General features: G+C 71.4%; 54 protein-coding genes and 1 riboswitch (1 of these 55 only partly in view). Of the genes, 31 read left to right on the top strand and 23 right to left on the bottom strand.

Annotation, left to right across the window (positions count from 1 at the left end):
• Positions 1-896 carry the 3' portion of a zinc-dependent alcohol dehydrogenase gene (locus tag ABD093_RS11650; protein WP_343924606.1) on the top strand. It extends 178 nt beyond the left edge of the window, so the window shows 896 of its 1,074 coding nt (coding positions 179-1,074); the start codon falls outside the window, past its left edge; it ends in the stop codon at positions 894-896.
• A gap of 190 nt (positions 897-1,086) precedes the next feature.
• Entirely contained in the window at positions 1,087-1,731 is a 645-nt protein-coding gene (locus ABD093_RS11645; protein ID WP_343924604.1) for an NAD(P)-dependent oxidoreductase, read from the top strand.
• A 74-nt stretch (positions 1,732-1,805) separates the two neighbouring features.
• Here the strand turns inward: ABD093_RS11645 and ABD093_RS11640 are convergent, their stop codons facing one another.
• Both ABD093_RS11640 and ABD093_RS11635 read right to left on the bottom strand, forming a co-directional pair.
• Positions 1,806-2,273 carry an NUDIX domain-containing protein gene (locus tag ABD093_RS11640; protein WP_343924602.1) on the bottom strand — a complete coding sequence of 156 codons (468 nt, stop codon included), beginning with the start codon at positions 2,271-2,273 and terminating at the stop codon, positions 1,806-1,808.
• Positions 2,270-2,875, bottom strand: coding sequence for a PTS sugar transporter subunit IIA (locus ABD093_RS11635; protein ID WP_343924600.1), 606 nt, complete (start codon positions 2,873-2,875; stop codon positions 2,270-2,272). The genes ABD093_RS11640 and ABD093_RS11635 overlap by 4 nt, the downstream gene beginning before the upstream one ends.
• A 203-nt stretch (positions 2,876-3,078) precedes the next feature.
• Here ABD093_RS11635 and ABD093_RS11630 point away from each other — a divergent pair, with 203 nt between their 5' ends.
• From ABD093_RS11630 to ABD093_RS11620, 3 genes are read left to right on the top strand one after another with little or no spacing between them, the layout of a single operon-like run.
• Entirely contained in the window at positions 3,079-4,035 is a 957-nt protein-coding gene (locus ABD093_RS11630) for a sugar-binding transcriptional regulator (RefSeq protein ID WP_343924598.1), read from the top strand.
• Between the two features lie 41 nt (positions 4,036-4,076).
• Positions 4,077-4,991, top strand: a complete 915-nt coding sequence (locus ABD093_RS11625; protein WP_193116583.1) for an aminoglycoside phosphotransferase family protein — start codon at positions 4,077-4,079, stop codon at positions 4,989-4,991.
• Positions 4,992-4,999: 8 nt separating this feature from the next.
• On the top strand, positions 5,000-5,509 hold the full coding sequence (locus tag ABD093_RS11620; RefSeq protein ID WP_343924596.1) for a P-loop nucleotide/nucleoside kinase family protein: 510 nt from the start codon (positions 5,000-5,002) through the stop codon (positions 5,507-5,509).
• 84 nt (positions 5,510-5,593) lie between these two features.
• Here ABD093_RS11620 and ABD093_RS11615 read toward each other — a convergent pair whose 3' ends face one another.
• Entirely contained in the window at positions 5,594-6,490 is an 897-nt protein-coding gene (locus ABD093_RS11615) for an aminodeoxychorismate lyase (RefSeq protein WP_343924594.1), read from the bottom strand.
• 215 nt (positions 6,491-6,705) lie between these two features.
• Between ABD093_RS11615 and ABD093_RS11610 the strand changes: the two genes are divergently transcribed.
• Positions 6,706-7,704, top strand: coding sequence for a DMT family transporter (locus ABD093_RS11610; RefSeq protein WP_319021513.1), 999 nt, complete (start codon positions 6,706-6,708; stop codon positions 7,702-7,704).
• A gap of 155 nt (positions 7,705-7,859) precedes the next feature.
• Here the strand turns inward: ABD093_RS11610 and ABD093_RS11605 are convergent, their stop codons facing one another.
• The 4 genes from ABD093_RS11605 to ABD093_RS11590 all read right to left on the bottom strand — a co-directional run bounded on the left by ABD093_RS11605 (position 7,860) and on the right by ABD093_RS11590 (position 11,409).
• Positions 7,860-8,093 (bottom strand): hypothetical protein, encoded by a 234-nt coding sequence (locus tag ABD093_RS11605; RefSeq protein ID WP_193116580.1) that lies wholly within the window; start codon positions 8,091-8,093, stop codon positions 7,860-7,862.
• A gap of 142 nt (positions 8,094-8,235) precedes the next feature.
• A complete protein-coding gene (locus ABD093_RS11600) occupies positions 8,236-9,093 on the bottom strand; it encodes a hypothetical protein (protein ID WP_319021512.1) in 858 nt (285 codons plus the stop codon).
• 136 nt (positions 9,094-9,229) lie between these two features.
• Positions 9,230-10,531 (bottom strand): GHMP family kinase ATP-binding protein, encoded by a 1,302-nt coding sequence (locus ABD093_RS11595; protein ID WP_319021511.1) that lies wholly within the window; start codon positions 10,529-10,531, stop codon positions 9,230-9,232.
• On the bottom strand, positions 10,528-11,409 hold the full coding sequence (locus ABD093_RS11590) for a nucleotidyltransferase family protein (RefSeq protein ID WP_319021510.1): 882 nt from the start codon (positions 11,407-11,409) through the stop codon (positions 10,528-10,530). Before ABD093_RS11590 ends, ABD093_RS11595 begins: the two co-directional genes overlap by 4 nt.
• A 163-nt stretch (positions 11,410-11,572) precedes the next feature.
• Here ABD093_RS11590 and ABD093_RS11585 point away from each other — a divergent pair, with 163 nt between their 5' ends.
• Positions 11,573-11,992 carry a DUF2695 domain-containing protein gene (locus tag ABD093_RS11585; protein ID WP_193116579.1) on the top strand — a complete coding sequence of 140 codons (420 nt, stop codon included), beginning with the start codon at positions 11,573-11,575 and terminating at the stop codon, positions 11,990-11,992.
• Between the two features lie 100 nt (positions 11,993-12,092).
• On the opposite strand, the gene ABD093_RS11580 is transcribed toward ABD093_RS11585, so the two are convergent.
• From ABD093_RS11580 to ABD093_RS11560, 5 genes are read right to left on the bottom strand one after another with little or no spacing between them, the layout of a single operon-like run.
• Positions 12,093-13,241 (bottom strand): cysteine desulfurase family protein, encoded by a 1,149-nt coding sequence (locus tag ABD093_RS11580; protein ID WP_193116578.1) that lies wholly within the window; start codon positions 13,239-13,241, stop codon positions 12,093-12,095.
• 45 nt (positions 13,242-13,286) lie between these two features.
• Positions 13,287-14,147 carry a carboxylating nicotinate-nucleotide diphosphorylase gene (gene nadC / locus ABD093_RS11575; protein ID WP_193116577.1) on the bottom strand — a complete coding sequence of 287 codons (861 nt, stop codon included), beginning with the start codon at positions 14,145-14,147 and terminating at the stop codon, positions 13,287-13,289.
• On the bottom strand, positions 14,141-16,087 hold the full coding sequence (gene nadB / locus ABD093_RS11570; RefSeq protein ID WP_343924590.1) for an L-aspartate oxidase: 1,947 nt from the start codon (positions 16,085-16,087) through the stop codon (positions 14,141-14,143). Before nadB ends, nadC begins: the two co-directional genes overlap by 7 nt.
• Before the next feature lie 2 nt (positions 16,088-16,089).
• Positions 16,090-17,472, bottom strand: coding sequence for a quinolinate synthase NadA (gene nadA, locus ABD093_RS11565; protein WP_193116576.1), 1,383 nt, complete (start codon positions 17,470-17,472; stop codon positions 16,090-16,092).
• A gap of 27 nt (positions 17,473-17,499) precedes the next feature.
• Positions 17,500-18,186: an NUDIX hydrolase gene (locus tag ABD093_RS11560; protein ID WP_193116575.1), complete on the bottom strand. Its 687-nt coding sequence runs from the start codon at positions 18,184-18,186 to the stop codon at positions 17,500-17,502.
• A gap of 189 nt (positions 18,187-18,375) precedes the next feature.
• Between ABD093_RS11560 and ABD093_RS11555 the strand changes: the two genes are divergently transcribed.
• Genes ABD093_RS11555 through ABD093_RS11545 form a run of 3 tightly spaced genes read left to right on the top strand, consistent with a single transcriptional unit; the run spans position 18,376 to position 21,238 of the window.
• Positions 18,376-19,044, top strand: a complete 669-nt coding sequence (locus ABD093_RS11555; RefSeq protein WP_343924587.1) for a hypothetical protein — start codon at positions 18,376-18,378, stop codon at positions 19,042-19,044.
• Positions 19,041-19,829 (top strand): hypothetical protein, encoded by a 789-nt coding sequence (locus tag ABD093_RS11550; RefSeq protein ID WP_193116573.1) that lies wholly within the window; start codon positions 19,041-19,043, stop codon positions 19,827-19,829. Before ABD093_RS11555 ends, ABD093_RS11550 begins: the two co-directional genes overlap by 4 nt.
• Positions 19,830-19,873: 44 nt before the next feature.
• A complete protein-coding gene (locus ABD093_RS11545; RefSeq protein ID WP_343924584.1) occupies positions 19,874-21,238 on the top strand; it encodes an MFS transporter in 1,365 nt (454 codons plus the stop codon).
• Positions 21,239-21,295: 57 nt separating this feature from the next.
• Here ABD093_RS11545 and ABD093_RS11540 read toward each other — a convergent pair whose 3' ends face one another.
• Positions 21,296-22,216, bottom strand: a complete 921-nt coding sequence (locus ABD093_RS11540; protein ID WP_343924582.1) for a DUF817 domain-containing protein — start codon at positions 22,214-22,216, stop codon at positions 21,296-21,298.
• A gap of 200 nt (positions 22,217-22,416) precedes the next feature.
• Here ABD093_RS11540 and ABD093_RS11535 point away from each other — a divergent pair, with 200 nt between their 5' ends.
• From ABD093_RS11535 to ABD093_RS11525, 3 genes are all read left to right on the top strand, one after another.
• Positions 22,417-23,940: an OFA family MFS transporter gene (locus ABD093_RS11535; RefSeq protein WP_343924580.1), complete on the top strand. Its 1,524-nt coding sequence runs from the start codon at positions 22,417-22,419 to the stop codon at positions 23,938-23,940.
• 122 nt (positions 23,941-24,062) lie between these two features.
• Positions 24,063-25,559: a glutamate-cysteine ligase family protein gene (locus ABD093_RS11530; RefSeq protein ID WP_343924578.1), complete on the top strand. Its 1,497-nt coding sequence runs from the start codon at positions 24,063-24,065 to the stop codon at positions 25,557-25,559.
• 85 nt (positions 25,560-25,644) lie between these two features.
• Positions 25,645-26,646 carry a bile acid:sodium symporter family protein gene (locus ABD093_RS11525; protein WP_193116569.1) on the top strand — a complete coding sequence of 334 codons (1,002 nt, stop codon included), beginning with the start codon at positions 25,645-25,647 and terminating at the stop codon, positions 26,644-26,646.
• Between the two features lie 90 nt (positions 26,647-26,736).
• Here the strand turns inward: ABD093_RS11525 and ABD093_RS11520 are convergent, their stop codons facing one another.
• Positions 26,737-28,530 (bottom strand): BCCT family transporter, encoded by a 1,794-nt coding sequence (locus ABD093_RS11520; protein ID WP_193116568.1) that lies wholly within the window; start codon positions 28,528-28,530, stop codon positions 26,737-26,739.
• 389 nt (positions 28,531-28,919) lie between these two features.
• Between ABD093_RS11520 and ABD093_RS11515 the strand changes: the two genes are divergently transcribed.
• From ABD093_RS11515 to ABD093_RS11505, 3 genes are all read left to right on the top strand, one after another.
• Entirely contained in the window at positions 28,920-29,597 is a 678-nt protein-coding gene (locus tag ABD093_RS11515) for a hypothetical protein (RefSeq protein ID WP_193116567.1), read from the top strand.
• Entirely contained in the window at positions 29,590-30,255 is a 666-nt protein-coding gene (locus ABD093_RS11510) for a hypothetical protein (protein WP_193116566.1), read from the top strand. Before ABD093_RS11515 ends, ABD093_RS11510 begins: the two co-directional genes overlap by 8 nt.
• Positions 30,256-30,447: 192 nt before the next feature.
• A complete protein-coding gene (locus ABD093_RS11505) occupies positions 30,448-31,074 on the top strand; it encodes a DUF4352 domain-containing protein (protein WP_193116565.1) in 627 nt (208 codons plus the stop codon).
• Here the strand turns inward: ABD093_RS11505 and ABD093_RS11500 are convergent.
• Positions 31,020-31,535, bottom strand: coding sequence for a DUF2306 domain-containing protein (locus ABD093_RS11500; RefSeq protein WP_193116564.1), 516 nt, complete (start codon positions 31,533-31,535; stop codon positions 31,020-31,022). The two genes, ABD093_RS11505 and ABD093_RS11500, sit on opposite strands and share 55 nt — an antisense overlap.
• Before the next feature lie 147 nt (positions 31,536-31,682).
• Here ABD093_RS11500 and ABD093_RS11495 point away from each other — a divergent pair, with 147 nt between their 5' ends.
• Positions 31,683-32,363 (top strand): MerR family transcriptional regulator, encoded by a 681-nt coding sequence (locus ABD093_RS11495; protein WP_193116563.1) that lies wholly within the window; start codon positions 31,683-31,685, stop codon positions 32,361-32,363.
• A gap of 274 nt (positions 32,364-32,637) precedes the next feature.
• Here the strand turns inward: ABD093_RS11495 and ABD093_RS11490 are convergent, their stop codons facing one another.
• Positions 32,638-33,177, bottom strand: a complete 540-nt coding sequence (locus ABD093_RS11490) for a type II toxin-antitoxin system HicA family toxin (protein WP_226849749.1) — start codon at positions 33,175-33,177, stop codon at positions 32,638-32,640.
• Between the two features lie 637 nt (positions 33,178-33,814).
• Between ABD093_RS11490 and ABD093_RS11485 the strand changes: the two genes are divergently transcribed.
• The 3 genes from ABD093_RS11485 to ABD093_RS11475 all read left to right on the top strand — a co-directional run bounded on the left by ABD093_RS11485 (position 33,815) and on the right by ABD093_RS11475 (position 37,588).
• On the top strand, positions 33,815-34,414 hold the full coding sequence (locus tag ABD093_RS11485; protein ID WP_193116562.1) for a hypothetical protein: 600 nt from the start codon (positions 33,815-33,817) through the stop codon (positions 34,412-34,414).
• 141 nt (positions 34,415-34,555) lie between these two features.
• Positions 34,556-37,174: an ATP-dependent helicase HrpB gene (gene hrpB, locus ABD093_RS11480; RefSeq protein WP_343924573.1), complete on the top strand. Its 2,619-nt coding sequence runs from the start codon at positions 34,556-34,558 to the stop codon at positions 37,172-37,174.
• Between the two features lie 9 nt (positions 37,175-37,183).
• Positions 37,184-37,588 carry a hypothetical protein gene (locus ABD093_RS11475; protein WP_343924571.1) on the top strand — a complete coding sequence of 135 codons (405 nt, stop codon included), beginning with the start codon at positions 37,184-37,186 and terminating at the stop codon, positions 37,586-37,588.
• A 3-nt stretch (positions 37,589-37,591) separates the two neighbouring features.
• Here the strand turns inward: ABD093_RS11475 and ABD093_RS11470 are convergent, their stop codons facing one another.
• Positions 37,592-38,236, bottom strand: a complete 645-nt coding sequence (locus tag ABD093_RS11470) for a GOLPH3/VPS74 family protein (RefSeq protein WP_193116559.1) — start codon at positions 38,234-38,236, stop codon at positions 37,592-37,594.
• 103 nt (positions 38,237-38,339) lie between these two features.
• Between ABD093_RS11470 and ABD093_RS11465 the strand changes: the two genes are divergently transcribed.
• A complete protein-coding gene (locus tag ABD093_RS11465; protein ID WP_193116558.1) occupies positions 38,340-38,807 on the top strand; it encodes a DUF3817 domain-containing protein in 468 nt (155 codons plus the stop codon).
• 72 nt (positions 38,808-38,879) lie between these two features.
• On the opposite strand, the gene ABD093_RS11460 is transcribed toward ABD093_RS11465, so the two are convergent.
• The gene (locus ABD093_RS11460) at positions 38,880-39,989 is read right to left on the bottom strand and encodes a hypothetical protein (RefSeq protein ID WP_193116557.1); all 1,110 of its coding nucleotides are present in this window, start codon (positions 39,987-39,989) and stop codon (positions 38,880-38,882) included.
• A gap of 27 nt (positions 39,990-40,016) precedes the next feature.
• Positions 40,017-40,133: riboswitch (SAM riboswitch) on the bottom strand.
• An 81-nt stretch (positions 40,134-40,214) separates the two neighbouring features.
• Here ABD093_RS11460 and ABD093_RS11455 point away from each other — a divergent pair.
• From ABD093_RS11455 to ABD093_RS11440, 4 genes are read left to right on the top strand one after another with little or no spacing between them, the layout of a single operon-like run.
• Positions 40,215-41,465 carry a methyltransferase domain-containing protein gene (locus ABD093_RS11455; RefSeq protein WP_193116556.1) on the top strand — a complete coding sequence of 417 codons (1,251 nt, stop codon included), beginning with the start codon at positions 40,215-40,217 and terminating at the stop codon, positions 41,463-41,465.
• Positions 41,466-41,505: 40 nt separating this feature from the next.
• Positions 41,506-42,276, top strand: a complete 771-nt coding sequence (locus ABD093_RS11450) for an SRPBCC domain-containing protein (protein ID WP_343924568.1) — start codon at positions 41,506-41,508, stop codon at positions 42,274-42,276.
• A complete protein-coding gene (locus ABD093_RS11445; RefSeq protein ID WP_193116555.1) occupies positions 42,273-43,343 on the top strand; it encodes an asparaginase in 1,071 nt (356 codons plus the stop codon). Before ABD093_RS11450 ends, ABD093_RS11445 begins: the two co-directional genes overlap by 4 nt.
• A gap of 45 nt (positions 43,344-43,388) precedes the next feature.
• Positions 43,389-44,210: an inositol monophosphatase family protein gene (locus tag ABD093_RS11440; protein ID WP_193116554.1), complete on the top strand. Its 822-nt coding sequence runs from the start codon at positions 43,389-43,391 to the stop codon at positions 44,208-44,210.
• Here ABD093_RS11440 and ABD093_RS11435 read toward each other — a convergent pair.
• Together ABD093_RS11435 and ABD093_RS11430 are read right to left on the bottom strand one after the other, a co-directional pair.
• Entirely contained in the window at positions 44,167-45,531 is a 1,365-nt protein-coding gene (locus tag ABD093_RS11435) for an alkaline phosphatase family protein (RefSeq protein WP_193116553.1), read from the bottom strand. The genes ABD093_RS11440 and ABD093_RS11435 overlap by 44 nt on opposite strands.
• A 175-nt stretch (positions 45,532-45,706) precedes the next feature.
• On the bottom strand, positions 45,707-46,129 hold the full coding sequence (locus ABD093_RS11430) for a VOC family protein (RefSeq protein WP_193116552.1): 423 nt from the start codon (positions 46,127-46,129) through the stop codon (positions 45,707-45,709).
• A gap of 145 nt (positions 46,130-46,274) precedes the next feature.
• On the opposite strand from ABD093_RS11430, the gene ABD093_RS11425 reads away from it, so the two are divergent.
• From ABD093_RS11425 to ABD093_RS11415, 3 genes are all read left to right on the top strand, one after another.
• Positions 46,275-47,180, top strand: coding sequence for a sulfurtransferase (locus ABD093_RS11425; protein ID WP_193116551.1), 906 nt, complete (start codon positions 46,275-46,277; stop codon positions 47,178-47,180).
• Positions 47,177-47,647 carry a SufE family protein gene (locus tag ABD093_RS11420; protein WP_193116550.1) on the top strand — a complete coding sequence of 157 codons (471 nt, stop codon included), beginning with the start codon at positions 47,177-47,179 and terminating at the stop codon, positions 47,645-47,647. Before ABD093_RS11425 ends, ABD093_RS11420 begins: the two co-directional genes overlap by 4 nt.
• Positions 47,648-47,853: 206 nt before the next feature.
• Positions 47,854-48,846 (top strand): PadR family transcriptional regulator, encoded by a 993-nt coding sequence (locus ABD093_RS11415; protein ID WP_193116549.1) that lies wholly within the window; start codon positions 47,854-47,856, stop codon positions 48,844-48,846.
• Positions 48,847-48,918: 72 nt separating this feature from the next.
• On the opposite strand, the gene ABD093_RS11410 is transcribed toward ABD093_RS11415, so the two are convergent.
• Entirely contained in the window at positions 48,919-49,785 is an 867-nt protein-coding gene (locus tag ABD093_RS11410) for a hypothetical protein (RefSeq protein ID WP_193116548.1), read from the bottom strand.
• Between the two features lie 177 nt (positions 49,786-49,962).
• Here ABD093_RS11410 and dps point away from each other — a divergent pair, with 177 nt between their 5' ends.
• Entirely contained in the window at positions 49,963-50,454 is a 492-nt protein-coding gene (gene dps / locus ABD093_RS11405) for a DNA starvation/stationary phase protection protein Dps (protein ID WP_193116547.1), read from the top strand.
• A 166-nt stretch (positions 50,455-50,620) separates the two neighbouring features.
• Positions 50,621-51,982 carry a M20/M25/M40 family metallo-hydrolase gene (locus ABD093_RS11400; protein ID WP_193116546.1) on the top strand — a complete coding sequence of 454 codons (1,362 nt, stop codon included), beginning with the start codon at positions 50,621-50,623 and terminating at the stop codon, positions 51,980-51,982.
• A 2-nt stretch (positions 51,983-51,984) separates the two neighbouring features.
• Here ABD093_RS11400 and ABD093_RS11395 read toward each other — a convergent pair whose 3' ends face one another.
• On the bottom strand, positions 51,985-52,662 hold the full coding sequence (locus tag ABD093_RS11395; RefSeq protein ID WP_343924562.1) for a TetR/AcrR family transcriptional regulator: 678 nt from the start codon (positions 52,660-52,662) through the stop codon (positions 51,985-51,987).
• A gap of 374 nt (positions 52,663-53,036) precedes the next feature.
• Between ABD093_RS11395 and ABD093_RS11390 the strand changes: the two genes are divergently transcribed.
• Positions 53,037-53,309, top strand: a complete 273-nt coding sequence (locus ABD093_RS11390) for an HPr family phosphocarrier protein (RefSeq protein ID WP_343924560.1) — start codon at positions 53,037-53,039, stop codon at positions 53,307-53,309.
• 158 nt (positions 53,310-53,467) lie between these two features.
• Here the strand turns inward: ABD093_RS11390 and ABD093_RS11385 are convergent, their stop codons facing one another.
• Positions 53,468-54,583 carry an MFS transporter gene (locus ABD093_RS11385; RefSeq protein ID WP_343924558.1) on the bottom strand — a complete coding sequence of 372 codons (1,116 nt, stop codon included), beginning with the start codon at positions 54,581-54,583 and terminating at the stop codon, positions 53,468-53,470.
• Positions 54,584-55,182 lie beyond the last annotated feature (599 nt).

Below are 55,182 nucleotides of genomic sequence, written 5' to 3'. Positions count from 1 at the left end.
TGCGCATCGGCCACGAGTGGATGGGAACCGTCTCCGCAGTCGGCGACGGGGTCGATCCGGGATGGATCGGCCGACGGGTCATGGGCGACACGATGCTGGGCTGCGGACACTGCCGACGCTGCCTGCGCGGGGACCAGCACGTGTGCGAGGGGCGGCAGGAGGTGGGGATCCGCGGCCACCGCCACGGGGCCCTCGCCGAGCAGCTCACCGTGCCCGCCACCTCGCTGCATGCTCTGCCCGACGCCCTCGACCCCGCTGCCGGGGCGATGGTGGAACCGGGTGGGAACGCTCTGCGCGCGGTGCAGGGAGCGGACCTCTCCCCCGGTGACCGCGTGCTGATCATGGGCCCGGGCACGATCGGCCTGCTGTGCGCGCTGTTCGCCCGCGCCGCCGGCGCCGAGGTGCATGTGCTGGGCCTGCCCGGACCGGATCTGGAGTTCGCCCGCAGCCTGGGCCTGGCGAATGCCTGGACCCAGGACACTCTTCCGGATCTGCCCCTGGATGCGGTCATCGACGCCGCGATCTCCTCGGAGCTGCCCGCCTGGGCCCTGTCCCGGGTGGAGCCGGGAGGTCGCGTGGTCTTCATCGGGATCGCCGGGGAGCCGAGCCGCCTGGACAGCCGCGACCTCGTGCTCGGGGACGTCACGGCGGTCGGCGTGCTGAGCGCCTCCCCGGCCCTCGGGGAGACCATCGCGCTCTACGCCGCGGGCACCGTGGATCCGCGCCCGCTGATCGCGGCGACGATCTCGCTCGACGAGGTGGCGGGCGTGCTCGCCGGGAACCGCCCGACGGGAGCGGGCACGAGCACCGAATCCGGGACGGCCGCGAGTGGTGGCGGCGCTGGCGTCGGCCCGAAGATCCACATCGACCCGCGGCTGCGTGGCGACCTGGGCTGAGGCGAGCGCGGCCCGGCGCCCCGGCCTACGGGCCCCGATTTCCAAGCCCCCCCCCCCCGGCCGTCCAGGGTCGCCGGTTACCCTGAGGTGCCTGCCCGGTTACCTGAAAGTGCCTACTTCCCCGCAGAGAGTGACTCTCCTACGGTGAGTGGGGAGCCGATCCCGGCCCCAGCCCACAGGAAGGCACCTCATGTCTCACATCACCGTCATCGGCGGCACCGGCTATGCCGGCTCGGCCATCGTCACCGAAGCCGCAGCACGCGGCCACCAGGTCACCGCTCTGAGCCGCTCGTTCCCTGAGCACCCCACCCCGCAGGTGACCTATGTCCAGGGCGACGCCGCCGACGAGGCGACGCTGGCCTCCGCCATGGAGGGGGCCGACGTGGTGGTCGACGCGCTCGCCCCGCGCGGCCAGCAGGCCGGCACCTGGCGCGCCGCCCACGGCACCATCGCGCGCGTAGCCGATGCCGCGGGCGTGCGCCTGGTCATCGTCGGCGGGGCCTCCTCGCTGCGTCCGGCGCGCGGGGCGGATCGCTTCGTCAGCGACCTCAGCGGCATCCCCGAGGAGCTCCATGACGAGATCCGGGACGGGGCGGCGTTCCTCCTCGAGGACCTCCCCGCCACCCCCGCGACGCTGGACTGGCTCTTCGTGAGCCCCGCGCTCCGCTTCGGGGCACGGATGCCCGGCGAGCAGCTGGGCCGTTATCGCCTCGGCGACGACGTCGCGGTCCAGAGCGACGGGGGCGCGATCTCCGCTGCGGACTACGCCCTCGGTCTCGTCGACCTCATCGAGTCCGGCGACCACCACCGGGAGCACGTCAACCTCGGCCACTGAGCACACGACCCGGCTCGGTGAGGAGGTCGCTCGGGCCGGGCACGGGGCTCGCACGGGCCGGGCACGGGGCGTGCTCAGCCCTTGCTGACCCCGAGCGAGATCGGCCGGCTGGACGGGTCGGACTCGAGCCAGCGGGCGAGCTCCGGAGGATGCACCGTGTGCTCGCCGAGGCGGTCCAGCGGCAGCCACGCCGTGCCGGCCTGTCCCGGATCGGGCGCGGTGCCCTCCCCCGGCTCCTCTCCCTCGGCGAGGCCGCACCAGTAGGCGACATTGACCTGGTGGAACGGCGGGATCGGGGCTCCATCGACCATGCGGTTCTCCGTCATGGTCTCGAACAGGCACGCCACCTGGTGCACCTCGACGAGCGCTCCGATCTCCTCACGGCACTCCCGGATCATCGCGGCCACCTGATCCTCGCCGTGCTCCTGGCCTCCACCGGGCAGCGCGAAGACGTGGCTGCCGTCGGGGTCGATGTAGCAGTTCATCAGCACATGTCCGTCGCGGACGATCAGTGCCTTCACTCCCAGTCGCGGTGACCTCATGCCTCGCGCTCCTTGCTGTCGTCGGTGGTGGTGTCGTCGGCCGCACCCACATCGGCCGCGTTCCCGTCGGCCGACTCGCCCGGGCCGACGGCACCCCCGGACAGGCGCGTCATGGTGCGCTCGCGCAGCTCGTCCTCGTCGGCCGCACCCAGCAGGTCCTGGACCGCCGCCTCGTCGCGCAGCAGCCCCATCAGGCTCTGGAGCGCCGCGAGGTGCGCGCGGGCATCGGTGAGCAGGGGCATCGCCACCAGGCGGGCGTCGACCGTGCCGCCGGTCCCGCCCATCTCCCCGAAGGCCACGGGGCGGGCGAGGGTCGCGATCGCCAGACCGGGCACGAGCACGTGCTCGGGATCGGCGTGCGGGATCGCGGTGGGGATCGGCGTGGGCAGACCCGTCGGGTACCGCTGCTCGCGGGCGCGCAGCGCCTCGGGGAAGTCCACGGTGACGGCGCCGGCATCGAGCAGGCGGCCGGCGAGCGAGCGCAGCACGTCCTCCGCGTCGGAGACGTCCAGCTGGGCCACGACCACCGTGAGCCCCAGGGGCACCGGCGGCTCGCCGTCCGCGCCGGGCGCGGCATCGTGCGGTCGTGGATCTGAGCTCATGCGGCCTCCCTCATCGGTGACCTGATTCTGGCACCTGTTCCACGGTGCCATGCGTACGCTGGTCATAGTCGTTCCCGGGAGCATCGTGCCACGGCCCTGCCCCGCCCCGACCCGGCAGCATCCTTCCGGGTCCTGCGGGGCCCGCCCGGGTCCGCAGCGCAGGTCCGGATCGATGTCGGCCTGATCCCCCAGGAGGAGACCCCATGCCCGCACCTCGCGACACCTCCGTGATCGTGCGGGCCGCTCGGCTGTACTACGAGCAGGGCCGCTCGCAGACCGAGGTCGCCGCCGAGCTGGAGCTCTCCCGTTCCAACGTCTCGCGGATCCTCACCCAGGCCCGCGACCGCGGGATCGTCGAGATCACCATCCACGATCCCGACGGTCCGCCGCGCCGCGACGAGGCCCTCGAGGTCGCCCTGCGCTCGGCGTTCTCCCTGCGCGAGGTCCATGTGGTCTCCGCGCCGCGCACCCCGGGGATCGACGCGGTGGCCCGCGAGGGCGCCGCCGTGATCAGCGAGCGGGCCGCGCAGGTGCGCAGCATCGGCATCTCCTGGGGCCAGACCGTCCAGAGCGTCGTCACCGAGCTGGAGACCCAGCATCTGCGGCCGACGCCGCGCGTGCTCCCCCTGGTCGGAGGACACAGCTCCCTGGACCAGTTCGACTCCGGCGAGTCCGTGGTGCGCGTGCTCGCCTCTCGGCTCGGAGCCCGCGCCGAGACGCTCTACGCACCTGCCGTGCTCGAATCGGCGACGACGGTGAGCACCCTGCGGGCCGAATCCAGCATCGGCTCCGTGCTCGAGGCCGCCGCCCAGGTGGAGCTCGCCGTGGTGGGCATCGGCTCGCTGGGGGTGCACTCCTCCCCGAAGGTGCTGGACCTGATGGCGCTCAGCGACGCCGAGCGCACCGCCTTCGAGGCGCAGGACCCGGTGGGCGACGTGTGCGGGCGGTTCATCGACGCGCACGGGATCCCGCTCGGGGCGCCGACGGACCAGCGGGTGCTCGCGGTGACCTTCTCCGAGCTGCTGCGGATCCCCGAGGTGCTGGGCGTCGCCGCCGGCGTGGAGCGGGCACCCGGCGTGCTCGGCGTGCTGCGCAGCGGCGTCATCGACACCGCCGTGTTCGACACCGACCTGGCCCGCGAGCTCCTCGCCCGCGCCTGAGCGCCAACCGGCCCGTGGACAGACGACAGAAAGCAGCGCGGATGACCCAGAACGCCAACGCAGCACGTTTGCCGGCCGACGTCCTCGACTGGGTCTCATCGCAGATGGGTGACGTCGTCGATGCCCTCGACACCTCGTGGCCACGAGAGACCTCGCGAGTTTGGTGTGTCACCTCGAGCACAGGGCGGGCGTACGTGAAGATCTCCCCCAGCGCTTCCGATTTCACGCAGGAAATCGGTGGCTATTCCTATGCAAAGCGTGCCCTGCCCGAGCCCGAGAGACCCCGGCTGCTCAGCACTCATGACGGCCTCAAGGCACTTCTCAGCTCGCTTCAGCCCGGAGTCGTCATGAGGGGGTTGCCCCTCGAACCAGCTGAGGAGCTGAGTGCCCACACGGAGGCGGGGCGCCTGCTTCGACGCTGGCACGACCATTCCGGCGCCGCACCCGTGGAAGATCGCGATGTCGCCCGCAAACGGGTCACGGAGCTGGCGGACGAGGCTCGGGCATGCCGGCCGAGCATGTCCGAACTCCTCGACCCGTTCCAAGTCAGCCTCCTCACGGCTGCGGCGAACGAACTGCCTGAACTGGCTGAGCGCAATGCCTCCGTCACCTGTCACGGAGACTTCTCCACCCGCAACTGGCTCTGGGACCGCTCCTCGATGCGTCTAGGAGTCATCGACTTCGAGAGAACTGGTCCCGGCTACATCGTCGAGGACATGGTGTGGCTGTACGGCGCCCTCTGGCTCACCCGACCGAGCCTTCGAAGGGCCTTCTTCGATGGATACGGCAGGGCACTGTCTGGGCACGAGGAACGGCTCCTCCAACTCCTCACGGTCCGGCTAGGGGTCTCGTACTGGCACACGGGGCTCACCACCGGCCGCGATGAATTGGTCGAACGTGGTCGCCTCGGCATGGATCTGTTGTCGAAGCACCTCGATCCGGAGGACCGAGTATGACGTCGCGAGTGCTGGTGATCAGCGGCGCGAGCGGCACCGGGAAGAGCACCCTGGCAGAGGCCCTGCTGGAGTTCACGACCGCAGGGTGGATCGGCGTCGAGGCCGACCTCTCTGCCCCTCAGGCCGCCACTTCCGTGGACTTCAGTGATCGCGAGGTGCAGCAACGTTATGCCGAAACGCTTCTGAACTCCGTGCTCGCCTGGCCGGCTGCGGGTTACGACACGATCATCGACGGGTTGCTCCCCTACCCCGTGAGCTCCCACCACCGGGACGTCCTCGATCGGTTGGGCAGCTACGACCTGAAGATTCTCGCCGTGACCGCCTCCGAAACAGCCATCCGGCACCGCATCGAACGACGTGGACGTGGCGACATCGAGTGGTCACTCCAACAGCTGAAGGACATCCATGACGGGGTGCGCGCAGACTTCACGCTCGACACGACGTCGATCAACCTTCACGACACCGCCCCCTTGCACGAGGTGCTCACCTGGATGAATTCACCCCACTCAAGCTCCTGACCCTCGGCTCTGAGGCCGCGCTTTCGCTGGCCGACGACTGTCCGGAAGCGGGACTGTGCGGGCTCCGGCGAGGACCGCCGACGATCAGACCCTGCCGGTGAGGATCGCTTCGAAGTGGGCGGTGAGCTCGGGGTCGACCGGCAGCTCGACGTCATCGAGATGGGTGATCGGGGCGGCGAGACGGGTCGAGGAGAGCAGCCAGGCACCGTCGGAGGTGGCGACGTCCTCGACGCTCATGAGCTGCTCGCGCGCCTCATGGCCCTCCTTCTGCAGCGCCTCGAACAGCGAGCCCACACAGGTTCCGGGGAGCACACCGGCGCTCACGGGAGTGGTGAGGTAGGCGTCGCCGCGTCGCACCAGCAGCGTGGACGTCGGCCCCTCGAGCACGTACCCGTCGGTCGCGACGAACAGGGCGTCCTGCGCCCCGCGGCTCTTCGCCTCGCGCACGGCCGCCATGTTCACCGCGTAGCTGAGGGTCTTCGCGCCCTGCAGCAGCCACGGGCTCTCCTCGAAGACGGTCGTCGCCAGGCCGCGGTCCAGGGTCGCCACGCGGATCCCGGCGCGGTACGGCGCCCAGTCGTCGGAGACATGGGCGTCGATCCAGCAGGTGGGGACGCCGTTGCCCTCGATGCCGCGGGTGTACATGACGCGGATGGTCAGCTCGGGGACGTCGGCGTGGGCCTCGATCGACGCGTCGACCGCGGCCGCGATGGCCTCCTGGTCCGGCGCGGGCAGCCCCAGCAGGGAGGCGCTGCGGGCCAGCCGCGCGAGGTGGGGGCCGACGTTGATCGGCGTGCCGTCGAAGGCACCGATGGTCTCGAAGATGCCGTCGCCGCGGGTGACCACCAGGTCGGTGATCGACAGCTGCGGCGCGGTGGCGTCGGCGATGTGGAACGGGTCGCTACCGTCGGCCGGAGCCCCTGCCGCGCCGGGGACGAGGACGAGAACCGGTGCGGGGGTGTCCGTGCTGGACGAGGTCATGGCGCTGCTCCTGGTCAGGGCGCCTCAGGATCGAGGCGGTCGGACTTCCAGGGTAGACCTGTCCGTGTCCTCCGCGAGGCCCCGTCCCGGAGCCTCTGCGGCGAACCGTCCATCGCGCACCCGGAGCATCTGGTCGTCGGCGAGCACCCAGGGCGCGCGCCGCCCCGACGGGCCGACGGGCGCCCGCCCTCTCGCCGCCCGTACAGTGTCCCCTCGTGACCGGAACCGCCCCGAACGCCTCCCCTTCGCCGCACGTCGACGCCTCCGGCGACAGCGCTCCTCGCGCCGTCCATCGGCCCGCTCCCCTGTGGGCCGTCCCCGCCGCTGTGGTCTGCGGGATGATGGGCGCGATCCAGTCCCGCATCAACTCCGACCTGGCCTCCGAGCTGGACGACGGGTTCGCCGCCGCCCTCATCTCCTTCGGCACCGGGCTCGTGATCCTGCTGCTGCTCCTCGCGGTCATGCCGTGGCTGCGCCGGACCACCGGCCGGTTCTGGCGGGAGCTGCGCAGCGGCGCCTTCCCCTGGTACCTCGCGATCGGCGGTCTCGGCGGCGCGGTCTACGTGCTGGGGCAGTCGTTCTCGGTCGCGCTGCTCGGGGTGGCGCTGTTCATCGTCTGCGTGGTCGCCGGGCAGACTGTCACCGGGCTGGTCGTGGATCGGGTGGGCCTCGGTCCCGGAGGCATCCGCCACCTGACCCCGCTGCGGGTGATCGGGGCGAGCCTCATGGTGGTCTCGGTGGTGCTCGCGATGTCCGGCGGGTTCAGCTCCCAGGCACCGTGGTTCCTGCTCGCGCTGCCGATGGTCGCCGGCGTGGCGATGGGGCTGCAGCAGGCGATCAACGGCCGCGTCACCCAGCACAGCGGCCATTTCCTGGTCGCCACGCTCGGCAACTTCGTGGTGGGCACTGCGGCGCTGGCCGTGGTGGCGCTCGTGCACCTGCTGATCGCAGGGCCGCCCGCGGCGCTGCCGACGAACCCGCTGCTCTACCTCGGCGGGCCGATCGGCATCGTGTTCATCGCGATGGCCGCCTATCTCGCGGGCCCGCTCGGGGTGCTGACCCTCGCGATGACGACCATCGCCGGCCAGATCGTGGGCTCGGTGGTGATCGACGCCGTCGCCGCACCCGGGCACCTCACCGTCACGACCGTCGCCGGCGCCGCTCTGACCCTGCTCGCCGCGCTGATCACGGCCTCCAGCCGCCGACGGGGCTGACGTTCCGGTCGGGGTCTGAAGCCCCGGCCTGGCAGCCAGGCTGTCACCGCCCGACGATCCGTGCGTTCCGTGCGTTTGCGACGCGGATAACGCAAGGAATGCACGGCTCGATGCCCAGCGGCAAGATCGGGTGAGGTCGGGAACTGGCCTCCAGCTCAGCTCGTCGGCGCAGGCCGTCGGGCACGCCGAGCGGCCATCACGTTCGACACCGTGATCAGGACGCCTGCGACGGCGAGTGCCCCGCCCAGCACAGGGCTCCGGGGGATGTGCACCGCACCGAGATCTACCTGGCCGAGGCTGAGCGCCAGCCCCGCCAGGCCGATCGCCAGCCCGATGATGATGCCCTGCACCGCGCGCCAGAGTCGTTGACGACGAGTCACCCAGGCCATGGTCGAACTCCTTCCTTCGTGTGGCCGATCCATCCGTGCGTTCCGTGCGTTTGCGACGCGGTTAACGCAAGGAATGCACGGCTCGATCGGGGCCCGACCGGAGCCGGAGTCAGATCGGGGGTCGGCCCGACGGGAGACAGGGTCAGCTGGTGTGGAGGGTGATGAGGCGGCCGTGCTCGCGCCAGGCGACGCGGAGGTCCAGCGGATCGCCGGGCACCTCCGCGTCGATTAGGTCCACATGGGCCCCCAGAGGGGCATCGCGCAGGTCGGCCACCAGGAGCGCACCCTCGGGCAGTCCGCTGATCTCGGAGGCAGCGGGATCCTGCAGGGGCACGGAGACACCCTCGCCGGTGACGTCCTTGACGGCAGGGCCCTCCGCCGCTGCGTGAGCCGTCCCGTCGGCCTCGTCCTCCTCCTCGTCCTCCCCGACGAGCGCGGTGAAGAGGTACAGGTCGATGAGCTCCTGGGCGGCCTCCGTGCGGGCCACGCCCTTGGGGTCGGACTCGTCGCCGCGCAGCGCCAGGGCGTTCAGCGTGGCGTCGAGGGCGTCGGCGAAGCGCTCCAGGTAGGCGATGAGATCGGGGGCGGCCAGGCGCAGGGCCAGGTCCTCCCCGATGCCGTAGACGACGCCCGGGGCACCGTCGTCGTCGATTGTGAGGACCACGGCCGCCTCGGGCGTCTCGTACAGCGGGTAGAAGGTGGTGGCCGCCCCCAGCAGCGTGTACGGGCCCACGTCGGTGCGGTCCTCGATCACCAGGTTCAGCACCGGGATGCCGCGCAGCTCGATGCCGCTGAGCTCGTCGAGGATCTGCTCGAGGGCGGGCGGCGGATCTGCGGCGATCTCCTCCTCGTTCACGGCGAGGCCCGGAACGAGGGTGACGTCCTGTTCATGGGTGCGGGCCAGCGAGGAGATCCGGTCCAGGACAGGGCGTGCCGTCAGCAGCGGAATCGCGGGGGCCTCGGTGGGCCAGGGCAGGGAGGAGGGCATCGGAGTACTCACCCCGTCATCGTGGCACAGCGCGCCGAGCGCGGACCCTCGTCGGGCGCCGATCCGCGCTGGGCGTACCTCCGACGGCCGGCAGCACACAGTCAGCCGCCGCCCCGCAGCAATGTTCCACGGCCGCCGACGGACGTGCTCAGCCGGCCAGACGTCGGGCCGCGCCGCCGGGTCTGGCCAGGGAGGTCGCGGCCCGGGCACGCTCGGGATGCTCCGCCCGGTAGGCGTCGAGCCAGCGGACGGCGAAGTCCTGCGCGTCGTTAGTCGGGACCAGCGCCCAGACGCTGCCCCCGAAGCCGGCTCCGAAGGCGCTCGCGGCCTGCGCTCCGAGCCCGCGGGCGAGGCGCTGCAGCGACACGGTCTCGGGAACCTGGTTGCGCAGTCCGTCCTCGGCGCCGGCCTGGGATTCGTCGACCAGGCGCCCGAACTCGGCGAGGTCGCCGTCCTCGAGCGCGACCGACGCGGCGGGGATGATCCGCTCGGACTCGGTGAGGAACTGTTCGAAGCGGCCGGCGAGGTAGTCGTCGTCGGCGACGAGTGCGCGCAGACGCTGCGCGGTGGCGGGCCCGCTGGCCACGGCGTCGGCGAGCGAGGCGTCGGCGCGGCCGGTGTCCTCACGCCAGCGGCGCAGGATCTCGGCGACGGCGAGGGAGACGCGGTTGTAGTGGTCCCGGGCGGAGCCGGTCTTCTCGGCCTCGACGCCGCTCACGGCGACCACGAAGGTCAGCTCGGGGCCGAGGTCGATGGTGCGTTCGTGGCGCACGGGGCAGAAGGAGTACTGGACCAGGGCGTCCCGCTGGCCGCACAGCATCGCGGTGTGGTCCCCGCTGCCACCGAAGGTGCCGACGCCGCGGTCGCCGGCGAGGGTGCCGAAGCTCTGCCCGTTCTCAATGGTCCCGAAGTACTCGCCGAGCTGCTCGGTGGTGGTGATCTCGCGGGTGAAGGCGGGGTCCGCGGCGATCCCGGAGAGGTCGATCAGGGCGAGCGCCAGGCCGACGACGAGCGCCGAGGAGCTGGACATCCCGGCCGCGAGCGGCAGGGTGGAGGTCACGGTGACGTCCGCTCCGCGGAGCTGACCGGGGAAGTTCTTCTCGAGCCGATCGGCGACGGTGCGCACGTAGCCGCCCCAGTGCCCGTCGGCCTGGACCTCGCGCTGAGCGGCGGAGCGTGCGTCTTCGCCGAGGTCGATGCGCACGGGACCGTCGGCGCCCTCAGAGCGCACCTCCAGCACGCGGTCCTCGCGCGGGGTCGCGGTGATCGTGTGGCCCACGTCGACCGCGGCGAGCAGGGAGCGCCCGCCGGCGTAGTCGGTGTGCTTGCCGAGCACCTCGATGCGGCCGGGCACGAACCAGCGTGCCGCGGCCCCGGATGCATCGGCGGAGGAGTCGTCGAGGGGCTCGGTCCGGATCCCTGCGGTGAGCGCGGCGAGCACGTCGCTCACAGGCGCACCTCGATCCCGGCGAGAGCGCCCTGCACGGCGGCGACATCGCCGCGCGAGGACATGTCCAGCACGCCCACGGCGGCGGGGACCACGGTGAACGCCTCGCCCTCGGCGACCAGCAGGCGCACGGCGTCGATGACCTCGAGCTCCCCGCGCGCGGAGGGTTCGATGCGGGCGCAGGCGTCGAAGATCGCGGGGGTGAACAGCCAGGCGTTCATCGAGACGGGGGCCTGCTCGCCGTAGGCGGCGAGGGTGGCCTCGTCGGGCTTCTCGACGATGTCACGCAGAGCGCCGGTCTCATCGGTGGCGACGAGAGCGAAGGAACGGATGCGGTCCGAGGGGATGTTCGACCCGGTCACGAGCGCTTCGCGGTCGAAGCCGACGAGGGCGCTGCCGGGGGCTGCGGCGAGCGCGGCCAGGGCCTCGCGCGGGTAGTAGTTGTCGGAGTTCAGCACGATGACGCGCTCGGAGCCGGCGAAGTCGCGGGCCGCGGCGACGGCGTCCCCGGTGCCCAGAGGTTCGGTCTGCACGGCGGTGGTCACGGTGACGCGGCCGCCGCTGCTGGCGGCGGCGTACTCGCGCAGGACGTCATGCTCCGGGCCGATGACCAGGCAGATCTCGGTGACGCCCACGTCGGCGAGCACGGAGATGACGTAGTCGAGGAAGGGGCGGCCGACGTCGATCAGGGCCTTGACGCCGCTCGCGGCCACAGCGGCCTGCTTCTCGTCGAGCTGGGCGGCGTCGTCAGCCTTGCGCATGCGCGTGCCGAGCCCGCGGGCAAGGATCACGGCCCGGGTGACGGCGCTGTTCGCGGCGCTGTCCGTGGCGTTGTTCGCGGCGGAGGGGTCGGCGGGGTTCGAAGAGCTCAGATCAGTCACATGAGGAGTCTACGGGGAGGGACACACGGAGGCCGGAACGTTTCACAGAGTGCCGAGAAGACTGCCGCGAGGCAGGTTCGCACCCGTCCTCCCCACCGCGTCAGTGTCCACATCCGCGGGCGGGCGCCCCTGCCCGGGCGTGTGGTGGTGGTCGACTGGATCCATGTCATCGACTCCCCTCGACGAGGCCGAGGAGTACCTGCGCCTCCTGGCCGCGACCCTGACCGATCCGGCCGACGGCGAATGCCTCCAGTGCTACGTCTTCCGGATGCTCGCCTTCGGGTGCACCGGGTCGCGCTGGACCCGGCGCTACCGCGATCTGCGAGCCCCGAACGCCACAGCGCTGCTGCGGAGGCTGCGCTCCAAGGGCGCAGGCTGCGATTGCGGACTGTTCATGAACGCCTTCGATCTGCGCTCCGAGTTCCTGGTGGTGCCCATCGCGTTCGACCCCGACGGGACTGCGCTGAGATGCGACCCCGAGTATCCCGACCCGATGCCCACCTGCCATGGGGTGCGCCGAGGCTCGACCCAGCCGTGCACGCTCTGGCTCGCGCGGTACCGCTATCGGTACGGGTGGTGGTGACCGTGCTGGCCAGGAGCTCGCCTGATGACCGGGCCCGTCCTCGAAACGACCGTGGATGCCGACGTGCCCGCGACGGCACGGCCGATCGCTCTATCGCCGATCACGTCGCGGCCAGAACCTCCTCGACGGCGAGTGCCGCCGCGTCGAGCTGCGCGGCGGACACCTCGGCTCCGAGGGTGAACCGCACCGCTGTCTGGGCGACCTCCCGCGAGATGCCGAGGGCGGTGAGCACGTGGGAGGGCTCATCGCTGCCGGCCGCGCAGGCAGAACCGCTCGAGGCGACCACGCCGCGCTCCTCGAGGTCCAGCAGCACCGATTCGCCGCTGAGCCCAGGAACGCAGAAGGAGGCATGGGCGGGCAGTCGCGCGGAGCGCCCATCGGGCCCGGTCTCCGCCGCGGGAGGTCCGGTCAGCAGCACCCCCTCGCGGGCGGTGAGCACCCGGGCGAGGAAGGCGTCCCGCAGCGGGCCGATCCGCGCGACCTTCTGCGCCCGCTCTGCCTCGGACAGCTCCAGGGCGACGGCGAGTGCGACGGCGAAGGCCACGTTCTCGGTGCCGGAGCGCCGGCCGTTCTCCTGCCCGCCGCCGTGGACGAGCGGCTCCAGCGGCAGGCGTCCCCGGATCGCTGCGACGCCGATGCCCTTGGGGGCGCCGAGCTTGTGCCCGGAGATCGTCAGCGCGTCCGCGCCGAGGTCGCGGAGGTCGACCCAGCCAGCGGCCTGCACCGCATCGGTGTGCAGGAGCGCCCCGGTCTCGTGGGCCGCAGCGGCGAGAGCGGGGATGTCGGCGATCGCGCCGATCTCGTTGTTCGCCAGGGCGAGGGAGACCAGGGTGGTGTCCGCGCGCAGCACGGCACGCAGGGCCTCGGGGGTGACGATCCCGTCGGCCCCGACGTCCACGAAGGAGACCTCGAAGCCGTGCACCCGCTGCAGGAAGCTGATGCTCTCGAGCACCGCCTCATGTTCGGTGGGCGCGGTGACCAGGTGTTTCCCGCGAGGTGTGGCGAGGGCGAGCCCCCTGATGGCGAGGTTCGCGGCCTCGGTGCCGCTGGCGGTGAACACGATGTCGCTGCGCCGGGCGCCGAGCACGGCGGCGACCCGTCGGCGCGCGTCCTCGAGCCCCCGTGCGGCGGCCTCCCCCACGGTGTGGTGGCTGGACGGGTTGCCGAAGGTGCCGGTGAGGTACGGCCAGGCGGCTTCGAGGGCCTCGCGGCGCACCGGGGTCGTGGCGGCGGTGTCGAGATAGAGCATGTCCGGATCCTCCTGTCGGGCGTGGGGTCGAGCGATACGCCGGGATCAGTTCGCGGCGGCCAGCGTGCTGTCCAGACCGAGGTCGAGGTTCCGCACCGAGTGGGTGAGCGCGCCGGAGGAGATGACGTCCACGCCGGTGCGGGCGATGTCGGCGACGGTGTCGAGGGTGACGGTGCCGCTGGCCTCGACGATCGCGCGACCGGCCACGATCTCCACCCCGCGGGCGAGGTCCGCGAGGGAGAAGTTGTCGAGCATGATGATGTCGACGCCGCCGGCGATCACGGGCTCGATCTGGTCGATCCTGTCCACCTCGACCTCGAGCCGGGTGGTGTGGCCGAGCTGGGCGCGGGCGTGGCGGATCGACTCGGTGAGGTCCAGGCCCTGCTGCTGCAGGATCGCGAGGTGGTTGTCCTTCGCCATCACGGCATCCGAGAGCGAGAACCGGTGGTTCACTCCCCCGCCGCTGCGCACCGCGTGGCGTTCGATCGCACGCAGGCCGGGCGTGGTCTTGCGAGTGTCGGTGATGCGCACCCCGGTGCCTTCTACAGCGTCGACGAACTTCCTCGTCAGCGTGGCGATCCCGGTCATGCGCTGGGTGAAGTTCAAGGCGATGCGCTCGGCCTGCACGACCGCACGCGCCGGGCCGACGACGGTCGCGAGCACGTCGCCGGCGGCGAAGCGCTCACCGTCCGCCACGTGCCCGGTCACCTCGACGGCGGTGTCGGTGAGGCGGAAGGCGGCGGCGAACACGTCGATCCCGGAGAGCACGCCGGCCTCACGGGCGGTGAGCTGCGCGGTCGCGGTGGCATCGGCGGGGAGGAACACCTGGCCGGTGAGGTCTCCCCACGGGGCGTCCTCGAGGAGAGCTGCGGCGACGACGGTATCGATCTGGGTGGTGGTCAGCATGCGAGGGCCTCCTGGGCGGGCTCGGAATCGGCGGAGAGGGCAGAGGTGGGGGCACCGACGAGCTCATGAGCGTCCGTGCGACCACGGGCCTCGGCATGGCCCTGATTATCGGCAGGTCCCTGGGTGGCGAGATGACGGGGATCGTCGAGCCGGTGGTGGGCGCCGACGGACCCCGGCCTGGCCAGGGCGTGCGCGATGAGCAGTCGGGCGAGGTGGAGGAGATTGCGGTCCTCGAGCTCGGCCACCGTGGTGCACGAGGCGGGGTCCGGATCCCCCCAGGAGGCGAGCAGCGCCGCGGCCGCGTCGAGCTGCTCGCCCGTGCGCAGCAGACCGGCATGGCTCCACAGCAGCTCCTGCAGCTCGGCGCGGGTCCACCGTTCCGAAGCCCCGGGACCGGGGGCGGGGCTGGGGCCGGGTCTGGGGTCGGATCCGGCGGGGACAGCCGCATCCACTGGCGCATGGTGCGCAGGCAGCGCTGTATACGGCGAGGCCGCACACCCAGCGCCCCTGGGTGCGATGGGGAGGGCGGTACCCGTGACGGGGAGAGCGGCAGCTGCGACAGGGAGAGCAGCAGCAGCGACAGGGAGAGCAGCGGAGGCCGTGGCGCGGACCTGCTCCACGGCCGTCGCGCCGGCACGGGCTCCGAACACGGCGCCCTCGAGGAGGGAATTCGAGGCGAGGCGGTTAGCCCCGTGCACGCCGGTGCGGGCGCACTCCCCCGCGGCGAGGAGCCCGGGGAGCGTGGTGCGCCCGTCGAGATCGGTGCGGATCCCGCCCATCCAGTAATGGGCGGCCGGGGTCACGGGCACCGGCTCGCTGCCCCAGTCGACTCCGGCTCCGCGCACGGCGGCGTCGATGGTGGGGAACCGTTCCCGGAGCTGATCCGCACCGATGCTGGTCGCATCCAGGAATACGGGCCTGCCGTCCTGGGCGGCCATGACCTGGGCGATCGCGCGGGCCACGACGTCGCGCGGGGCAAGCTCGGCGCGGGGGTCGAGAGCGGGCAGGAAGCGCCGACCGTGCTCGTCGCGCAGCACGGCGCCCTCCCCGCGCACGGCCTCGGAGATGAGGAAGGAGCCGGGGGCTGCGAGCGCGGTGGGGTGGAACTGGTAGAACTCGAGGTCCTCGACCGCGGCGCCGGCCCGCCAGGCGGCGGCGATCCCGTCCCCGGTGGAGACGGCGGGGTTCGTGGTGTGGGAGAAGAGCTGCCCGGCGCCGCCCGTGGCCAGGAGCGTGGCCGGGGCCCGCACCGCGAGCCGGGTCCCGTCGGCCGCCATCAGCTCGGCGCCGACCACACGGCCACCGTCGACCAGCAGATCCACCAGCGTCATGTGCTCGCGCAGGGCGAGGGAACCGCCCGTCGTGCTGCTGGAGCTCTCCGTGGCGCGGTCGTGCACGGCGTCCACCAACACCTCCTCGATCGCCCGGCCGGTGGCATCGCCTCCGGCGCGGAGGATCCGGGGGCGGGAATGGGCCCCCTCGAGGCCCAGCGCATACGGACTCCGGCCCGCCCCGATCCCGGACCCGAGACCGTCAGCAGGCTCGAGATCACCAGCGACGTCGAGGCCACCAGCGGACTCACGGACACCAGCGCGATCGAAAGCGACTCCGCGGTCGATGAGGTGCGCGATCGCGGCCGGGCCCTCGTCGCACAGCACCCGAACTGCCTCCGCATCGCACAGGCCGGCCCCGGCGGCCAGGGTGTCCTGTTCATGCTCGGCGACGGTGTCGGAGGGGTCGACCGCCCCGGCGATGCCGCCCTGGGCGTAACGGGTGGAGCCCTCGGCGAGCTCCGCCTTGGTCACCAGGAGGACGTCCACCGACCGGGCGGCGTGCAGCGCCGCCGTGAGCCCGGCGATCCCGGAGCCGATGACCAGCAGATCGGCGTGCATCAGACCGGCGAGCTGCCGATCCGTGGGCTGCTCGTCGTGCGCGCCCATGCTCAGCGCTCCGAGGTGGTGCGCTCCGAGGTGGCACGCTCGGGAGCAGCCCCGACCGGGGCCGGCTTCGCGGCGAGCATGCGCTCGAGCGCGAGGCGTGCGGGATCGGCGACGTCCTGGCTCACGGAGATCTGGTTGATGACCTCGCCGTCCAGGAGCGATTCGAGGGCCCAGGCGAGGTAGCCGGGGTGGATGCGGTACATCGTCGAGCAGGGGCACACCACGGGATCCAGGCAGAAGATCGTGTGCTGCGGGTGCTGGGCGGCGAGGCGCTGGACCAGGTTGATCTCGGTGCCGATCGCGAAGGTGGTGGGTTCGGTGGCGCCCTCGATGGCCTTGCGGATGTAGTCGGTGGAGCCGGCTTCGTCCGCCGCATCGACCACGGGCATGGGGCATTCGGGGTGCACGATCACGCGCACACCGGGGTGCTCGGCGCGGGCCTTGTCGATCTGGGCGGTGGTGAAACGCTTGTGGACCGAGCAGAAGCCGTGCCACAGCACCACCTTGGCGTCATGGAGGGCCTGCTCGTCGTTCCCGCCCAGCGGCCGGCGCGGGTTCCACATGGGCATCTCGTCCAGGGAGATCCCCATGGCCTTGGCGGTGTTGCGGCCCAGGTGCTGGTCGGGGAAGAACAGCACCCGCTGCCCGCGCTCGAAGGCCCACTCGAGCACGGTCGAGGCGTTCGAGGAGGTGCACACGATGCCGCCGTGGCGGCCCACGAAGCCCTTGATGTCCGCGGAGGAGTTCATGTAGGTCACGGGGATGACCGGCAGGCGGCCGTCGTCGCCGGGCACCTCGCCCCCGTAGACCTCCATCAGCTGCTCCCAGCACTCCTCGACCTGGTCGATGTCCGCCATGTCCGCCATCGAGCAGCCGGCGGCGAGGTTGGGCAGGATCACGGCCTGCTCGGGCCCGGAGAGCAGATCGGCGGTCTCGGCCATGAAGTGCACGCCGCAGAAGATGATCGCCTCGGCGTCGGTGCGGGCCTTCGCGGCGGTCGCGAGCTGGAAGGAGTCGCCCACGTAGTCGGCGTACTGGATGACCTCGTCGCGCTGGTAGAAGTGCCCGAGCACCACTGCACGGTCCCCGAGCTCCGCCTTCGCGGCGCGGATCCGGCGGTCCAGCTCCTCGGTGCTCGCGTCGCGGTACTCCTGCGGGATCTCGCCCTGGCGCGGGGATGCGGCGGGGATCGGATCGGCCATCGAGGCGCCGGGGCCGTAGCCGGGGTCGCGGGCGTCGACGTCCCAGGGGGCGTCGAGCAGCTCGGTGGAGCAGCTGCTGCCGGAGGCCGCGCCGCTGGAGATGTCTCGCAGGGTCAGGTCGACCGACGCGGTGGGGGCCGAGGAAGCGGTGGCTGCCGTGACAGGGGTATCGGTGGTGGTCATGTCGTGCCCTCCGTGGGGTGTGGCCGGTCAGAGACCGGTGAGCGGGCCGTTGTCGGCGAGGTGGATGGACTGGTCGTGCCGGTAGAGGCGGGCGGGGCGATGGCGGCCACCGGTGCGATAGGCATCGGTGGCCACCAGGCGTCCGGAGGACTCCATCTGGCGGCGGAAGTTCGCGGGGTCGAGGGTGCGCTGCAGCACGGCCTCGTGGACTCCGCGCAGCTCGGCGAGGGTGAAGGCCTCCCCGAGGAACGCGGCGGCGATGCGGGAGTACTCGACCTTGTTGCGCAGGCGCCACAGGGCGTACTCGACGATGAGCGAGTGATCGAAGGCGAGCTCGGGGACCTCGTCGGCCACGAACCAGCGCACGTTCACGCCCGCCTCGCCGGCGTCGGCCTCCTCGGGCCGCACGAGCGCCCAGTAGACGACCGAGACGGTGCGCTCGTCGGCCGAATCCGACCGGTCCAGCCCGCCGAAGGCGTAGAGCTGCTCGAGGTACTGCGGGGTGAGCCGGGTGGTCTCGCGCAGGTTCCTCGCGGCCGACGCGGCGAGCCCCTCGTCCGGCGCCAGCGGACCGCCCGGGAGCGCCCAGAGTCCCTGGTGGGGATCTCGGATGCGTCGCACGAGCGGGAGCCACAGGGCCAGCCGACGGGTGGTGGGGTGAGGGCGCAGGGCGAAGATGACCGTCGAGACGGCGAGGTCTGTCCGAGAGCTCATGGGGACGACACCTCCTGTTAAAGTCGCGAGCACCTTTACTGGTGACGAGACATTAGGCTCACCGTGACCAGAAGTGCACGATGTGACGCGATCGTGTGATCGGGGTCACGGAACGGGTGACTTTAACTGTCGCGGCACCACGACCCCGAGCGTCTTCCCGAACCCGACCGTCCATGACAGAATCCGCCCATGGCCAGCGATGACACCACTGCGACCGAATACTCTTCCTCGCGCACCCCGAGGACGCTCCTGATCCTGGCCGCCGTGGTCGTCACCGTTCTCGTGGTCACGGTCTGCGTCATGGCCCTCCGCGCCCCCGCCACCGCCGCGGAGAGCTGGACGGCAAGCCCCGGGAAGCGGACTGCGGCGAGCATGTCCCTCAGCCCCTGCGCCCCGCCGCCCGAGCACTCGGGGGCCGAGCTCGTCGGCGAACAGCGCGGCCTCGCCACCCTGAGCGTCCGCACGGACGAGAACAGCGACACCCTCGCCTGCCTGGCCACACAGATCGACGACGAATGGACGGCGATCACCGTCACCACTCCCTATGACGCCGCCGCCACGATCCCGGCGGACGGTGCGATGGTGCGCAGCGACGCGCTGCTGCAGACGGATCCGACCTCGGTGGATGCCCCGGAGACCCCGTCGCAGCATGTCGTCGCCGGGGAGGTCGGCGACCTGGTGACCGCCGTGACGCTGCAGACGGCGGCCGGCGACACCGAGGCGACCGTGTCCGGCGGCTGGTTCGCCGCCTGGTGGCCCACGGAGGACGAGTACGAGCTGGACCACCCCGTCACCGCCGTGCTCACCCTGACCGATGGCTCGACCCGCACGACAGAGATGACGGTGCCCCACCAGTGAGCACCCCTCCTCCGAACACGCCAGCTCCGGGCGCACCAGCGCTGGGCACTCCACCGTCGAGCGCGTCGCCCCTGGGCGCCACGCCGAGCGACCCGCCCGGCCCGACCGGCCCGACCGGCCCCCGTCGTCGGGCGCGCCGCCCCCTGCTGATCGTGTCGCTCGTGTTCCTGGCGGCGGCTCTGCTCATCTCGGCTCTCCTCGGTGGTTCCGGTGCCGAGCCGGCCTCGGCATCCTGGTCACCCGCTCCGGAGGTCCAGGACCCCGGATCCCCCGTCCCCCAGGCCTGCGCGGGTACGGGGACCAGGACGGCCATCGAGGAGGTGCTGGTCGCCGAACGGCGCGGCATCACCCTGATGGTGGTCGGGCTCGACAGCGCCGGGGACACGTTCACCTGCCTGGCGATCGGGGAGGACGACCCCTCCACCACGGTCCTCACCAGCGGACCCGGCGAGGAGCGCGCCCAGATCCCGGCCGACGGCCTCGTCCCCGAGGGGATGCTGCTCAGCCAGATCGACCCCGCCGCGCAGGACGACGACGACACCGCTCAGCAGCTCGCCGTGTCCGGAGCCGCCGGGGCCGACGTGGTCGCGGTGACCCTGAGAACCTCGGTCGGCGACGTCGAGGCATCCGTGGACAACGGCGCCTTCTCCGCCTGGTGGCCCACAGCCGACACCTCCGAGCTGGACATACCGATCACGGCTGTGGTCACCTGCGCGGACGGCACCTCGCGGACGCTCACGCTCTCCGCCGACGACATCCCGGCCGACAGCACGGACGACGTCTGATCCCCGGCCGCCGAGGCGCCGCAGACCTCAGGAAGCGAGCCCTCATGACCTCCTCCGCCACGGAGTCCACCCCTCACCAGGCCACGCCCACGAGCACCCGCACGCCGAGACGTGTCGCCTGGGCGTCCATGGTCGGCACCTCGCTCGAGCAGTTCGACTTCTACCTCTTCGCGTACTTCTCCGCGTTCTTCGTCGGCCCGCTGTTCTTCGAACCCCTCGGGGCGGCCGGCGCCTCGCTCGCGTCCTTCAGCACCATCGCCGTCTCCTTCGTGATCCGCCCCGTGGGCGCCCTGGTGTTCGGGCACATGGGCGACCGGCTGGGCCGACGCACCACGCTGCTGTGGACCGTGGGTCTGATGGGCGTGGCGACCGCGCTGATCGGCATGCTGCCCTCCTATGCGCAGGCCGGGTGGCTGGGGGCGATCGGTCTGGTGGTGCTGCGTCTCGTGCAGGGCATCTCGCTGGGCGGCGAATGGGGAGGCTCCGTGCTGCTGGCCACCGAGCACGCCCATCCCCTGAAGCGGGCGTTCTACGCGGCGATCCCGCAGCTGGGCTCGCCCGTCGGCTCGATCCTCTCGGCGGCGGTGTTCATCGTGCTCACACTGACCCTGCCCGAGCAGGCCATGGCGGACTGGGGCTGGCGGGTGCCGTTCTTCCTCGCGCTGCCGCTGCTGCTGGTCTCGCTCTACCTGCGGCGCGCGATCGACGAGACCCCGGTCTTCGCCCGCCTCGAGCAGGCCGGGGACCGGGCCCGCCGACCGGCGCTCGCCATGCTCCGCACCCGCCCGTGGGCGCTGCTGATCGCGATCGGCGCCGCCCAGCTGGGCATCGGCTCCTACGCGCTGATGAACACGTACACGATGAACTACGGCTCGGTGGTGCTCGGCTACCCGTCCCTGCAGCTTCTCAGCGCCGCGACCATCGGCGCGCTCCTGCAGCTGCTCACCATCCCCGTGTTCGGGGCGCTCGCCGCGCGCACCAGCTCCGCGCTGGTGGTGGGCGCCGGCGCCCTGGGCACGGCCCTGATCGCCTTCCCGCTGTACTTCCTGCTGCAGTCGGCGAGCTTCGGCGGGCTGGTGACGCTGATGGTGGTGGGCGGGATCCTGCCCACCATGTCGTGGGCGGCGCTCGGCGGCCTGATGAGCGACCTGTTCCCGGGACGCTTCAGCTATTCGGCGCTGTCGCTCGCCTATGCGGTGGCCGCCACGGTGGGCGGTGTGGTCCCGCTGGCCACCTCGGCGCTCGGTCTGTGGACGGCGCAGGCCTGGTGGCATCCCGGGATCGTGCTCGTCGCGCTGTCCGCGGTGACGCTCGTCGCGGCCGTGGCCGCCCGCCGCGAGAGCCGACGGAGACCCTCCGCGCCCACCGTCAAGCGGACGGACGGACGGGCCGACGACTTGTCGAGCTGACGACCGGTCACTCCGGTCGTCGGTGAGGTCCCGCAGGTGCAGGCTCCGCCGACGGGCTCAGTCAGTCGGCGGCCGCGGCCTGTGCACGAGAGTCACCAGCACCACCGAGATCATCATCAGCAGCAGCCAGGCCACGAACTTCGTCGGCGGCACCAGATGCCACTGGGCGGACTGGTGCGGGTAGATCCAGGCGCCCGCCCAGGTGCCCACGTTCTCCGCGATCCACAGGAAGAACGCGACACCGACGAAGGCGACCAGGATCGGCATGCGCCGACGCGGGCCGGTGCGCTGGTTGCGGAAGCTCATCACGCAGCGCGCATAGAGCAGCACGACGGCCCCCACCAGCACCCAGCGCACGTCCGGCAGGTAGTGGTGGGTGAAGAAGTTCGCGTAGATCGCGGCGGCCACCAGCGCGGTCGCCCAGATCGGCGGGTACCGGGTGAAGCGCAGGTCGAACAGGCGGAACACGCGCACCATGTAGGAGCCCACGGCGGCGTACATGAACCCCGTGTAGAGCGGCACTCCCCCGATCCGCAGCAGCCCGTCGGTCTCGTACGCCCAGGAGCCCATGTGGGTCTTGAAGATCTCCATGACCGTGCCGACGACATGGAACATCACGATCACCCACAGCTCCCTGCCGCCCTCGAGCCGGAGGGCGAGCATCAGCGCCTGCACCGTGAGGGCGGCGAGCACCAGGGCGTCGCTGCGCACCAGCAGGGCATCGTCGGGGTAGACCAGGCGCGCCAGCACCAGGAGCACGAGCATCACGGCGCCGAACACGCACGCCCACGCCTGCTTCGCGGTGAACACGGCGAACTCGAGGAGCCCCCGACGCCACGGGCCCGCATCCGCCGCAAGAGCCTGCGACCGCCGGTGGGCCCACGCGTCGAGCCGCTCCTCGAGCGGGGTGAAGGCCCGGCCCGAGGCCCGGCTCGATTCTCGGCTGCTGTCCCCGCTGTCCCCGCTGGCACGACTCATGAACCGGACCCTATGCACGTCAGGGCCGATTCGTGCGGGGGCGGCGGGCAGGATCCGGGGAGGAGTTGTGCGCATGCCGCGATCGATCTGCGTCGCGACACCGGCGCGAGGAGCTTGGGCCGGGACGGACGGGAAACCTATTCTCACCCGATGGGCCTCACCGGAGCAGCCCGTGCATCCCTTCTCTCCCCGGAGGCCTCATGTCCGTCCTCGACCGCAGCGCGATCATCGCGCCGGCGAGCTTCAACCGCTGGCTCATCCCGCCGGCGGCGCTCGCCATCCATCTGTGCATCGGCCAGGTCTATGCGTTCAGCGTGTTCAAGACCCCGTTCCAGAGTCACTTCGGCGTCGGCGAGGTCGCCGTCGGCTGGATCTTCTCCCTCGCCATCGCCATGCTCGGCATCTCCTCCGCCATCGCCGGCACCTGGGTGGAGCGGGTGGGGCCGCGGATGGCGATGGTCGCCGCCGGCGGCTTCTGGGTGCTCGGCTTCCTCGTCTCGGCGATCGGCATCGCGACCGGTCAGCTGTGGCTGGTGTATCTCGGCTACGGCGTGATCGGCGGCATCGGCCTGGGCATCGGCTACATCGCCCCGGTCTCCACCCTCATGAAGTGGTTCCCCGACCGCCCCGGGCTCTCCACCGGCCTCGCGATCATGGGCTTCGGCGGCGGCGCGCTCATCGCCAGCCCGGCCTCGAACAAGCTGATGGCGCTGTTCGGCGGCGGCGTGGATCCCTCGCACCTGGTCGCGGGGCTCACCCCCACCTTCCTCACGCTCGCCGGCTGCTACCTGCTGGCGATCGCGCTGGGCGCCTATGTGATCCGCCTGCCCCACCCGGACTGGGCGCCGAAGGGCTTCGACCCCCGCAGCGCCACCTCGAAGGCGGCGCAGACAACGGGCTCGGTCTCGGCGAAGCAGGCCATCCGCACCCCGCAGTTCTGGCTGCTGTGGATCGTGCTGTTCACCAACGTGACGGCCGGCATCGGCATCCTCGAGAACGCCGCCCCGATGGTCTCGGACGGCTTCGGCATCGCCGCCGCCGCGGCAGCCGGCTTCGTGGGCCTGCTGTCCCTGGCGAACATGGCCGGACGCTTCGTGTGGTCCACGACCTCGGACTACCTGGGTCGCAAGCTCAACTACGCGCTGTACCTCAGCATCGGCGCCATCCTGTACGTGGTCCTCGCGACCGTCGGCTCCGCATCGCTCGCGATCTTCGTGCTCTCGGCGCTCGTGATCATCTCCTTCTACGGCGGCGGCTTCTCCACCGTTCCCGCGTACCTGAAGGATCTGTTCGGCGTCTACCAGGTCGGCGCCATCCATGGCCGGCTGCTCACGGCCTGGGCGGCCGCCGGCATCGCCGGACCGCTGCTGGTCAACAGCATCGTCGAGTCGCAGGCCGCCGCCGGCCACTCCGGGATGGACCTGTACAAGCTCTCGATGTGGCTGATGGCGGGCATCCTCGCCGTCGGCTTCGTCGCGAACCTGCTGATCCGTGCGGTCAAGCCCTCGCACTTCGAGGACGAGGCCGTGGTGGCGCAGAAGAAGGAGGCCGACCGCGCCGGCGCCCATGAGGCGATCAGCAGCAACGGCGGCGCCGAGGCGCAGGCGAAGGCCGGGGCGACCCACACAGCGGCCGCCGGCGTGCTCGCCGTGCTCGTGGTCGCCGCCCTCGCCTACGGCCTGGTCGAGACCGCGATCCGCGCCGTGGCCCTGTTCACCGCCTGATCCCGGGAGGCCGAGGGGTCCGCGTCCCGACCACTCGTTCCGCGCCACGGCTCGTGGTACCCGGCAGGCCCTGCGGCGTGCTTGTATTGCCGGACCTGCCCCGTCACCACCCGGAGGTCACCATGGGACGCGAGATCGGCACCACGGAGTACACCCGTTCCCAGCGCACCCGCTATCGCCGGGAGCTGCGTCGGAACCTCGACCTGTTCGAGACCTTCCTGGACACGGCGGAGTTCGTCGACGAAGGAACCGTCGGCGTCGAGCTGGAGATGAACCTCGCCGAGTCCGACGGGATGGCGCCCGCGCTGCTGGTGGACACGATCCTGGAGGATCTGGACGACGAGGACTTCGTCCACGAGATCGGCCGCTTCAATCTCGAGGCGAACCTTCCGGTGTCCCATCCCACCGGCGCCGGCCTGCGCGATCTGGAGACCGAGCTGGGCGAGAAGATGGAGCGCGCCGACGCGGCCGCGCAGCGCCACGGCGCCCGGGTGATCCCGATCGGCCACCTCCCCACCATCACCGAGGAGCTGTTCACGGACGACGAGTGGCGGGCGCCGGGAGCCCGCTACGAGGCGCTCGAGAACTCGGTCATGGTGGCCCGCGGCGAGGAGATCAACCTCCGCATCGACGGCGAGGGCAGAGGGCTGGACACCACCTTCGACTCGATCGCCCCGGAATCCGCCTGCACGTCGATGCAGCTGCACCTGCAGGTCCCGCCCGAGCAGTTCGCCGCCGCGTGGAACGCCGCGCAGGCGATCGCCGGACCGCAGGTGGCCCTCGCCGCGAACTCGCCGTTCCTGCTGGGCAAGCGGCTGTGGCACGAGACCCGCATCCCCACGTTCGTGCAGGCGCTGGACACCCGACCGCCCGAGCTCGCCACCCAGGGCGTGCGCCCGCGGGTGTGGTTCGGCGAACGCTGGATCACCTCGATGTTCGACCTCTTCGAGGAGAACGTGCGGCTGTTCCCGGCGCTGATCCCGGAGTCGCGGGACATGGCCGAGGAGCCGCTGCTCACCGAGGGTTCCTCCCCGCGCCTGCACGAGCTGATGCTCCACAACGGCACCGTGTGGCGCTGGAACCGCCCGATCTACGATCCCGGCACCGACGTCCCGCACCTGCGGCTGGAGAACCGGATCCTGCCGGCGGGGCCGACGGCGGCGGACATGGCCGCCAACGCCGCCTTCTTCTACGGGATCCTCCACTCGCTGGTGCACGAGCGGCGCCCGCTGTGGTCGCGGATGAGCTTCGAGCAGGCCGACGAGTCCTTCCAGCAGTGCGCCCGCTGGGGCCTCGAAGCCCGGGTGCGCTGGCCGAAGGTGGGTCGGGTGCGCGTGGCCGATCTGCTCCGTGAGCAGCTGATCCCGCAGGCCATGGACGGGCTGAAGGAGCTCGGGGCCGATGCGGACGTCGCCGAGCACTACGGGAACCTCCTCATCGAGCGCACCCGCACCGGGCGCAACGGCGCGAGGTGGCAGATCGACACCGTCACCTCCCTCGAGCTGCGCGGCGCGAGCCGCCCCGAGGCGCTCGCGGAGATGACGCGGCTGTACCGGGAGGGCGTGGACTCCGGGAAGCCGGTGCACGACTGGCCGGTGCCGGCGCGCCAGCGTCGCTGAGACCCGGCACTCTGCCGGTCGAACCCTGTCGTTCGACTCCTGAGACGACGGTCTCGTATCGCGGATGCGGTCGTACTCTTCGGAGATGACCACCCCTGCCCCGAACCTCACCTCCTCGGACCGCACGCCGACGCCGACGACGACGAAGGAGGACCGCTCCGCGCGCATCGCGGTGACCGTCTTCCCGGTCCTCATCCTCGCCGCTGCCGTCTTCGCCTTCTTCGTGCCCGCCGCCGGCCAGTCGATCGCGCCGTTCACGAGCATCTTCCTCGGCGTCATCATGTTCGCGATGGGCCTGACCCTCACGATCCCCGACTTCGGGCTCGTGGCGCGCCGCCCCCTGCCGGTGCTGATCGGTGTCGTCGCCCAGTTCGTGATCATGCCGCTGGTGGGCCTGGGCGTCTCGGTGCTCCTGCAGCTCCCGCCGGAGCTCGCCGTCGGCGTGATCCTGGTGGGCTGCGCCCCGGGCGGCACCAGCTCGAACGTCATCACGTACCTCTCCAAGGCCGATACCGCGCTGTCGGTCACGATGACCTCGATCTCCACCCTGCTCGCGCCGATCTTCACCCCGCTGCTCACCCTGTGGCTGGCCGGCTCGTACCTGCCGATCGCCGCCGGTGACATGGCGATGTCGATCGTGAAGATGGTGCTGGTGCCCGTGATCGCCGGCATCGTGATCCGTCTGCTGCTGGGAAGGATCGTGGACCGCATCATGCCTGCTCTGCCCTGGGTCAGCGTCGCGGGCATCTCCCTCGTGGTCGTGGCCGTGGTCAGCGGCTCCACCGAGGCGATCGTCTCCGCCGGCGCCCTGGTGCTGCTCGCCGTGGTGCTGCACAACGGGATCGGCTATCTCGCCGGCTACTGGCTCGCCCGCCTGCTGAGGCAGGGCGAGCGCGCAGCCCGCACCACCTCGATCGAGGTCGGCATGCAGAACTCCGGTCTGGCCGCGACGCTCGCGGCGAGCGCCTTCAGCCCCGCCGCGGCCCTGCCCGGCGCGATCTTCTCGATCTGGCACAACCTCTCCGGCGCCATGTTGGCGATGTACTACCGGCGCAGCTCCGACACGCATCCGGTGGATGCCGCCTGACCTGTGCCACACCACCGTCTCCGGACGGAACGGACGAAGCCCGGCGCTCCGCTGCTGCGGAGCACCGGGCCTCGTCGGTGCTGGGTGGGGTCAGCGGGAACGCGGAGGGCCGTCACCCGGGATCTCCGCACGGGCGCTTCCCGTGCGGGCCGGCAGGCTCCCTCGACCTGTGCCGCCGTCGGCCTCGTCGGCGTCCTCGTATGGATCGCGCATGACGGGGACCTCGTCCACCGCCTCGGGTTCGACCACCACCTCGTCGGTGTCGTACTCCTCGTCGTCTTCGCGACGCTCGTACTCCTCCGGAGGCAGCACCTGCTTCCAGTTCCTGGTGCGCATCTTCGGCAGCTCGCCGGCATCCTCCTGCAGGGCTCTGTACAGCGCATACATCTGGAAGAAGCCCATGATGAAGAACGGCAGGCCGACGAGGATGATCGTCGATTGGAGCGCCTCGAGGCCGTTGGAGCCCGAGAACACCAGCAGCGTCGCGGTGATCAGTCCGATCGCCAGGCCCCAGAAGATGCGCTGGCCCAGCGGGTTGTAGTCCTCGTGGCCGTTGGCCATGGAATCCGTGACCAGTGCGGCGGAGTCCACCGAGGTCACGAAGAAGATGATCACCAGGATGATGGCGACGACGGAGACGAAGAACGCCGCCGGGTAGTGACCGAGGAAGGCGAACAGGGCGCCCGGGATGTCCCCCTGGGTGACCACCGTATCGACCAGGCCGCCCTCACCGTTGAGCTCGATGTTGAAGGCCGAGAAGCCGAAGATCCCGAACCAGACCACCGAGAAGGCGGACGGGACGGCGAGCACACCGGAGACGAACTGGCGGATCGTGCGGCCCTTGGAGATGCGGGCGATGAAGATGCCCACGAACGGCGACCAGGTGATGGTCCACGCCCAGTAGAAGACCGTCCAGGTGTTCTGCCAGCCGGTGTTCGCGAAGGTGTCGTTCCACAGGGCCAGTTCGGGCAGGTTCACGATATAGCTGCCGAAGGACTCGAAGGTGCCCTTGAGCACGAAGAGAGTGGATCCCCCGGCGACCAGCACGAACAGCAGCAGCAGCACGGCGGCGACGATGTTGATGTTCGACAGGACCTTGATGCCCTTGTCGAGTCCGAGAGACACGGAGATCAGGGCAAGACCGCACACCACGGCGATGATGATGAGCTGCCAGCCGGAGGTCTCCGGCATGCCGAACAGCTGGTTGAGCCCCCCGTTGATCTGCAGGGTGCCCAGGCCGATGGAGACGGCGATGCCGAACACGGTGCCGACGATCGCGACGATGTCGATGACCTTGCCGACCGGGCCGTGGATGCCCTCGCCGAGGATCGGCTGGAAGATCGAGCTGACGCGAGGCGGCAGGTTGCGCTTGTGGATGAAGTACGCGAAGCACAGTGCCGGGAGGGTGAAGATCGTCCAGGTGTGCAGCGTGAAGTGGTAGTAGGTGAAGTTCATGGCATCTTTGGCGGCTTCTACGGAGCCGGCCTCGATACCGAGCGAGGCGCCGCGCGGAGGGTCACCGAAATGGCTGATCGGTTCGGCGACGCCCCAGAACATGAGGATCGAGCCGATGCCGGCGGCGAACAGCATGGCGAACCAGGCGGCGCCGGAATGCTCCGGCGGCTCCTCGTCGGGGCCCAGCTTCACGCGGCCGAAGCGGCCCACGGCGATGAAGATCAGGAACGCGAGGAACATCGTCACGCCGAGGATGTAGAACCAGCCGAGGTTCGTCAGCAGCCAGTCCGATGCCACGGACACCGCGGCGTTCAGCGGCTCGGTGAAGGCGATCGTCCCGATCACGAAGGCGATGATGATCGCCGCCGATCCGAAGAAGATCACCGGCGATGTACGCAGGTGCAGCGCGTCATGCAATCGATTCAACATCGTTCTCGACTCCTCGTCGTCGTCACGCGGTGTGGTGCACGGCGTGCACCACACGGCGGCGCGTCATCTCGAGCGGCGGTACGTACGGAGAGTCTCCCACGTCACATACCTGCCGGGGGGCGATTCATTCGGTACGTCGTCCCGTGCCTGCCTGCGTGCGGAGTGAAAGGGTCCGCCCGCCGCTCTGGTCCGGCACCACTCCCCTGCGGGCGGTCGGCCACGTCCGGCTCGCGGGGACACCTCCCCATCGCGCCAGGGCCGCGCCCCCGTGTTGACTGTCCTCGCACCCATGGCAGAGGATCCTGCTCCGCCCCGGACCGAGCCCAGGAGGCCGACGATGCCCGCACCCCAGCACCTTCCGCCGGTTCCGCGCACGGCCCTCTGAGCAGATGCACCCTGCCTACGCCCTCGGACCCCGGATCCGGCGCTTCCGGCCGTCGATCCACCTCTCGCACGCCGTCCCGCTCCTGGGGTGCGGACCATCGCTGGGGATCATCTGCATCGTCAGCGGCCTGCTGATCTCGGACGTGGGGTTCGCGGGATTCGGCGTGCTGCTGCTGGTCGCCTTCCCGCCGATCATCGCGGCGCTGGCGACATTCCACTGGTCCGCCTATCTGGACCTGCACGAGAGGGGACTCGTCGTGGGGCGCTCCGTCATCGGCAGGGTGCGGCCGATGTGGTACTCCGAGATCGACCCCTCCACGATCCGGGTGTTCACCAAGATCGACGAGGTCCGGGGGCCCCACCGGTCCCAGATCCTGGCGAACTGGCACTTCACCGGCGGGGCGGATCTCGCGGTGACCTTCCTGGGCCCGCATCTCGCGACAGAGCTGGGCCCGCAGGCTCGCCGCCCCCAGCCTGGGAAGGGCATCGTGCTGTTCGGCTCGCGGGACGCCGTGGAGATCGCCGAGCAGATCCGAGCGGGGCTCGAGCGCGGAGGCTGCCCGCCTCACCTGGCACGCTGGCCACAGCGCTTCGGGATCGAGCGCGTGGAGGGTCCTCACCACCGGGCCGTACAGCAGATCCCTGGCATGGAGCCCACCTGGAAGCCGCCCTACGATGTCTGAGACCTCCGCCCTCGGCTCGAGGATCCGGCGCTGTCGACCGTCGGTGCATCTCTCGCATGCGCTCCCCTACCTGGGCTGCATCCCCGCCGTCCTCGTACTCATGTCCCTCGGGAGCGTGCTCCTCGGTGACGGCGGAGAGGTCGGGACCCTCCTCCTCGTGGCCGTGGCCTACCTGGTGTTCACCGGGTTCGTGTGCGCGGTGCAGTGGTCCGCCTACCTGGACCTGCACGAGAAGGGTCTCGTCGTGGGCCGCTCCGTCCTGGGCCGGCGCCGACCGATGCGCTACACCGAGCTCGACCCCACCACCCTCAGGGTGTTCTCCGGGATCGACACCGTGCGCGGCGGCCTCCACGCCCCGATCTGGGCGAACTGGCACATCACCGGGGGCGCCGACCTGGCGGTGACCTTCCTGGGGCCGCGCAGGGGCAGGAGACTTCCTCCGGTGCCACGGCCGCCGGCGCCCGGGAACGGCATCGTCCTGTTCGGTGCACGGGATGCCGCGCAGATCGCCGCGGAGATCCGGACGGGTCTGGAACGCGAAGGGTGCCCTCCGCACCTGGCCCGCTGGTCGGAGCAGCTCGGCATCGAGGCCCTGACGGGCACCTCCGCCGATGCCCAGGAGCAGATCCCCGGCATGCGCGCCCACCGGACGTCCTGACGCCGCGCCCTGATCCTGCGCCTGGATCTCGCGTCCTGACCCGTGTCGCGCCCGGCCGAACCGGTGCCCTCACCGGGCAGTTCTCCCCATCGCCGTCCGCTCCACGCCCGCTTACGGTGATTCCACACGCGGCGCAGGAGCTCCGCTTCCGACGACGCACCTCAACGTGCCCCCGACCCGGAGGTCATCAGCATGAACACCCCCTTTGGCATCCCGAGCACACGGCAGAGGACGAGCCGCACGCCCCTGGTCGTCGCCCTCGGCTGTGGCTGCGCGCTCCTCGCGATGCTCGTGCTCGTCGGCGGTGGAACCGGAATCTACTTCCTGGCCCAGGGGCCGGACGATGCGCCGCCGACCTCCACGCAGGAGCCGACCGACGATCCCGCCGAGGATCCGACGGGTGAGCCCACTGATGACCCTACCGATGACCCGACGCTCGAGCCCACCGCGGATCCCGCCGACGGCGCCCTCGTGACGCTGTCGGCCTCGGGCACCGGAGAAGGGACCACGCTCGACGCCGACGGGGAGAAGCTGACCTCGAAGAACGGGAAGTTCGTGGGCACCACCGTCACCATCGAAAACGAGGGAGACGAGACGATCGGCCTGGACCTCGACAACTTCCTCTTCCACGGCGACGACGGCTCGACCTATGAGTTGCGCTACGGGGCCTTCTCCACCAGTGGCCCGCAGATCGCCCCCGGGGAGACGGCCACGGCGGATGTCTACGTCGACGTCAGCGAGGACACCGTGCTGGAGTCCGTGAGCTACTCCGACCCCGTCGGCACCGGCGGCGAAGCCATCGAGCTCCCGCTCACCTGAACCTCGGCCGGGGGAACGGCACGGATCACGAGCGTCGCGAAGACCGCGATCGTCGCGGCCACCGCGAGCACCGTCACCCCGGCCACCAGCGGTTCGCTGCGCAGCAGCTGCGGGATCAGGCGCGTCGGCACCAGAGCCGCGAAGGCGAAGGCTGTGAGGGTGCCGAGGTAGGAACCGACCATGAAGCCGCGATGGGTGGGGACGTTCCCCCGGCGGATCGCGGCGATCGCGAGCACCATGCACAGCAGCGTCCAGAGCGACAGCCCGTGCAGCCAGGAGAAGCCGTCCGGCATGATGCCGAAGCTCGAACCGCACACGACCAGCATCGCCACCACCCAGGTGGTGCCGAGCATCCGGTGGGCCCGGTCGCGCCGCCGTCGCAGGATCTGCAGCGGACCCAGCAGGAGCACGTACAGGGCCGCGAGGGCATGCACGAAGATGACCGATGTGAAGGCGTCCATGGCACGCACGATAGTGTGACTATCCATAGCGGCGCCATCAAGATAGTCACCGGTCGTCGCGCTATCCAGACGTCGCACCATCCAGAACGACGGAAGTGCACGGATGCACGGACGCACCTGTGCGCCGGTGCACGAGAGGGGGCCCGGATGCTGCTGCATGAGCTGTCGGTCGCGAGCGGATGCAGCGCGGCCTCGATCAAGTACTACCGACGCGAGGGGTTGCTGCCCGCCGGCGAGCGCCTCACCGCCACTCGGCAGGAGTACGGGCCGGCTCATCTGGAGCGGCTCCAGCTGATCCAGGTCCTGCGGGAGATCGCCGACGCCCCGATAGCGCGGATCCGCCGTCTCACCCAGCTGCTCGATGATCCGGAGGCGCCCGTGATCCGCGCGCTCGAGGAGGCCCAGGCGATCGCGCTGGGTGCCGCTCCGGGCGCCGCGGAGGCGGAGGGCGACGAGGCCGGGTCGGCGAGGCCGGAGCATCCGTCGGTCGCGACGCTCCTGGACCGGCTGGACTGGCCGGACGTCGACTCGGTGCCGCGCCGCGCGCTGGATGACCTGCTGCACACGCTCGAGGGCTGGGAGATGCCCGCCGATCCGGACACCCTGCAGCGCTATGCGGTGCCGATGGCGGCGATCGCGCGCAGGGAGGTGGACTTCCTCCGCGACGGGGACGGGGGCGGGGACGAGGACGCCCCTCCCCCGTCGGACGACGTCATCGTGCTGCGCGCGGTGGCCGGCACGATCGCGTTCGACCGATTGGTCCAGGTGCTGCGCGCCCTCGGGCACACGTCGCTGAGTGTGCAGGCCAGCGCGACTCCCAGCGAATGACCAGCGCCAACGCAGAGCTTTTTCCGGGAGGGCGTGTGTACTCGTCTCAACGCGTCACCGGAGGAACCGCCGACTGAGGAGGAAGCGGAACTCCAGTATTCCGGGGACGCGGGGGAAAGGGATGGCCCCGGCTCGTGGGGACGAGCCGGGGCACTTTCTCGTCCGGGCCCATCGCCCGACGCACAGGCTCACCGCCCGCACCGCTCAGCGTCGTTCGGCGCCGTCCCGCCCCGCTCAGCGTCGTTCGGCTTCGTTCAGTGCTTCGCAGAGCGACTCAGTGCCGCAGATCGATCCCGAACACACGGCGGATCTGCGCCACGGCGTGCCGGGTGAAGCGACGATCCGAGGGCGTCGAGGCGAAGGGCACCAGCAGACCGGGGTGATCCGGATGCGTCACCCGTCCATGGGTCGACCCGGGGGTGACCACGAAGCCCGCAGACTCCATCCGTCGCAGCAGCTCGCGGCGCGAGGTGGGGTGCCGGGTTCCCTTCCCGCCACGAGCGCTCGGCCCGGCGGCGTCCTCGGCGATGTCGAGTGCCGGCTCGTAGTCGTCGGGGCGCACCGAGAGCGCGTACCGCGCGGAGAAGGCACCGATCACGGCGTTGTCCGCCCGTCGCACCTGCACCACGAGGGGGCCGCGCAGGAAGTGGTCGCTCGCGCCGGCGTCCGCCGTCCAGGCATCCTCCGGATCGGCGACGACCTCCACGATCTGCGCGGTGGTCAGGCCGGCGATGCCCACGGCGCGGATCTCCTCGTCGATGACCCGCAACGGGCGAGGCAGCGGGCGGGGATCCTCGGGGGCGAGGGTATGCACGGCGTCCGGCGGCGGGGCCGCGGGCGACCGGGGCGGGTCGAGGCGCCGGGTCCCACGATGCGGCAGAACGTCGGACGGAGACCCCTGCGGCTCAGATCGCCGAGACTGTCCAGATCGCTCCGCCGGTTCCGAGGGCCCCGAGGATCCGGAGCGGCCAGTGCGGCCTGGGGACGGTTCGGAGACGGGCGGAGAGGAGCGCCGGCCGGTGGCGGTCCAATCGACGGGACGCACCGAACGCGCAGGGTCGGTGCGCCCGCCCAGGAGGCGGGGCGTCGGCGGGCCCGGGGTCGACGAGGCCGACGGGGCCGACGGGGCGGGAGGGGCTGAGGGGGTCGAGGTCTCGGCTCGAGCGGCCTGCTGACGATCCGCGCGGGCCCGAGGGGCCGGCATGCGCTTCTTCGTCGAGCCCATCGCTCCTCCTGTTCCGTCCCCGTCGTTCCGTCAGCCGTCTGCGCGGCTCATTCTCCGGTCATGCCCCGGCCGCGTCCCGGGGTGTCCGCGAACCGCCCTCAGACAGTCCCCGGACCGTCCTCGGGCAGTCCCCGGGCCGTCCGCTGAGTGCCCTCGATGGTGTCACGTGCCAGGGACGTCCAGTACCTTTGCGGCCGTCCGTATCGCTCCATCCGTGAGGTCCTGCGTGTCCAACAGCGCCACCACTCGTCGTCCGTCCCGCGTTCGTCTCGCCGGGGCCCTGTTCGCGATCGCCGCGCTCGCGGCGGGCTGCAGCGATGCCGGGGACCCCGAGCAGGCCGACGCCCCCGCCGCCTCCGAGGCCTCCGATGCGGGCGGCTCCTCCGCCGCCGGCGCGTCCGACGGCGGCACCTCGCAGGAGGGTGCCGCATCCGACGGCGGCGGCGAGGACGCGGTGGTCACGGGCAGCTCCGACGGCGGCGGCAAGTCCTCGGCCGCCGTGCCCCAGGAGCCGTTCGCGGTGACGCCGGCGCCGGACGGCTTCGAGCCGCCGGATCCCTGCTCCGGCGAGGGCGCCTACTTCGCCGAGGTGGGTGGCGGCGCCGCGTCCCCTGATCTCCCGAAGCGCGGCGGCGAGACCCTCGCGATCGAGGCCACGGGCATCTCGGGCGACAGCGCCCAGCTCACCGCGACCCTCGGCGAGGGGAAGCCCCGCCCGATCGAGGACATCACGCTCGGGGAGACGGCCACCCTGGAGGGATGGACCATCTCGGTGACGAGCGTCTGCCAGGAGACCGATCAGGTCGAGTTCGACCTCATCAACTGAGGTCACCGGGCGCTGGGGGCAGTCGGCGCCGAGAGGCCGACCACGGGGACACGGGACGAGCGGACGACAGACGACTGGACAACGGGACAACGGGCTAGGGGCCCGGTCGTCCCGCTCCCTGCGGCACGGCATGATGGGACGATGACCTCCCCGCACCGCTTCGACCTCGACGCCATCGGGGCCGGCCTCCCCGTCGCGGAGGCCCGTGCGGAGCTTGAGGCGGCCGCCCGCACTGGCGCGATGGTGGTCACCGCGCCGCCCGGCACCGGGAAGACGACCCTCGTGCCGCCCCTGGTCGCGAACCTCGCCGAGGGTCTCACCCTGGTCACGCAGCCGCGACGCGTCGCCGTGCGCGCAGCTGCCCGCCGCGTCGCAGGCCTGGACGGCACCGAGCTGGGCGGACCGGTCGGCTTCACGGTGCGAGGGCAGCGACAGGTGGGCCGCTCGACCCGCCTGGAGATGATCACCCCCGGGGTGCTGCTGCGTCGTCTGCTCGCCGATCCCGCCCTGCCGGGCGTCTCCGCGGTGGTGCTCGACGAGGTCCACGAGCGCTCGCTGGAGACGGACCTGCTGCTGGGGATGCTCGCCGAGGTGCGCCAGCTGCGCGAGGACCTGCTGGTCGGAGCGATGTCCGCGACCCTCGACGCGGGAGCGGTCTCCGCCCTGCTCGACGGCGCACCGATCGTGGACGTGCCCAGCGCGCTGCATCCCCTCACGGTGGACTACGCCCCCTCTCCCGCCCCGCGCCTCGATGCCCGCGGCATCACCCGCGAGTATCTCGACCATCTCGCCCGGACCGCGGCCCGCGCCCAGCGGGAGGCGGGCTGCGACGCCCTGGTGTTCGTGCCCGGGGCCCGCGAGGTCGACGAGGTCGTCGCCCGCCTGCAGGGGCTGGTGGGCGGCGTGGCCGGAGGCCGCGACAGAACCGGCGGCCGCGAGGGATCCAGCAGCCAGGACGTCGAGGTGCTCGCCCTCCACGGCCGTCTCCCCGCCGCCCAGCAGGACCGGGCGACCGGCGGGCGTCGGCCCGGGGAGAGCCCGCGGATCGTGGTGTCGACCTCGATCGCGGAGAGCTCGCTGACCGTGCCGGGCGTGCACCTGGTGGTCGACGCCGGGCTCTCGCGCGAGGTGCGCCGGGACCGCGGCCGGGACATGTCGGGCCTGGTCACGGTCAGCGCCTCGCGCGCCGCGGCGGATCAGCGGGCCGGCCGTGCCGCGCGTCAAGGTCCTGGCCGGGCGGTGCGGGTGTTCGCGCCGTCGGATCTCGCCGGGATGCCCGCCCAGTCGGCCCCGGACATCACGAGCGTCGACCTCACCGACGCGGCCCTGTGGCTCGCCTGCTGGGGAACCCCGCGGGGCGAGGGCCTGGCCCTGCTCACGCCTCCTCCCCGCGCCGAGATCACCGCCGCCGACCGGACCCTGCGGGCCCTGTCCCTGGTCGACGACGCGGGCCTGCCCACGGAGTCCGGGACCCGTGTGGCGCGGATGCCGATCGGGGTGCGCGAGGCCCGAGCCCTCGTCGACGGGGCCCGCGGACTGCCCGGTCGCGACGGTGCCCGCCGGGCGGCGGAGGTCGTCGCCGCCGTCTCCGACGACCACCGTCCCGTCGGCGCCGATCTTCCCCGCCTGCTGCAGGATCTCCGATCGGGTCGTGCGCCCGGCACGGAGCGCTGGGCCCGGGAGCGGGACCGTCTGGCCCGCATCGCGCGCGATGCCGTCGGCGGGGCACCGGCCGGGACGAAGCGCGTGACCTCCCCGGACGCCGCCGAGCAGGCGGGCGCGATCCTCGCCCTGGCCCGTCCCGAGCGCATCGCCCGGCGCACGGCCGACGGCTCCCGCTCCTATCTGCTCGCCTCGGGCACCCGGGCCGCCCTCCCGGAGAGCAGCGGACTCCTGGGAGCGGACTGGCTCGCGGTCTGGGAGGTGCAGCGGGCCGATGGTCGTGCGGCCGACGGCACCGGCGCCGTGATCCGCACGGCCGCCCCGCTGTCCGAGGAGGATGCCTTCCTCGCCGGGGCAGAGCTGCTGGCCGACGAACGCACCGCCGTGCTGGAGAACGGGACCGTGCGGGCGAGGGAGCGGCGCGCGCTCGGGGCGATCGAGCTGGCCTCGACCCCTGTCCGTGCCACGAAGCAGGACACCGTGCCCGCGGTCCTCGCTCACGTGCGATCCCGCGGGCTGGCCGCCCTGTCGGCGAACGACGCGGCACGATCGCTGCGGGCCCGCCTGGCCCTGGTGCGCCGCGAGCTCGGGGACCCGTGGCCCGCGATGGATGAGGATTCGCTGCTCGCGACCCTGGAGACGTGGCTGGCGCCGCAGGTCTCGGCCCGCACCACCCAGCTGTCCTCGGTCGACGTGACCGGCGGGCTGCGCCACCTGCTGCCCTGGCCCGAGGCGTCCGAGCTCGATGCCCTGGTGCCTCAGCGCCTCGCGGTGGCGTCGGGCTCGAGCGCACGCATCGACTATCCGCAGCCGGACGCCGAGGACGGCCGCCCCGTGGTCGCCGTGAAGCTGCAGGAGCTGTTCGGGTTCGCCGAGACCCCGCGCCTGGTGCGAGGCCGGGTGCCGGTGCTGTTCCACCTGCTCTCTCCCGCTCGGCAACCGCTCGCGATCACCGATGACCTGCGATCCTTCTGGGACGGCCCCTACCAGGATGTGCGCAAGCAGATGCGCGGCCGCTACCCCAAGCACCCCTGGCCGGAGGATCCGTGGACCGCGCCGGCCACCTCCCGCACGAAGCGGGCGATGGGGCGCGCATAGGATCCGTCCATGCGCTCACTGTCGACCGTTCCGCGTGCTGCCCAGCATCTCGCCGTCGTGTGCATGGCGATGCTGGCCGTCGGCTGCGGCGGCTTGCGGGGCGAAGAGGTCACCGTGAGCCTCTACTTCGGCTTGGAGAGTCCAACGATCCGCGTGGATCGGGACACCTACTCGAGCATCGTGGAGTGTCTGCAGAAGGCCGACGACGATCCGTCGGCGGCGCCCACGGGCATGGGGATCCCAGCGTTCTTGATCGAGGCCGACGAGGTCAGCTACGTCATCGAGCACTCCCAGACGCTGCGTGACGGCGAGGTTGTCATCATCGGGTGCGAGGACTCCTTCGCCCAGCTCCGCAGCGAGGCAGAGGGTCAGCTCGAGGAACGGGAACTGGGGTACCTCGACGAGGCGAGCTGACTCTCAGCTGGCGGCCGTCCCCTGCGTGGCGGTGATCACCGCGGCCATGTCGTCGATGATCTGCCGGACCGCCGCCGTCGCCGGGCTGTCGACGTGCAGCTCTGTGATCGTGCGGTCGAGCTCCCGCCTGCTCACGCCCGGGATGTCGTTCTTGAGGATGCGGTGTGCGATCTTGAGGGCGCGCAGCATCTCGAGCAGGATCGCGTCCTGCAGACTCCTGCGTGCCGGATCGGTGAGCGCGGCGACCAGTCGGGTACGCAGCTCCTCCTCGGTCGAGGAGTCCTGGGTGGGCCAGCTGGTCAGGAACCAGCCGTCCTTGCGCTCGATCGCGCCGGCGGCGGCCCAGCCCACTCCGATCACCTCGGTGAGGTCCATCCAGCGGTGGCCGATCACGGACTTGATCCGCTTGCCGTCGAGCTCGGTGAGGGCGCCGAGAGCCTGGTCGAGCTCGGCGATGTCGAGGGAGGCGGTGTCGACCACCTCGACGTGCGGGTTCCGACCCTCGTCCAGGGAGACCTTCTCCCGCAGGGTGAGCTCGACGACGGCTGCCGCCGCGAGCGCCTGCTTCCGGAACTGTGTGGAGTCCTGGCGGCCGGCGTCGTTGGTCAGCAGCAGGAAGAGCTCTGCGGGGATCGTCGAGGTCGTCATCGCTCCAGTGTGGCCGCGGGCGCCCTCCGAGTGGCATCCGCCGATCGTCGAGGGCCACCCCACCCTCGGGCAGGGTCCAGGCGGCCCTGGCACCATGGATCCCATGCGCCTGCTCTCCACCCCCTCCCGTCTCTACCGCGTGCTCGCCTTCGCAGAGATGGTCACCTGGACCCTGCTGATCGTGGGCATGCTCCTGAAGTACGTGCTGGACGTGACCGATGTGCTGGTGCGCATCGGCGGCGGTCTGCACGGTTTCACCTTCCTCTGCTATCTCGTGGTGACGGTGCTGGTCGCGATCGATCAGCGCTGGAGGCTGCGGGATGTGGTGCTCGGCATCGGCTCTGCGGTGATCCCGTTCATGACGGTCCCCTTCGAGCGCTCGGCGATGCGCCGCGGTCTGCTCGGCGACTCCTGGCGGCTGCGTGCAGAGCCGGGACGAAACGGGCTGGAGAAGGTCGTCTCCCTCGCGCTGCGCCGCCCGATCCCGGCCGGGCTGATCGCGATCGTCGCGGTAGCGATCGTGTTCTCCGTGCTGCTGTCGCTGGGCCCGCCCACGCAGTGGTTCTCCTGACCCTGAGCAGCCGCTTCTGATCCGGAGCACGCTCGTCTGATCCGGAGTGCCGTCTCCTGATCCGGGGCGCTCTCAGCGTCTCCGGCGCGGCGGGATGATCGGATCGATCCGCACCATCTCGCCGCCGCGCAGGTGGAGCCTGCTGATCTCCACCACCGGGGTGCGGGGCGCCAGGCGCGGCACGCGCGGCTGATCGGGCTCCGGGGGCAGCGCCTCTCCGAAGCACACGCCGCAGTCCTGCACGGCGAGCGCCTGCGACCGCCGCGCCTCCCACATCACCTGGGCCTCCTGCGAGGCTCGGATCCACGGGCCGCCGAGGGGCCTGCAGGGCCCCTCGCCGTCGCGTCCGTGCAGCGGGCACTGCGCGGGCCGGGCCGTGACCAGCAGCTCGATACCCTCCAGGGCCGGCACCCGCGGATCGGAGCCGGTGGGGATCACGTCCAGCCCGGCCGGCCCGATCCGCAGCACCGCCGCCTGGCCGTGCTCCACCGCGATCAGCAGCGCCCGCTCGAGCGCCTGGTCCGGATGCGCGGCCAGCAGATCCTCCCGCACGGCGGCGGCCGGTTCGAACCAGTCACGGCGAGGGCCGACGAGAGCGCCGAGCGCCACCGGCCCGCCCCGGCGACGCAGAGCCCCGGCGACCACGGGCCGACGGAACCAGGTGCGCGTGGGCGGCTGCGGCGACCGCGGACGCCCGTCGACCGGGGCCCCGGCGAGCGCGCCCTCCCGGCTGGGCCGCGCCGGGCCATCCGCCGGCCGCACTCGTACCTCGAAGGGGCTCTCGCGCCCGCTGACATCGGCGACGACCATGCCATCGGGGGCGAGCGTGGGCAGCACGGGCCCGAGCGCCGGCAGCACCAGCCAGGTGTGCTCGAGCTCGAGCGGCGGCCTGGCCTGCAGCGTCGAGCGAACCGTCTCCACCGAGGGCGGGGTCGTGGGCTGCCTCCGCCGGAAGGCGACCTCGTCGGCGGCATCCGCGGCGTGCACAGAGTCGGCAGCGTCCATGGCGTGTGCGGCATCGGCGGCGTGCACTGCGCCGGCAGTGTGTGCGACATCGCCGGCGTCGCGCAGCAGCTGCGGGTCCGCGGACGCGGTGATCGGGCCGACGCCCGGCAGGTCCAGCTCGATCAGCTGGTCGCGCCAGGTGGCGGCAGGGGCAGCGGTCTCGTCCTCATGGTGCATTGATCGGCCTTCCGACGTGGCCCGTCCGGGCCTCCTGACCGGACGAGCGGGTGCTCTCCGGCCGGGTCTTCCTCGACGGGCACCGGGTTCGGTTCCGGTTGCCGCGCGGCCTCTGTCGAAGAAGTGCAGCCGCGTCTCGTGACCCGTCTGCGACAGTAGCGCCGGGTCCCGACAGACGACCCGGCATGCGCACCGCGATCCCTCCGCGCCTCGTAGACTCCGGGGGTGCGCTGCCATCATTTCGAGTCCGGGGAGTGCAGGTCGTGCACCCTCCTGGACCTCCCCCGCCCCCGTCAGCTCGCCGAGGGGCGCGAGCGCGTCGAATCGCTGCTCGCCCCGTATCTCGCGGCTGCCGACCAGCAAATGGAGAGCGCCGCCTGGCAGGAGCCGATCGTCGGCGCGGAGGCCGGCTTCCGCGCCCGCGGGAAGATGGCTGTGGGCGGCACCGCGCAGGAGCCGATTTTGGGCCTGCCCGGTCAGGCGCTCAGCGCGGATCTCTGCGACTGCCCGCTGTACCCCGGCGGGGTCGAGGAGGTCCTCGAGGGGGCGAAGGTGCTGATCCGTCGGGCGCAGGTCCCGCCGTATGACGTGACCCGCCGTCGCGGCGAGATCAAGAACGTCCTGGTCACCACCTCTCCCGATGGAGAGCATCTGCTGCGCCTGGTGCTGCGCAGCGAGAAGCCGCTGGGCCGGATCCGCGAGCACCTGCCCGCCCTGCTGACCGCGCACCCCTCTGTCGTCGCGGTCACAGCGAACATCCACCCCGACCACACCACGAGGGTCGAGGGCGAGCAGGAGATCCACCTCGCCGGCGCCGAGTCGATCGCCGTGCGCACCGGGGACGTCACCCTGTTCTCCCGCCCGCAGTCCTTCCTCCAGACGAACACGGAGGTGGCCGGCGACCTCTACCGGCAGGCCGCGGCCTGGATCGGAGAGATCCTGGACGAGGGTGCCGCTCCTTCGGCCACCGACACCCCTGCCGACGCTCCCGCCGGCGCCTCCGTCGACCTCGGCACGGCGCCCGCCCCGCGGATCTGGGACCTCTACTGCGGCCTGGGCGGCTTCGCCCTGCACATCGCGCGCGCTCTGCCCGCGGCCCGCGTCATCGGGGTCGAGGTCTCGGCGCAGGCGATCGACGGCGCCCGCGAGGCCTCGGCCGCGCAGAGCATCCCCGCGACCTTCCTCGCCGATGACGCGACCGCCTGGGCGATCCGGGAGGCCGCCGGTGAGGCCGGTCCGCCGGACGTCGTGGTCGTGAACCCACCCCGCCGCGGCATCGGCTCCGAGCTGGCCGCCTGGCTCGAGGGCTCGGGCGTGGCCGACGTGATCTATTCCAGCTGCAACCCGGCCACCCTTGCCGCCGACCTCGCGGCGATGCCCTCGCTGCGCATCACCGCCGGACGCTTCGTGGACATGTTCCCCCACACCGAGCACGCCGAGGTCATCGTGCGAGTGCGCCGCACCCCCACGACCTGACACAGTGGTCCACAACCCCGCCGACGAAGGAGCACGCCCCATGACATCCCCCGCCCCGACCCCCGAGTCCCAGCTGACCGAGGTCACCCGTACCGTCACGCCCGCCAAGAACGGGAACACCGTCTCCCTCGCGCAGACCTTCTCCGCGGATCCCGAGGAGCTGTGGTCGGCCCTGACCATCGGCTCCCACCTCGAGGTGTGGTTCGGACGGGCGAGCGGCGAGGCGGTCGAGGGCGGCACCTTCGAGCTGCCCGATATGGAGACCCGCGGCACCGTGCTCACCGCCGACGCCCCGCACCGGCTGCTCCTGACCTGGGAGATCGGTGCGAGCTCCAGCGAGATGGAGCTGCTGGTGACTCCGGTGGAGGACGCCGAGAGCACGACCGCGGATGCGGATGCGGATGCGGATGCGGATGCGGATGCGGATGCGGATGCGGCTGAGCCTGCTGCGACGGCCGACGCCGACTCCGGCACCGAGGCCGCGAGCCCCGCAGGCCCGCGCACCCGCTTCGAGCTGCGCCACACGGTCCCGGCCGACGCCCATTGGGCGACCTTCGGGCCCGCCGCGACCGGCTGCGGCTGGGACGGTGCGCTGTACGCGCTGGCCCTGCACCTCCAGGACCCGTCGGTCGATCTGATGGGAGATCTGGGCGCCTTCGCCGGCTCCCCCGAGGGCGCCGAGTTCACGCGCGCCACGGCCGACGCCTGGTACGAGGCGCACGCCGCCTCCGGGTCCGACAAGAAGCCGGCCCGCAAGGCGTCCGTGCGCACCGCCGCTTTCTACCTCGGCGAGGAGCCGGACCTGTCGTGACCAGCACGTCCCGCGCTCCCGGCGCCTCCACTGCGCCGCCCTCCGCCACCCGGCCGTCCGCCACCCAGCCCCCCGCCCCGTCGGCCGTGACCCTGCTGACCCTGGGCGGCACGATCTTCATGACCCAGGGCGCCGACGGCGGCCACGCCGCCCCGGATGCCGACGCCGGCGAGCGCCTGGCCAGCACCCTGATCGACGGGGTGGAGCTCACCGCGCATGAGATCGCGAACGTCTCCTCCTCCGATGTCCGGCCACGTCATCTGGCCGAGGTGCTTCAGCGGGCTCGGCAGGCGGTCGACGGCGGCGCCGACGGGGTGGTTCTCACCCACGGCACCGACACCCTCGAGGAGTCCGCGTTCTTCCTGAACAGGTACTGGGACCGCGAGGCGCCGCTGGTGCTCACCGGGGCGATGCGACCGGCGAGCGCCCTGGGAGCCGACGGCCCCGCCAATCTCCACGATGCCGTGCGCACGGCGTCGAACCCGTCGGCCCGAGGCGCCGGCGTGCTCGTGGTGTTCGACGCGCACGTGCATCTGGCAGACCAGGTCACAAAGGCCTCCTCGCGGTCGGTCTCGGCCTTCGCCTCCGCCCCGTCGGGCCCGCTCGCCCTCGTGGACGGCGCCGAGCTGCGGCTCCTGCAGGCCCTGCCGGAACGCGTCGCACGACTGTCCGCCGTGGCTCCCTCCGCGCACCTGCCGTCGGTCCCCACGCTCATGGCCGGGCTGGACGACGACTTCGAGCTGCTCGACCATCTGCCCTCCGGGTCCGTCACCGGGCTGGTGATCGCCGGGGTCGGGATGGGGCACGTCTCCCCCGCCGCGATGCCCCGCCTGCGCCGACTGCTGGAAGCAGGCGTGCCCGTGGTGGTCGCGACCCGCATCGCCTCCGGCGGCACCTCCACCCACCACTACGCCTATCCGGGCAGCGAGGTCGATCTGCTGGACGCCGGCGCGATCATGGCCGGCCTCCTGCCGCCCGCCAAGGCCCGCCTGCTGCTGCAGGGGCTGCTCGCCGAGGAGGCGCCCGCCGAGGCGATCCGCGCGGAGTTCTCGGCCTACGCGTCCTAGCGCGTTCTCTCAGCGGTTCCCCGCGCGCCCCGCTACTGTCGACGAGTGGATCTTCGCAGCGCAGCAGAACTCGCCATCGGCCTCGCCCGCCAGGCCGGCGACTTCGCCGTCGCCGAGCACGACAGCGCCCAGGTCGAGGCCAAGGGCGCCGGCTCGGACCTCGTCACCCATGTTGATCGCGAGGCGGAGCGGCGGATCGTCGCCGTGCTGCGCGAGCACTACCCCGAGCACGCGATCCTCGGCGAGGAGGAGGGCGAGCAGGGCGCCGGGTCCGGAGCACGCTACGGCTGGCTGATCGATCCGCTGGACGGCACCAACAACTACGTCCTCGGCCTGGACGTGTTCGGCGTGTGCATCACCCTGTGCGAGGGCGAGGAGCCGGTGATGGCGGTGGTGCACGACTCCCCGCGCCGCCGCACCTGCTGGGCGATCGCCGGGCAGGGCGCCTGGCTCTCCCACGGCGAGGCCGACGAGCCGCGCCGCCTGGACCTCGGCGCCGCCGATCCCCTGGACCGCACCACGATCGCCTTCACCCAGGGGTACGACACCGGGCACGACGACGCGCGGCGCAACGTCCTGTTCGCCGTCCTCGAACGCGGCACGAAGCGGGTGCTGCGCAGCTGGGCGCCGTCCTCGGACTGGGGACTGCTGGCCACCGGCCATCTCGGCGCGATGGTCGCCTATCGCAACGAGATCTGGGACCGCGTGGGTGGCACCCTGATCGCCGTCGAGTCCGGCGGTGAGCTGCGCACCGACCCCACCGGGGAGCTGATCGTGGTCGGGAAGCCGCAGACCGTGCGCGAGCTCGACGCCCTCCTCGGGGTCACCGTGCCAAGGACAGAGCCGGCTCGCGCAGGATCTCGCTGACCGCGGCGCCGTCGGCCTCGGGGAACTGCAGGCCCAGCAGGTGGGCGAAGGTCGCCGCCTCATCCGGGACGGTGCAGCGGGAGAACTTCCCGCCCTCGACGATGTCGGGCCCGACCATGGCGAACACAGCCTGGATGTCCTGCTCGGGCAGATGTCCGTGCTGACTGAGGAGGAAGGTGTAGTCGTCGTCGAAGCGCCCGTAGAGCGAGCGGCCCTCCCAGAGGTTCTGGAAGTTGGTGCCGCTGGTGCCCTCGAGGACGCCGAGGAAGGGACCTGAGTAGCCGTAGTCCTCGCGCATGTCCGCCAGCGGGTGGAAAGCGGCGATCGGGATCTCCGGATCCGCGACCCAGCGGTCCACGAGGTCGAGCACCCTGTCCTGTGCGCTCTCCTCGGCCTCGGGGTTCAGGTGGAGCTGGCCGGTGAGCCCGCAGCCGTGCACCCAGGCGTCCCAGGAGGCGACCTCGCCCGAGTCGTCCAGCCGCACGAGCCCCTCCTGGACCAGCAGGTTGTTGGCCCGCAGGCAGCGTCCCACCTCGACATGCCCGTGGTCGGAGACGATCGCGACGTTGGCGTCCTCTGCGACCCCGGACTCCTCGAGCGCATCGAGGATCTCCCCGATCCAGCCGTCGACCCGTTCGAAGGCCTCGCGCACCTCCGGGGTGAAGCGGCCCGTGGTGTGGCGCGCGGAGTCCACATCCACCAGGTGCACGAACAGCACGTCGGGCGCGTCGGTGCGGATCATGTCCACGGCCACCGCAGTGTTGAACTGGCCGAAGCGATGCTTCGAGTCCCAGCCGATCTCGGCGGCGTGGGCGTCCACGTAGGCGCGGCCCCGCTCGGAGGCGGCGTCACGGAGCACGGCGAGGGTCGCCTCGAGACCCGCCGGGTCCCAGATCTCCGGGACCGCGATGTCGATGGACGGGGACCAGCCGGTGACCGGCCAGCCGACGGTCGCCGAGGTGAGTCCCTGCGCGGCCGCGAGGTCGAAGATCGTCGGCGCCGCGATCGCGCGGGCGTCCCAGAACCAGTCGGGGCGGCGCGACCCGGGCTGCACGAGCTCGTTGGCGTAGATCCCGTGCCCGGCGGCGGTGCGGGCGGTGGTCTGCGAGGTGTGGTTGGGGTAGGTCACCGTCGGGTAGATCGCCTCGGCGCTCCCCCAGCTGCCGGCGAGCACCCGGGAGAAGTTCGGCAGCGTGCGGGCGAAGGGGACATCGACCACGCTCATGGCGTCCACCGAGATCACCACGAGCCGACGGGAATCGCGCGGGCTCCCGGCGGGCGGGGTGGAGGAGGTATCGGCGGTGGGGACGGTCCTGGTCACGAGGAGCTCCTGGTGGCGGGGGCGGTGGAAGCACTGCCACGCTAGGCGCGAGCGGCCACCCGCCGGCGGCGCGGAGGTGAACCGCGCGGGAATTCGGCCGACGTTCCCGTTCATCGCCCGCCCGTCCCGGCGAGACCCGCTCAGCGGCTCGACGGCCCAACGTCTGCCGGCGCGGTCACGCCCCGTGGACGAGGCAGAACGGATGCCCGGCCGGATCGACGTACACCCGGAAGCTGCCCGAGCCCGAGGGCTGGTGCTCGTGCACAGCGGCGCCGAGGGTGAGGACCCGGGGCTCTGCCGCCTCGATGTCCGGCACCGCGAAGTCGAGGTGGAACTGCTGGGGGTGGGTGCCGCCGGGCCAGGTGGGCCGCTGGTAGTCGTCGATCTTCTGGAAGGCGAGGGTGGCCTCGCCGTCGGGGTTCTCGGGGGTGAGGCCGCCGCGCGGCGGGGAGAGCGTGGCCCAGTCGGCGTCCGATCCCTCCTCCAGGCGCCAGCGCAGCAGCTTCGCGTAGAACGTCGCGAGCTCCATCGCATCGGGACAGTCCAGCACGATCAGGTCGAGCTTCGGGGTGATGGGTTCCTGCTCCAGGTTCTCCATGGGGCCACCGTAGGAGCTGACGCACTCCGAGGGAAGGGCCCGGCACCCGCGCCCCGTACGCTCCCAGCGCAGTTCCCGATTCCCCATGGTCCGTGCACCGGTGACAGACTGACCGCAGTCCAACCAGCGTTCGAGAGGTGTCTCCATGACCGTTCCTGCCGATCCGACCCCTGCCCTGCAGGAGTACGCCCACCCCGAGAAGCTCGTGACCACGCAGTGGCTCGCCGACAACCTCGGCACCGACGGGCTGGTCGTCGTCGAATCCGACGAGGACGTGCTGCTCTACGAGACGGGACACATCCCCGGTGCTGTGAAGGTCGACTGGCACCTGGATCTCAACGACCAGGTGACCCGTGACTACGTCGACGGCGAGGGCTTCGCGAAGCTCATGGACGCCTCCGGGATCACGCGCGAGACCACCGTCGTGGTCTACGGCGACAAGTCGAACTGGTGGGCCGCCTACGCCCTGTGGGTCTTCGAGCTCTTCGGTCACGCCGACGTGCGCCTGCTCGACGGCGGCCGCGCCGCCTGGCAGGCCGAGGGCCGCGAGATGACGACGTCGGCCGACGGCGCCCCGGCGGCCACCACCGGCTACCCGGTCGTCCAGCGGGACGACGCCCCGATCCGGGCCTACCGCGAGGACGTCCTGGACTTCCTGGGCGGGCAGCTGATCGACGTGCGCTCCCCGCAGGAGTTCTCCGGCGAGCGCACCCACATGCCCGACTATCCGCAGGAGGGCACCGTGCGCGGCGGGCACATCCCGTCGGCCCGTTCGGTGCCGTGGGCCCGCGCGGCCGCCGAGGACGGCCGCTTCAGGTCGCGCCCCGAGCTCGAGGCGATCTACCGCGAGGAGCTCGGCTTCGACACCGCAGCCCCTGTGATCGCGTACTGCCGCATCGGCGAGCGCTCCGCGCACACCTGGTTCGTGCTCCGCTACCTGCTGGGCTTCGAGGACGTGCGCAACTACGACGGCTCCTGGACCGAGTGGGGCAATGCCGTGCGCCTCCCCATCACCGTCGGCACCGAGCCCGGGGAGGTCCCTGCCCGATGAGCACCGGATCGACCCCCGCCGACGGCGCCGAGCTGCCGGCGGCCTTCGCCGAGATCGCCGACGACTTCCATGCCCTGACCGGCCGGGATCGTCTGCAGCTGCTGCTGGAGTTCGCCAACGATCTGCCGGAGCTGCCGCCGCGCTACGCCGAGCACCCCGAGCTGCTCGAACCGGTCCCGGAGTGCCAGTCGCCGATCTTCCTGGTGACCGAGGTGGAGGGCTCCGGTCGCGAGGCGACCGCCCGACTGTTTTTCTCCGCCCCGCCGGAGGCCCCGACCACGCGCGGTTTCGCCTCGATCCTCGCGGAGGCCCTCGACGGTCGCACGGTGGGCGAGGTGCTCGACACCCCGGACACCGTGACCGGCGCGCTGGGTCTCGCCGAGGTGGTGAGCCTGCTGCGGCTGAACGGCATGGCGGGCATGCTCGCCCGCATCAAGCGGCAGCTGCGCCTGAAGGCCGGCCTCTGACCTGCTGAGACGATCTCCGCTGCGGCGCCGGACCCCACTCTGGGACCGGCGCCGCAGTGCGTTGACTGCCGGGACCGCGCCGGGGCGTGGCCGGCGCTCCGGGGGCCTCTCTCGATCTCATGGATCGCGGGCGAGCCCGCTCTCTCTTGCCACGCGATACATAACGATATATCGTGATAGCACTTCGACAGGAAGGGGGTCGCACCATGCGACGCCATCACGACCACCATCACCCCCGTTTCGGGGAGAACATCGACCGCGCCGACCGCCGGCGCCATGACGGGCCCTATGGCGCCGAGAATCCCGCCGAGGGCGGGCCCGAGCGCCGTGGGCGTGGGCGGGGAGGTCGCGGCCGACGAGGCCCCGACGACCCCGACCGCGGCAGGTCCGACGCCGAGGGCTTCGACCCGGACGGGTTCCGACCCGAAGGCTTCGGGGGCGGCGGCCCGAGGGGCTTCGGCCCCCGCGGATTCGGACCCGGCGGGTTCGGTCCCGGCGGGTTCGGTCCCGGCGGGTTCGGTCCCGGCGGGCGCGACCCCGAAGGGTTCGGCCCCGATCGCCGCGGCGGTCCGGGCCGACGCGGGGGCGGCCCGGATCGCCGCGGCCGCGGGCCTCACCGTGCTCCCCGTGGGGACGTGCGCACCGCGGTGCTCCTGCTCCTCGCCGAGGAGCCGATGCACGGCTACCAGCTGATGCAGACCATCACCGAGCGCACCGGAAGCCGCTGGCGCCCGAGCCCCGGCGCCATCTACCCCACCCTCTCCCAGCTGGAGGACGAGGGTCTCGTCGCCACGGAGAAGAGCGGCGGACGCAAGCTCGCGAGCCTCACCGAAGCCGGACGGACCCATGTCGAGGAGAACTCCTCGTCCTGGACCGATCCATTCCCGGCGGCCGCGCATTCGGTGGACGACGAGGTCATCGACCTGCGCGAGCTCGGCCATGGCCTGATGGGCGCTCTGCGGGAGGTCGCCCGCACCGGGACGGACTCGCAGGTCCGCGAGGCCGCCACGCTCCTCGAGGAGGCCCGCCGCTGCCTCTACACGATCCTCGCCGGCCCGTCGGCCGCCTCGCAGTCGACGCAGACGGATCCGCCCGCCGGACCGGAAGCCGGTCCAGATGCCGCAGAAGGCGGGGCAGCCGGGGAAACCGGGACTGCCAGGGGCGCGTCGGCCGATGAGTCGCCGTCGGCGCAGTCGTGACGCACGGGGCCGCAGGAGCGGGACGGTCCGGATCGTGACGGCTCGGGCCGTGAGGGTCCGGACCGCCGACGCTCAGCGCTTCGGGGGACCCTTGGGCGTCGGGCCGCGGCCCTCGCCCTGGCCGTACTTCCAGTAGGCCTTCTCCGCGCCGGTGCGCAGCATGCCGAAGGCGGTCCGTCCCGCCTCGGATTGGGCGAAGTCGAAGGCGGCCTGGGCTCGCTGCGCGAAGCTGCGCCGCTCCTCCTCCGTGGCGTCCTCGTCCCCCGGCCCACCTCTCGGCGACGCGAAGCCCTCGACGTCGGGCCCCTCGAACCCCGCGGCAGGGCCCTTCCCGTTCTCGATCAGTTCGTGCCGGTCCAGCGCCACCTTCAGCTCGAGCGGAACCCGCACCTGTCGCACGAGCGTGCCCCGCACATCGTCACGGAGCAGCTCGGCCCGCTCGGCGAAGAAGGCGTCGAGATCCTGCTCCTCCGGGTCGAGCTCGAAGGCCTTCCCCAGCAGGAAGGACGCAAGATCCGCGGCGACCTCCGGGGAGAGACCGTACTGGTCGGAGGACGTCGGCGCACGACGCAGCTCCATCGCGTCATCCCGCTCGAGCGGGCTCGGCGCGAAGTCCAGCGCGAGCAGCAGGTCCTCGACGAAGGCGTGGAAACTGGCCTCGCCCGGCACATCGGCCCGCCGCAGCTCGATCCTCCCCCGCTCCTCGGGCAGTCGCACCTGGGTGACCCCTTCGCGCGCGAACTCGTCCTGCGCCGCGCGGCGCACGAGCCGACGCGCCGCCCGGACCAGATGACCGGAATCTGCGGTGCGCGGCAGGTCAGGGATCACCGCGCGGGCATCGGCGAGGAGGCGGGAGTGGGCCGAGGAGGTGTCAGTTCGCTGACGCACCGCCTCCGGTACGGCCGAGAGCCGTTCACGGATCGAGTCGATCGGCTTCATGGGCGCACCTCCGGTGGGGTCAGGATCGTACCCATCGTACGGAGGTGGCCCCGCCCGAGCACCACGAGCAGAACAACCAGGCGGTAGACCGACACGGAACAACCCCCTTCCCTTTCCCGTTGAAGGGGACGACGATCGGTGGACGATCACCGCACCCGACCTGAAGGAGAAGACGACATGGCTGACCTCGCCTATACCGTTCCCGGACTCGGAGCCGACGATTCCCTGCGCCTCGTGGAGTCCCTGCAGGACCGGCTCCACGCGATGAACGACCTGCACCTCACGCTCAAGCACGCGCACTGGAACGTCACCGGGCCTCGTTTCATCGCCGTCCACGAGATGCTCGACCCGCAGGTCGAGGAGGTGCGCGGCTTCACCGACGACCTCGCGGAGCGGATCGCCCAGCTGGGCGCCTCCCCCGTCGGCACCCCGGGCCGCCTCGTCGCCGAGCGCGGCTGGACGGACTACACCCTCGGCAAGGCCGACACCCAGGATCACCTGCGCGCCCTGGACGAGGTCTACACCGGGATCATCGCGTCGAACCGGAAGGCGATCACCCTGGCCGGCGAGCTGGATCCGCTCACGGAGGACATCCTCATCGAGCAGACCCGAGGCCTGGAGAAGTTCCAGTGGTTCATGCGGGCGCACCTCGAGGGCTCGCAGAGCTGACCCCCGCCCGGCTGGTGCTCCGCCTCCGGCCGGGCCACCGCCCGCGCCTGCTCCCCAGCGCTGCCGATCACGGCGCAGAACACACCGGGGGTCACGGCGCGGGCATCGGCGCGGGGCTCCTGACCTGCCGAGTACGGTGAAGGCCCGACCCCGAGGAGGACCCGGCATGCCGATCGCCGACCCGAGCGCCGACGAGCTCACCGTGCTGCAGGATGAAGCCGTCCAGTTCACCCGTGAGCTCATCCGGATCGACACCACCAACTTCGGGGGCAACGATCCCGCGACCTGGGGCGTGGGCGAGACCGAAGCCGCGGACTACGTCGTGGCGAAGCTGCGCGAGGTGGGCCTGGAGCCGGAAGTGCACGAATCCGCGCCCGGCCGCCCCAGTGTCTTCGTGCGCATGGCCGGCGAGGACCGCGATCGTGGCGGGCTCATCATCCACGGGCATCTCGACGTCGTGCCGGCCCGCGCGGAGGACTGGTCCGTGGATCCCTTCGGCGCGGAGATCCACGACGGCATGATCTACGGTCGCGGCGCCGTGGACATGAAGGACATGGTCGGCATGATCCTCGCGCTGGCGCGGCATCTCGCCCGCACGGGCCAGGTTCCGCCCCGCGACCTGCTGTTCGTGTTCTTCGCCGACGAGGAGAACGGCGGCGTCTGGGGCAGCGGCTGGATGGTGGAGCATCGACCGGAGCTGTTCGCAGGTATGTCCGAGGCGATCAGCGAGGTGGGCGGCTACTCCATCACGCTCCCCGAGAGGGGCACCGGCGAGAACGTGCGCGCGTACCTCGTGCAGACCGCCGAGAAGGGCCTGGCCTGGGGGCGGCTGCGCGCCATCGGCCGAGCGGGGCACGGCTCCGTCCCCAACGAGGAGAACGCCATCGTGCGCCTGGCCCGTGCCATCGCCGCGATCGACGAGCACGTGTTCCCGCTGGAGTTCATCGCGAGCGTGAAGGACCTCTTCGACGGGGTCACCGAGATCACCGGCGTGGGCTGGGACGAGCAGGACATCCAGGCGTTCCTCCCGCTGCTGGGCGGGGCGCGCCAGTTCGTCTCCGGGACCCTGGGCGACTCCGTCAACATGACGATGCTCAGCGCCGGGTACAAGGGCAACGTCATCCCGCAGACAGCCGAGGCGACCTTCGATGCCCGCTTCCTCCCCGGCCATCAGGACGAGCTGCTCGCCCTGCTCGAGGAGCTGGCAGGCGAGGACGTCGAGGTGGTCATCGACCACATCGGCAATTCTGTGGACTCCCCCCGTGACTCGGCGCTGATGAGCGTCATGACGCAGTCGATCCAGGCGGAGGATCCGGGCGCCGAGGTGCTGCCGTACTGCCTGAGCGGCGGCACGGACAACAAGGCTCTGTATCGGGAGCTCGGCATCACCGGGTACGGCTTCGCACCGCTCCAGCTGCCCGAGGACCTGGACTTCGCGCCGCTCTTCCATGGGGTCGACGAACGAGTACCCGTGGACGCGGTGCGTTTCGGCGCCCGGGTGCTGCTGCGCCTGGCGCGGGACTGCTGAGCTCAGTCCTCGGTATCGAGGCTGTCGGCGAAGAGGTCGGCGTCGACCAGATCCTCCGGGATCGGGTCCTCGGGGAGCAGGCCCGTGTACCAGCTGGGCAGGAGCCGCAGCAGGGCGACCGTCAGATGGAAGCTGTCCACCTCCTTGCCGGCGCGCGCGTCCTCCTCGGACTCGACGAGCCACTGGGCGAGCACGTCCAGGGAGCCACCGGCGAAGTACCGTGCCGTCTGCTGCAGCGGCAGATACGCGGGCACTGTGTCGCCCAGCTGCTCCAGGGCGACGACGTGGAGGTCGGAGAGGGTCGTCACCAGGATCAGGTAGGTGCGGTGGGAGAACTTCCATTCCAGACCGCCCCGGAGGAACGCCTGATGCCGATCGACATAGGCCACCATCGTCGCTGCGGCTGACTGCACCAGCTCCTGGATGCTGCGACCCTCGGCCGCCAGCTTCGTGGCGCGCTCGAGCTGGAGGTCGAACATCGTCCCGAGTATCGCTGCCATCAGATCATCGAGACCGGAGAAATGGCTGTAGAACGCGGCGCGGCTGACTCCGGCGCGCTGCGCCAGGGCGTTGACCGTGACCTCGCCATCCGTGGCGCTGAAGTCTCTGGCCGCGGCGAAGATCGCCGCGCGTGTGCGTGCAGGCCGCGGATCCGGTGCACGACCTTCTGTGCTGGGCATGAACAGATGGTAACCCTCGTGAATGGGCAGCCACCCACCGGCTCTGCACTGTGGACCGACCGACGTCTGTCACAGTCCCCGCGACCTGCCCGCCACAGGCTCCCGTGCTGCGCTGATCGCGCGGTGACCACCGAAGATGCCGACGCGCCGCGCTCGGGACGTCGCGCCACCCCTGACGGAACATGCAGAACGCTACACGGCTCGCCCCGGCGTCGCGCGACTATTCTGCGCATCTGTTCGGTTTCTCTCCGGTAACCCGACGGACGGGCGCTCGATGCGTGCACACCTCTGCACGGGATCGCCCGTTCGCGGGTCACAAGGAGGGCCATCCCGGCGATACGCTGGTGGTCGCACCGTCCAGAAAGGCACCCACGATGCCAGAACGTCTTGTCAGGATCGCGAGCAAGAGCGGGCTCCATGCCCGCCCCGCCGCGATCTTCTCCCAGGCCGCGAGCGAGCAGCCGGTCGCCGTCACCATCGAGAAGTCCGGTGGCGCACCTGTCCGAGCCTCGAGCATCCTCATGATCCTGACGCTGAACGCGGACCACGGCGAGGAGGTCATCCTGCGCGCCGAGGGTGATGGCGCCGACGCCGCACTCGATGCTCTGGCCGCACTGCTCGAGAGAAACCTCGACGAGGACTTCTGAGGCGACGCGGAGCACTCGACCAGTAGTGAGCGGGCGGGACCATCTGGCCGCTGCCGTGAGCTCGTCGGCCGACTGCTTTCTCCGTCAGCGCTCAACGCTCAACGCTCAACGCTCAGCACTCAGCACTCAGCACTCAGCACTCAGCACTCAGGCGATGCTCACGAAACCCGCGGGATGATCCGCAGGGAGGCGAAGCCGATCGTGGCGAGCACTGCGGCGACGGCGCCCATGAGCATCGCTGCAGGCGGTCCCTGCTGATCGACCAGGACCCCTCCCACCACGGAACCGCTCATGATCGCGATCTGGAAGGCGGTCACCTGGAGACCCACGGCTGATTCGACGCGACGCGGCTCGATCGCCGAGACCCACAGCTGCGTGGTCACGGGCACCATGCTGAACCCGAAGCCCCACATCACGACCGCAATGGCAAGCAGCGCGCTCCCCTGCGTCCCCGCCAGGGCGGCGAGGGCGATCGCAAGGATCGCCGGCCCGGCCGTTGCGGCCCAGCGCAGCCAGCGGGACAGATAGCCGGCGGCGAGATTGCCCGCCAGGCCCCCGAGGCCCCAGCCCAGAAGCAGCACCGCGACCATCGAGGCGTCGATCGCCTCGATCGCCACACGGATGTAGGGATAGGCCACGAAGTTCGCGAAGGCGGCCACGAAGATCACGACGACCCCCGCGACCAGCCGACGGTTCCCCAGCACCGCGCGCATCATGGCGAGCCCGGCACCCTGCTGAGCAGGGACGGGGGGAAGCAGACGCCACAGCACGGCGCCGGCCATCAGCGTCAGCACCGCGGCTGCTCCGAAGACAGCTCGCCACCCGATGATGTCGCCGAGCACGGAGGACACCGGCACTCCGATGACGGTGGCCATGCTGGTGCCGACCGCCACCGTCGTGGACACGAGTGCTGGGCGTCCGGTCACCTGCACCCCGACGGACAGGGCGAAGGACCAGAATCCGGAGATCGCCACACCCAGGAGAAGTCGCGAGACCAGCACGATCCCGAAGCTCGGGGAGATCGCCACCACGATGTTGGAGATGACCGCCAGCAGCAGCAGCACCAGGAGCACCGTGCGCCGGTCGGCACGCGGCAGCACGGAGGCGATGGTGGGCGCCGTCACGGCCCCCGCGAGCGCTGTCGCCGCGAGGGTCAGGCCTGCGCGCCCCTCGGTCACCCCGAGGTCGCGGGCCATCCCCGGCAGCACGCCGGCGGGCAGGAACTCTGCGCTCACGAGCGCGGCAGTCCCGGCGGACAGCGCGAGCGCGATCACCACCGGGTTGTGCCGTGGCGCTGCAGGTCTATTCGAAGCAGGTGTACTGGAAGCAGGTGACTCCACTGCGGGGATGCCCGCAGCTGGGGTGTCCGCTCCAGGGGTGGGGGCGTCACAGGTCTCCGGCGGGCAGCTCGACATGTCTCAAGCATGGTGCAGGATCCACGATGGCGGCAGTCCTGACCACCAGTGAATCCGTCACATCACCACGCCACCGACGCACCATGCTCAGCTGCACCTCGACACTGCGGTCCATCCGGCACACCGTGCGCTACGAGATCCTGCACCCGGCATCATCCTGAGCCAGTACTGGGACTGCGCTGGGTACCTACCTGATCTCCACATCAGCGGTCACGCTCTCCACGCAATCTCGGCATCAGCAGTCACGCTATCCACGCACCGATGCACGGCTTCCCAACGAGAGCAGCCTGCTGCCGGCACTCGCTCCGGGCCGCTGCGAACGCCCTGGTTTCGGGCACAAAAAAAGGGAGTGGGAGGAACGAAACCCACACGGGTCTCAAGCTCACTCCCACTCCCACAAAGATGTCCGGCGGCGACCTACTCTCCCACACCCTCCCGAGTGCAGTACCATCGGCGCA

The sequence above is a fragment of the Brachybacterium tyrofermentans genome, from assembly GCF_039526165.1.
Lineage (GTDB): Bacteria > Actinomycetota > Actinomycetes > Actinomycetales > Dermabacteraceae > Brachybacterium > Brachybacterium tyrofermentans.
The sequence above is the reverse complement of the archived record's forward strand: the minus strand, read 5'-3'. Positions and strand labels throughout refer to the sequence as shown.

Excerpts from the sequence above, each read along its gene's own strand:
- ABD093_RS11645 (WP_343924604.1), top strand. The coding sequence starts at position 1,087 with ATGTCTCACATCACCGTCATCGGCGGCACCGGCTATGCCGGCTCGGCC.
- ABD093_RS11640 (WP_343924602.1), bottom strand. The coding sequence starts at position 2,273 with ATGAGGTCACCGCGACTGGGAGTGAAGGCACTGATCGTCCGCGACGGA.
- ABD093_RS11635 (WP_343924600.1), bottom strand. The coding sequence starts at position 2,875 with ATGAGCTCAGATCCACGACCGCACGATGCCGCGCCCGGCGCGGACGGC.
- ABD093_RS11630 (WP_343924598.1), top strand. The coding sequence starts at position 3,079 with ATGCCCGCACCTCGCGACACCTCCGTGATCGTGCGGGCCGCTCGGCTG.
- ABD093_RS11625 (WP_193116583.1), top strand. The coding sequence starts at position 4,077 with ATGACCCAGAACGCCAACGCAGCACGTTTGCCGGCCGACGTCCTCGAC.
- ABD093_RS11615 (WP_343924594.1), bottom strand. The coding sequence starts at position 6,490 with ATGACCTCGTCCAGCACGGACACCCCCGCACCGGTTCTCGTCCTCGTC.
- ABD093_RS11605 (WP_193116580.1), bottom strand. The coding sequence starts at position 8,093 with ATGGCCTGGGTGACTCGTCGTCAACGACTCTGGCGCGCGGTGCAGGGC.
- ABD093_RS11585 (WP_193116579.1), top strand. The coding sequence starts at position 11,573 with ATGTCATCGACTCCCCTCGACGAGGCCGAGGAGTACCTGCGCCTCCTG.
- ABD093_RS11580 (WP_193116578.1), bottom strand. The coding sequence starts at position 13,241 with ATGCTCTATCTCGACACCGCCGCCACGACCCCGGTGCGCCGCGAGGCC.
- nadC (WP_193116577.1), bottom strand. The coding sequence starts at position 14,147 with ATGCTGACCACCACCCAGATCGATACCGTCGTCGCCGCAGCTCTCCTC.
- nadB (WP_343924590.1), bottom strand. The coding sequence starts at position 16,087 with ATGGGCGCGCACGACGAGCAGCCCACGGATCGGCAGCTCGCCGGTCTG.
- nadA (WP_193116576.1), bottom strand. The coding sequence starts at position 17,472 with ATGACCACCACCGATACCCCTGTCACGGCAGCCACCGCTTCCTCGGCC.
- ABD093_RS11560 (WP_193116575.1), bottom strand. The coding sequence starts at position 18,186 with ATGAGCTCTCGGACAGACCTCGCCGTCTCGACGGTCATCTTCGCCCTG.
- ABD093_RS11555 (WP_343924587.1), top strand. The coding sequence starts at position 18,376 with ATGGCCAGCGATGACACCACTGCGACCGAATACTCTTCCTCGCGCACC.
- ABD093_RS11545 (WP_343924584.1), top strand. The coding sequence starts at position 19,874 with ATGACCTCCTCCGCCACGGAGTCCACCCCTCACCAGGCCACGCCCACG.
- ABD093_RS11540 (WP_343924582.1), bottom strand. The coding sequence starts at position 22,216 with ATGAGTCGTGCCAGCGGGGACAGCGGGGACAGCAGCCGAGAATCGAGC.
- ABD093_RS11535 (WP_343924580.1), top strand. The coding sequence starts at position 22,417 with ATGTCCGTCCTCGACCGCAGCGCGATCATCGCGCCGGCGAGCTTCAAC.
- ABD093_RS11530 (WP_343924578.1), top strand. The coding sequence starts at position 24,063 with ATGGGACGCGAGATCGGCACCACGGAGTACACCCGTTCCCAGCGCACC.
- ABD093_RS11525 (WP_193116569.1), top strand. The coding sequence starts at position 25,645 with ATGACCACCCCTGCCCCGAACCTCACCTCCTCGGACCGCACGCCGACG.
- ABD093_RS11520 (WP_193116568.1), bottom strand. The coding sequence starts at position 28,530 with ATGTTGAATCGATTGCATGACGCGCTGCACCTGCGTACATCGCCGGTG.
- ABD093_RS11515 (WP_193116567.1), top strand. The coding sequence starts at position 28,920 with ATGCACCCTGCCTACGCCCTCGGACCCCGGATCCGGCGCTTCCGGCCG.
- ABD093_RS11510 (WP_193116566.1), top strand. The coding sequence starts at position 29,590 with ATGTCTGAGACCTCCGCCCTCGGCTCGAGGATCCGGCGCTGTCGACCG.
- ABD093_RS11505 (WP_193116565.1), top strand. The coding sequence starts at position 30,448 with ATGAACACCCCCTTTGGCATCCCGAGCACACGGCAGAGGACGAGCCGC.
- ABD093_RS11500 (WP_193116564.1), bottom strand. The coding sequence starts at position 31,535 with ATGGACGCCTTCACATCGGTCATCTTCGTGCATGCCCTCGCGGCCCTG.
- ABD093_RS11495 (WP_193116563.1), top strand. The coding sequence starts at position 31,683 with ATGCTGCTGCATGAGCTGTCGGTCGCGAGCGGATGCAGCGCGGCCTCG.
- hrpB (WP_343924573.1), top strand. The coding sequence starts at position 34,556 with ATGACCTCCCCGCACCGCTTCGACCTCGACGCCATCGGGGCCGGCCTC.
- ABD093_RS11475 (WP_343924571.1), top strand. The coding sequence starts at position 37,184 with ATGCGCTCACTGTCGACCGTTCCGCGTGCTGCCCAGCATCTCGCCGTC.
- ABD093_RS11470 (WP_193116559.1), bottom strand. The coding sequence starts at position 38,236 with ATGACGACCTCGACGATCCCCGCAGAGCTCTTCCTGCTGCTGACCAAC.
- ABD093_RS11465 (WP_193116558.1), top strand. The coding sequence starts at position 38,340 with ATGCGCCTGCTCTCCACCCCCTCCCGTCTCTACCGCGTGCTCGCCTTC.
- ABD093_RS11460 (WP_193116557.1), bottom strand. The coding sequence starts at position 39,989 with ATGCACCATGAGGACGAGACCGCTGCCCCTGCCGCCACCTGGCGCGAC.
- ABD093_RS11450 (WP_343924568.1), top strand. The coding sequence starts at position 41,506 with ATGACATCCCCCGCCCCGACCCCCGAGTCCCAGCTGACCGAGGTCACC.
- ABD093_RS11430 (WP_193116552.1), bottom strand. The coding sequence starts at position 46,129 with ATGGAGAACCTGGAGCAGGAACCCATCACCCCGAAGCTCGACCTGATC.
- ABD093_RS11425 (WP_193116551.1), top strand. The coding sequence starts at position 46,275 with ATGACCGTTCCTGCCGATCCGACCCCTGCCCTGCAGGAGTACGCCCAC.
- ABD093_RS11420 (WP_193116550.1), top strand. The coding sequence starts at position 47,177 with ATGAGCACCGGATCGACCCCCGCCGACGGCGCCGAGCTGCCGGCGGCC.
- ABD093_RS11415 (WP_193116549.1), top strand. The coding sequence starts at position 47,854 with ATGCGACGCCATCACGACCACCATCACCCCCGTTTCGGGGAGAACATC.
- ABD093_RS11410 (WP_193116548.1), bottom strand. The coding sequence starts at position 49,785 with ATGAAGCCGATCGACTCGATCCGTGAACGGCTCTCGGCCGTACCGGAG.
- dps (WP_193116547.1), top strand. The coding sequence starts at position 49,963 with ATGGCTGACCTCGCCTATACCGTTCCCGGACTCGGAGCCGACGATTCC.
- ABD093_RS11400 (WP_193116546.1), top strand. The coding sequence starts at position 50,621 with ATGCCGATCGCCGACCCGAGCGCCGACGAGCTCACCGTGCTGCAGGAT.
- ABD093_RS11395 (WP_343924562.1), bottom strand. The coding sequence starts at position 52,662 with ATGCCCAGCACAGAAGGTCGTGCACCGGATCCGCGGCCTGCACGCACA.
- ABD093_RS11390 (WP_343924560.1), top strand. The coding sequence starts at position 53,037 with ATGCCAGAACGTCTTGTCAGGATCGCGAGCAAGAGCGGGCTCCATGCC.